Annotated in this window: 55 protein-coding genes and 1 pseudogene (1 of these 56 running past the window's edge); 36 read left to right on the top strand and 20 right to left on the bottom strand. The window is 42.9% G+C overall.

Translation table 11 applies throughout. From position 1 onward, the window contains the following. From FTU44_RS06685 to FTU44_RS06630, 12 genes are all read left to right on the top strand, one after another. On the top strand, positions 1–509 hold the 3' portion of the coding sequence (locus FTU44_RS06685) for a PilN domain-containing protein (RefSeq protein WP_005094324.1). Its footprint begins 130 nt before the window's first position; only the last 509 of its 639 coding nucleotides appear in the window; its start codon lies off the left edge, out of view; its stop codon occupies positions 507–509. Beyond that, positions 506–1,219, top strand: coding sequence for a type 4a pilus biogenesis protein PilO (locus tag FTU44_RS06680; protein WP_005094323.1), 714 nt, complete (start codon positions 506–508; stop codon positions 1,217–1,219). Before FTU44_RS06685 ends, FTU44_RS06680 begins: the two co-directional genes overlap by 4 nt. Further along, the gene (locus FTU44_RS06675; protein WP_180049925.1) at positions 1,219–1,746 is read left to right on the top strand and encodes a pilus assembly protein PilP; all 528 of its coding nucleotides are present in this window, start codon (positions 1,219–1,221) and stop codon (positions 1,744–1,746) included. The genes FTU44_RS06680 and FTU44_RS06675 overlap by 1 nt, the downstream gene beginning before the upstream one ends. A gap of 16 nt (positions 1,747–1,762) precedes the next feature. Further along, on the top strand, positions 1,763–3,928 hold the full coding sequence (pilQ, locus tag FTU44_RS06670; protein ID WP_180049924.1) for a type IV pilus secretin PilQ family protein: 2,166 nt from the start codon (positions 1,763–1,765) through the stop codon (positions 3,926–3,928). A gap of 36 nt (positions 3,929–3,964) precedes the next feature. Next, complete coding sequence (gene aroK, locus FTU44_RS06665) at positions 3,965–4,501, top strand: shikimate kinase AroK (RefSeq protein WP_005094320.1); 537 nt, start codon at positions 3,965–3,967, stop codon at positions 4,499–4,501. A gap of 28 nt (positions 4,502–4,529) precedes the next feature. Then, positions 4,530–5,609 carry a 3-dehydroquinate synthase gene (aroB, locus tag FTU44_RS06660; protein ID WP_100329400.1) on the top strand — a complete coding sequence of 360 codons (1,080 nt, stop codon included), beginning with the start codon at positions 4,530–4,532 and terminating at the stop codon, positions 5,607–5,609. Between the two features lie 12 nt (positions 5,610–5,621). Then, positions 5,622–6,494, top strand: coding sequence for a hypothetical protein (locus FTU44_RS06655; protein ID WP_180049923.1), 873 nt, complete (start codon positions 5,622–5,624; stop codon positions 6,492–6,494). A gap of 449 nt (positions 6,495–6,943) precedes the next feature. Beyond that, positions 6,944–11,419 (top strand): glutamate synthase large subunit, encoded by a 4,476-nt coding sequence (gene gltB / locus FTU44_RS06650; RefSeq protein WP_180049922.1) that lies wholly within the window; start codon positions 6,944–6,946, stop codon positions 11,417–11,419. A 73-nt stretch (positions 11,420–11,492) separates the two neighbouring features. Further along, positions 11,493–12,914 carry an FAD-dependent oxidoreductase gene (locus FTU44_RS06645; protein ID WP_180049921.1) on the top strand — a complete coding sequence of 474 codons (1,422 nt, stop codon included), beginning with the start codon at positions 11,493–11,495 and terminating at the stop codon, positions 12,912–12,914. A gap of 184 nt (positions 12,915–13,098) precedes the next feature. Continuing rightward, the gene (locus tag FTU44_RS06640; RefSeq protein WP_180049920.1) at positions 13,099–13,689 is read left to right on the top strand and encodes a LemA family protein; all 591 of its coding nucleotides are present in this window, start codon (positions 13,099–13,101) and stop codon (positions 13,687–13,689) included. Positions 13,690–13,721: 32 nt separating this feature from the next. Next, entirely contained in the window at positions 13,722–14,765 is a 1,044-nt protein-coding gene (locus FTU44_RS06635; protein ID WP_180049919.1) for a YgcG family protein, read from the top strand. Then, the gene (locus FTU44_RS06630) at positions 14,759–15,319 is read left to right on the top strand and encodes a TPM domain-containing protein (RefSeq protein WP_180049918.1); all 561 of its coding nucleotides are present in this window, start codon (positions 14,759–14,761) and stop codon (positions 15,317–15,319) included. The genes FTU44_RS06635 and FTU44_RS06630 overlap by 7 nt, the downstream gene beginning before the upstream one ends. 326 nt (positions 15,320–15,645) lie before the next feature. On the opposite strand, the gene FTU44_RS06625 is transcribed toward FTU44_RS06630, so the two are convergent. Next, positions 15,646–16,110, bottom strand: coding sequence for a pilin (locus FTU44_RS06625; protein ID WP_180049917.1), 465 nt, complete (start codon positions 16,108–16,110; stop codon positions 15,646–15,648). 316 nt (positions 16,111–16,426) lie between these two features. On the opposite strand from FTU44_RS06625, the gene FTU44_RS06620 reads away from it, so the two are divergent. After that, positions 16,427–18,061, top strand: a complete 1,635-nt coding sequence (locus tag FTU44_RS06620; protein ID WP_180049916.1) for a PglL family O-oligosaccharyltransferase — start codon at positions 16,427–16,429, stop codon at positions 18,059–18,061. Positions 18,062–18,458: 397 nt separating this feature from the next. On the opposite strand, the gene bfr is transcribed toward FTU44_RS06620, so the two are convergent. The 6 genes from bfr to gmk all read right to left on the bottom strand — a co-directional run bounded on the left by bfr (position 18,459) and on the right by gmk (position 23,320). Beyond that, positions 18,459–18,923, bottom strand: a complete 465-nt coding sequence (bfr, locus tag FTU44_RS06615; protein ID WP_180049914.1) for a bacterioferritin — start codon at positions 18,921–18,923, stop codon at positions 18,459–18,461. Positions 18,924–19,146: 223 nt separating this feature from the next. Continuing rightward, a complete protein-coding gene (locus tag FTU44_RS06610; protein WP_004732422.1) occupies positions 19,147–19,341 on the bottom strand; it encodes a bacterioferritin-associated ferredoxin in 195 nt (64 codons plus the stop codon). Between the two features lie 218 nt (positions 19,342–19,559). Next, the gene (locus FTU44_RS06605) at positions 19,560–19,943 is read right to left on the bottom strand and encodes a RidA family protein (protein ID WP_005263848.1); all 384 of its coding nucleotides are present in this window, start codon (positions 19,941–19,943) and stop codon (positions 19,560–19,562) included. A 75-nt stretch (positions 19,944–20,018) separates the two neighbouring features. Beyond that, the gene (locus FTU44_RS06600) at positions 20,019–22,124 is read right to left on the bottom strand and encodes a bifunctional (p)ppGpp synthetase/guanosine-3',5'-bis(diphosphate) 3'-pyrophosphohydrolase (RefSeq protein WP_180049912.1); all 2,106 of its coding nucleotides are present in this window, start codon (positions 22,122–22,124) and stop codon (positions 20,019–20,021) included. 214 nt (positions 22,125–22,338) lie between these two features. Continuing rightward, a complete protein-coding gene (rpoZ, locus tag FTU44_RS06595) occupies positions 22,339–22,620 on the bottom strand; it encodes a DNA-directed RNA polymerase subunit omega (RefSeq protein WP_004650579.1) in 282 nt (93 codons plus the stop codon). Between the two features lie 76 nt (positions 22,621–22,696). After that, a complete protein-coding gene (gmk, locus tag FTU44_RS06590) occupies positions 22,697–23,320 on the bottom strand; it encodes a guanylate kinase (protein WP_180049910.1) in 624 nt (207 codons plus the stop codon). Positions 23,321–23,454: 134 nt separating this feature from the next. Between gmk and ispH the strand changes: the two genes are divergently transcribed. The 12 genes from ispH (at position 23,455) to rplS (ending at position 34,711) form a co-directional block, all read left to right on the top strand. Then, positions 23,455–24,405 (top strand): 4-hydroxy-3-methylbut-2-enyl diphosphate reductase, encoded by a 951-nt coding sequence (gene ispH, locus FTU44_RS06585; RefSeq protein WP_180049908.1) that lies wholly within the window; start codon positions 23,455–23,457, stop codon positions 24,403–24,405. Between the two features lie 163 nt (positions 24,406–24,568). Beyond that, positions 24,569–24,991: a Tfp pilus assembly protein FimT/FimU gene (locus tag FTU44_RS06580; RefSeq protein ID WP_180049906.1), complete on the top strand. Its 423-nt coding sequence runs from the start codon at positions 24,569–24,571 to the stop codon at positions 24,989–24,991. A gap of 17 nt (positions 24,992–25,008) precedes the next feature. Continuing rightward, on the top strand, positions 25,009–25,497 hold the full coding sequence (gene pilV / locus FTU44_RS06575) for a type IV pilus modification protein PilV (RefSeq protein ID WP_180049904.1): 489 nt from the start codon (positions 25,009–25,011) through the stop codon (positions 25,495–25,497). Positions 25,498–25,522: 25 nt separating this feature from the next. Beyond that, on the top strand, positions 25,523–26,482 hold the full coding sequence (locus FTU44_RS06570; RefSeq protein ID WP_373686007.1) for a PilW family protein: 960 nt from the start codon (positions 25,523–25,525) through the stop codon (positions 26,480–26,482). Further along, a complete protein-coding gene (locus tag FTU44_RS06565; protein ID WP_180049901.1) occupies positions 26,482–27,168 on the top strand; it encodes a pilus assembly protein PilX in 687 nt (228 codons plus the stop codon). The genes FTU44_RS06570 and FTU44_RS06565 overlap by 1 nt, the downstream gene beginning before the upstream one ends. 17 nt (positions 27,169–27,185) lie before the next feature. Next, on the top strand, positions 27,186–31,313 hold the full coding sequence (locus FTU44_RS06560) for a pilus assembly protein PilC (RefSeq protein WP_180049899.1): 4,128 nt from the start codon (positions 27,186–27,188) through the stop codon (positions 31,311–31,313). 10 nt (positions 31,314–31,323) lie between these two features. Next, positions 31,324–32,007: a prepilin-type N-terminal cleavage/methylation domain-containing protein gene (locus tag FTU44_RS06555; protein WP_180049897.1), complete on the top strand. Its 684-nt coding sequence runs from the start codon at positions 31,324–31,326 to the stop codon at positions 32,005–32,007. Then, the gene (locus FTU44_RS06550; protein WP_180049895.1) at positions 32,007–32,417 is read left to right on the top strand and encodes a type IV pilin protein; all 411 of its coding nucleotides are present in this window, start codon (positions 32,007–32,009) and stop codon (positions 32,415–32,417) included. The genes FTU44_RS06555 and FTU44_RS06550 overlap by 1 nt, the downstream gene beginning before the upstream one ends. A gap of 143 nt (positions 32,418–32,560) precedes the next feature. Then, positions 32,561–32,818, top strand: a complete 258-nt coding sequence (gene rpsP / locus FTU44_RS06545) for a 30S ribosomal protein S16 (protein WP_005094274.1) — start codon at positions 32,561–32,563, stop codon at positions 32,816–32,818. Between the two features lie 18 nt (positions 32,819–32,836). Next, positions 32,837–33,385 (top strand): ribosome maturation factor RimM, encoded by a 549-nt coding sequence (gene rimM / locus FTU44_RS06540; protein ID WP_074383613.1) that lies wholly within the window; start codon positions 32,837–32,839, stop codon positions 33,383–33,385. Between the two features lie 27 nt (positions 33,386–33,412). Next, entirely contained in the window at positions 33,413–34,147 is a 735-nt protein-coding gene (gene trmD, locus FTU44_RS06535) for a tRNA (guanosine(37)-N1)-methyltransferase TrmD (RefSeq protein WP_004644986.1), read from the top strand. Between the two features lie 186 nt (positions 34,148–34,333). Continuing rightward, positions 34,334–34,711: a 50S ribosomal protein L19 gene (gene rplS, locus FTU44_RS06530; protein ID WP_005094271.1), complete on the top strand. Its 378-nt coding sequence runs from the start codon at positions 34,334–34,336 to the stop codon at positions 34,709–34,711. Between the two features lie 83 nt (positions 34,712–34,794). Here the strand turns inward: rplS and FTU44_RS06525 are convergent, their stop codons facing one another. From FTU44_RS06525 to FTU44_RS06510, 4 genes are all read right to left on the bottom strand, one after another. Beyond that, positions 34,795–35,763: a triacylglycerol lipase gene (locus tag FTU44_RS06525; protein ID WP_074383612.1), complete on the bottom strand. Its 969-nt coding sequence runs from the start codon at positions 35,761–35,763 to the stop codon at positions 34,795–34,797. 135 nt (positions 35,764–35,898) lie between these two features. Beyond that, positions 35,899–36,870 carry a triacylglycerol lipase gene (locus FTU44_RS06520; RefSeq protein WP_180049893.1) on the bottom strand — a complete coding sequence of 324 codons (972 nt, stop codon included), beginning with the start codon at positions 36,868–36,870 and terminating at the stop codon, positions 35,899–35,901. Between the two features lie 81 nt (positions 36,871–36,951). Continuing rightward, on the bottom strand, positions 36,952–37,962 hold the full coding sequence (locus FTU44_RS06515) for a triacylglycerol lipase (RefSeq protein ID WP_005094261.1): 1,011 nt from the start codon (positions 37,960–37,962) through the stop codon (positions 36,952–36,954). 387 nt (positions 37,963–38,349) lie between these two features. Then, positions 38,350–39,378 carry a lipase secretion chaperone gene (locus FTU44_RS06510; protein WP_180049891.1) on the bottom strand — a complete coding sequence of 343 codons (1,029 nt, stop codon included), beginning with the start codon at positions 39,376–39,378 and terminating at the stop codon, positions 38,350–38,352. A 154-nt stretch (positions 39,379–39,532) separates the two neighbouring features. Here FTU44_RS06510 and truB point away from each other — a divergent pair, with 154 nt between their 5' ends. The 3 genes from truB (at position 39,533) to FTU44_RS06495 (ending at position 41,814) form a co-directional block, all read left to right on the top strand. Next, positions 39,533–40,438 carry a tRNA pseudouridine(55) synthase TruB gene (truB, locus tag FTU44_RS06505; protein ID WP_159138820.1) on the top strand — a complete coding sequence of 302 codons (906 nt, stop codon included), beginning with the start codon at positions 39,533–39,535 and terminating at the stop codon, positions 40,436–40,438. 14 nt (positions 40,439–40,452) lie between these two features. Continuing rightward, the gene (locus FTU44_RS06500; protein WP_100358174.1) at positions 40,453–41,220 is read left to right on the top strand and encodes a TSUP family transporter; all 768 of its coding nucleotides are present in this window, start codon (positions 40,453–40,455) and stop codon (positions 41,218–41,220) included. A 126-nt stretch (positions 41,221–41,346) separates the two neighbouring features. Beyond that, positions 41,347–41,814 (top strand): hemerythrin domain-containing protein, encoded by a 468-nt coding sequence (locus FTU44_RS06495; protein WP_005168802.1) that lies wholly within the window; start codon positions 41,347–41,349, stop codon positions 41,812–41,814. Between the two features lie 149 nt (positions 41,815–41,963). Here the strand turns inward: FTU44_RS06495 and FTU44_RS06490 are convergent, their stop codons facing one another. Further along, entirely contained in the window at positions 41,964–42,842 is an 879-nt protein-coding gene (locus FTU44_RS06490) for a DMT family transporter (RefSeq protein ID WP_074383605.1), read from the bottom strand. Between the two features lie 310 nt (positions 42,843–43,152). Here FTU44_RS06490 and FTU44_RS06485 point away from each other — a divergent pair, with 310 nt between their 5' ends. Beyond that, on the top strand, positions 43,153–44,283 hold the full coding sequence (locus FTU44_RS06485) for a hypothetical protein (protein ID WP_180049889.1): 1,131 nt from the start codon (positions 43,153–43,155) through the stop codon (positions 44,281–44,283). A 55-nt stretch (positions 44,284–44,338) separates the two neighbouring features. Here the strand turns inward: FTU44_RS06485 and FTU44_RS06480 are convergent, their stop codons facing one another. Further along, positions 44,339–45,205 (bottom strand): EamA family transporter, encoded by an 867-nt coding sequence (locus FTU44_RS06480; RefSeq protein WP_100329374.1) that lies wholly within the window; start codon positions 45,203–45,205, stop codon positions 44,339–44,341. A 115-nt stretch (positions 45,206–45,320) separates the two neighbouring features. Continuing rightward, positions 45,321–46,553, bottom strand: a complete 1,233-nt coding sequence (gene serA / locus FTU44_RS06475) for a phosphoglycerate dehydrogenase (protein WP_005168791.1) — start codon at positions 46,551–46,553, stop codon at positions 45,321–45,323. A gap of 354 nt (positions 46,554–46,907) precedes the next feature. Between serA and FTU44_RS06470 the strand changes: the two genes are divergently transcribed. The 4 genes from FTU44_RS06470 (at position 46,908) to FTU44_RS06455 (ending at position 51,637) form a co-directional block, all read left to right on the top strand. Continuing rightward, on the top strand, positions 46,908–48,317 hold the full coding sequence (locus FTU44_RS06470; RefSeq protein WP_100358179.1) for an FAD-binding oxidoreductase: 1,410 nt from the start codon (positions 46,908–46,910) through the stop codon (positions 48,315–48,317). 150 nt (positions 48,318–48,467) lie between these two features. Continuing rightward, positions 48,468–48,845: a hypothetical protein gene (locus tag FTU44_RS06465; protein WP_180049887.1), complete on the top strand. Its 378-nt coding sequence runs from the start codon at positions 48,468–48,470 to the stop codon at positions 48,843–48,845. Positions 48,846–48,923: 78 nt separating this feature from the next. Then, positions 48,924–50,315 (top strand): AbiH family protein, encoded by a 1,392-nt coding sequence (locus FTU44_RS06460; RefSeq protein WP_180049885.1) that lies wholly within the window; start codon positions 48,924–48,926, stop codon positions 50,313–50,315. A gap of 92 nt (positions 50,316–50,407) precedes the next feature. Further along, positions 50,408–51,637 (top strand): MFS transporter, encoded by a 1,230-nt coding sequence (locus tag FTU44_RS06455; RefSeq protein ID WP_180049884.1) that lies wholly within the window; start codon positions 50,408–50,410, stop codon positions 51,635–51,637. A gap of 73 nt (positions 51,638–51,710) precedes the next feature. Here FTU44_RS06455 and FTU44_RS06450 read toward each other — a convergent pair whose 3' ends face one another. From FTU44_RS06450 to FTU44_RS06435, 4 genes are all read right to left on the bottom strand, one after another. Beyond that, positions 51,711–52,013 carry a DUF3817 domain-containing protein gene (locus FTU44_RS06450; RefSeq protein ID WP_005094233.1) on the bottom strand — a complete coding sequence of 101 codons (303 nt, stop codon included), beginning with the start codon at positions 52,011–52,013 and terminating at the stop codon, positions 51,711–51,713. A gap of 302 nt (positions 52,014–52,315) precedes the next feature. Continuing rightward, positions 52,316–52,858 carry a superoxide dismutase family protein gene (gene sodC / locus FTU44_RS06445; RefSeq protein WP_180049882.1) on the bottom strand — a complete coding sequence of 181 codons (543 nt, stop codon included), beginning with the start codon at positions 52,856–52,858 and terminating at the stop codon, positions 52,316–52,318. A gap of 122 nt (positions 52,859–52,980) precedes the next feature. Further along, positions 52,981–54,111 (bottom strand): AI-2E family transporter, encoded by a 1,131-nt coding sequence (locus FTU44_RS06440; protein WP_370982120.1) that lies wholly within the window; start codon positions 54,109–54,111, stop codon positions 52,981–52,983. A 128-nt stretch (positions 54,112–54,239) separates the two neighbouring features. Next, entirely contained in the window at positions 54,240–54,884 is a 645-nt protein-coding gene (locus FTU44_RS06435; RefSeq protein ID WP_005094230.1) for a ParA family protein, read from the bottom strand. Positions 54,885–55,008: 124 nt separating this feature from the next. On the opposite strand from FTU44_RS06435, the gene FTU44_RS06430 reads away from it, so the two are divergent. Together FTU44_RS06430 and FTU44_RS06425 are read left to right on the top strand one after the other, a co-directional pair. Then, a complete protein-coding gene (locus FTU44_RS06430; RefSeq protein WP_180049880.1) occupies positions 55,009–55,476 on the top strand; it encodes a Holliday junction resolvase-like protein in 468 nt (155 codons plus the stop codon). A 27-nt stretch (positions 55,477–55,503) separates the two neighbouring features. Further along, the gene (locus FTU44_RS06425) at positions 55,504–56,082 is read left to right on the top strand and encodes a hypothetical protein (protein ID WP_100357833.1); all 579 of its coding nucleotides are present in this window, start codon (positions 55,504–55,506) and stop codon (positions 56,080–56,082) included. Positions 56,083–56,100: 18 nt separating this feature from the next. On the opposite strand, the gene FTU44_RS06420 is transcribed toward FTU44_RS06425, so the two are convergent. After that, positions 56,101–56,730, bottom strand: a complete 630-nt coding sequence (locus FTU44_RS06420; protein ID WP_159516290.1) for a class I SAM-dependent methyltransferase — start codon at positions 56,728–56,730, stop codon at positions 56,101–56,103. A 191-nt stretch (positions 56,731–56,921) separates the two neighbouring features. On the opposite strand from FTU44_RS06420, the gene FTU44_RS06415 reads away from it, so the two are divergent. After that, on the top strand, positions 56,922–57,485 hold the full coding sequence (locus FTU44_RS06415; protein ID WP_034608360.1) for a hypothetical protein: 564 nt from the start codon (positions 56,922–56,924) through the stop codon (positions 57,483–57,485). Between the two features lie 66 nt (positions 57,486–57,551). On the opposite strand, the pseudogene FTU44_RS06410 reads toward FTU44_RS06415, so the two are convergent. Continuing rightward, positions 57,552–57,671: pseudogene (locus FTU44_RS06410) on the bottom strand (IS30 family transposase); the annotation flags it as partial.

Below are 57,671 nucleotides of genomic sequence, written 5' to 3'. Positions count from 1 at the left end.
ATCACAAGCTTCAGGATCAGGAACAGGCCAATCAGCTGATTCAAAGTACCAACCAGAATCTGGATGTGCAGTTAAAAGCGCTAGAAGGTTTGCAAGAGCAACGTAATGCCATTGTTGAGCGGATGAAGCTGATTCAGGGCTTGCAAACGCAACGTCCGATCGCGGTGCATTTGATTGATGAAATTGTGCGGGTGACACCAGCCAATATGTACATCACCAAGTTTCAGCGTACTGGCGATAAATTTAGCATCGAAGGTCGAGCCGAGAGTCCAAATACCGTAGCAGAATTACTGCGTAATCTGGAAGCTTCCTCCTGGTACCGAAATGCCTTTATGAATGCCTTCCTGGTGGCTGAAGAATCCAAAGAAAAGGCACCGAGCTCGATTATTCCACGTGTTGAAGAGTCTTATGGCAGCTTTACCGTGACTGTGGATCTGGATCAGATCGCTGAACCGGTACTGAATGAAGAACAGCAAGCAGCCAATACCACTCCGGGGGCATCATCATGAGTAATGAAAAATTCGATGAGTTCAGCCAGGATGCCGTGGCTGTACCTAAAAATAAAATGACTGTTGAGAAATTTTTTCAGCAATTCAATACCCTAGATCCTAATAATTATGGCAGCTGGCCTTTGTCGGTCAAGATTAGCTGCTGGATTTTTATTGTTATCTTGGTATTTATGCTGATTTATTTTGCCCTGACCAGAAGTACGATTGAATCGATTTCACAAGCCAGTGCGCAGGAACAAAACCTGCTGAATGAGTTTCGTGAAAAGGAATCAAAATTACGTAATCTACAACAATATCAGATTCAGCTTCAGGAAATGGAAGCACGTTTTAACCAGCAATTAGAACAATTGCCGAAGGAAACTGAAATTCCGGGTCTGGTTGAGGATATTAACCTGAGCGGTGTCAATTCAGGTCTGAAGTTTAAAAATATCCGTCTGGAACCTGAAATTAAGCAAGAGTTCTTTATTGAACAGCCAATTGCGATTGAAGCGACTGGGGATTATCACGCTTTTGGTTCTTTTGTCAGCAGTATTGCAGGCTTGTCGCGTATTGTTACCTTGCATGATTTCACCATTACCGGTACTGAGAATAAAGAGAAAAAGTCTGAGATTCCGGTGATTGATTATGTGGTCAAGGCCAAAACCTATCGTTATGTGGGCAATGCCGAGGCTTCTTCAGCAGGTACGAGCACGACTCAGGGGGCGCAGTAATGAATAGGATTAAAATTACTTCAGTTTTAGCGCTTGGACTGGTATTGCTAGGATGTGATTCACGTATTGATGCAGTCAATCAGGAAATGGCCAATATTCGTAACCAGCCACCTTTGCCGATTGAACCTGCACCCGATTTTATGCCAGTTGAAACCTTCAACTATGCAGCACATCAGATCAAAAGTCCTTTCCTGCCAAGTTCTCTGGCTGCCGAGCTAAAGATTATGGCAGGGAAACGGGTTTATCCAAATTTGTCACGTCAATTGCAACCACTGGAAAGTTATCCTCTGGAAACCTTGAGCATGAAAGGCAGCATGCGTAATCAGGCCGGACAGATTCTGGCTTTAATCCAGACACCGGACGGTGAGATTGAACGGATACAGCGTGGTAGCTATATGGGGCTTAATCATGGTCGTGTGAGTGGTATTACACCAACGCAGATCGATTTGATTGAGATTATTCCAGATGGCCGTGAAGGATATGTGGAGCGTCCGCGAAGTCTGGTTCTGATTGGGCTGGCACCATAAGTTTTAGGGAATAACAATGAATAAGAGTATTAAAGAATTTATTTTTGGGGATGCTAATACAATGAATCGTGTGTTTCGTCAGTTTTCAATGGGTGCTGTTGCGATTGCGGTGATGCAAGCAGCTAGCGCGCAGGTAGCCGTGACCAATATCGTAGCTATGCAGCTTCCTGGACAAGGAACTGAAATTCGGGTGATGTTCAATGGTTTGCCACCACAGCCACAGGCCTATCAATTAGAATCACCTTCACGTCTAATTTTAGATTTTGACCAGGCCCAACAAAACTTAAAGCAAAGCAATATTCCGGTGGCAACACGTGAAGCCAGTTCGGTCGATGTGACTTCGGATGCACAACGTGCCCGTTTGACTGTTAATCTGGCAGATGCTGGTGCCTTTACCACGCGAGTTGAAGGGAATACCTTTATCCTGAAAATCAACTCAGCCACGCCAGTCGCGACAGCTCAACCGGTATTACAGCAGTCAGCTCAGGGAATTAGTAATATCAGTTTCCAGCGTGGGGCTCAAGGTGAAGGTCAGGTGGTGATTGACCTGGCAGGCAATAATACCCCGGTTGATGTACAGCAGCAGGGGACTAAAATCATTGTTCGAACCTTAGGCACGAAGATCCCGACGCATTTGACCCGTCGTCTGAATGTGAATGATTTTGCGACGCCTGTGTCGAGTGTGGATGCAGTGAATCAAAATGGATCAGGCGTGATTACGATCCAGTCCGGGGAAAGTTATGAATATATGGCTTATCAAACGGATAATAAGCTGACCATCAGTTTGAAACGACCAGAAGCCAAGAGTCCATTGCGTCCTAAAACCGTCAATTATTCTGGTAAGAAAATCTCTTTGGATTTTCAGGATATCGAAGTCCGTCGTGTTTTACAGCTCTTAGCCGATTTCACCGATATCAATATGGTAGCTGCAGATAGTGTACAGGGTAATATTACTTTGCGCTTAAAAGAAGTACCATGGGATCAGGCTCTCGATATCGTGTTAAAAACCAAAAATCTGGATAAGCGCCGTAATGGCAATGTGATCTGGATTGCACCGGTGGCGGAACTGATTAAGGCTGAAGAGGAAGAAGCGAAGGCCTTAAAGCAGAGTGTTGCACTTGCACCAATTCAAACCGAATATATGCAGCTCAGTTATGCTAAAGCTACAGATATTGAAAAACTGATCACTCAAAATAAAGGTGCATCTAGTTCGGGCGGTTCAAGTAACACCACGAATAATGATGATAAAGAAAGTTTATTAAGTTCACGTGGTTCAGTGTCTATCGATGCACGAACCAATACTATTATTGTGAATGATACCCAGCCTTTTATCGATAAAATCCGGAATATGGTGGATCTGCTCGATGTACAGGTCAAGCAGGTAATGGTTGAGGCGCGTATTGTACGTGCCACCACTGACTTCACTAAAGAAATGGGGGTGAAGTGGGGGATTCTGTCACAAGGAATTACCAACAATAATAGTCTTCTGGTCGGTGGTAGCGATACGACGTTGTGGGATCTCAGAGATCCGCAAGAAAGTGATTTGGGCGGATATACTTATGAAATTCAGCGTCCACAAAACCTGAATGTAGACTTGGGTGTCACCAGTCCGGGCGCCAGCCGTATTGCCTTTGGTTTGATTAGTCTCTCTGATTTTATGCTGGATCTTGAACTGTCTGCATTGCAAGCGGATGGCTATGGTGAAGTTATTTCAACACCAAAAGTACTCACAGCAGACAAGCAAAAAGCCACGGTTGCATCTGGTTCACAAATTCCGTACCAATCTGCTGAAGGTGGAGGGGCCAATGCTGTATCCACTACTGAGTTTATTGATGCGACTTTGAGTCTGGATGTCACGCCAAGTATTACTCCTGATGGGAAAGTGCAGATGGAGCTGAATATTACCAGTGACTCCCCAGGCAACCCAACGCCGACCGGACAATTGACTATTAATAAAAACCAGATCAATACCAATGTGCTGGTGGATAATGGTGAAACAGTGGTCCTGGGTGGGATTTTTGAGCAGGAAACCCGTAATGCACAAACCAAGGTGCCATTCCTGGGGGATATTCCTTATGTAGGGCGTTTATTCCGTAAAGATTTAAAATCGGATAACAAGCGTGAGTTGCTGATTTTCGTTACACCTCGAATTGTTAATGACAGTGTTTCAAGAAATCATTAATATATTTTGAATTTAACAAAACGAATAGGTGACTCCTTGCCAAGCAAAGAGTTTGAAACCCTACCAAATCTTTATTTGGTAGGGCCGATGGGGGCCGGTAAAACAACAGTAGGACGACATCTCGCAGAATTGTTAGGACGCGAATTTCTAGATAGCGATCATGAAATTGAACGTAAAACAGGTGCGACGATTCCCTGGATTTTTGAGAAAGAAGGGGAACAGGGTTTTCGTGACCGTGAAACTGCTGTAATTAATGAACTGACTTCACGCCCCCATTTAGTTTTAGCCACTGGCGGTGGTGCCATTACTCAGGTCTTGAATCGGGACTATCTGAAACAGCGTGGGATCGTCGTTTATCTCTATACGCCGGTTGAAATTCAACTGCAGCGTACCTATCGCGATAAAAACCGTCCACTCCTCCAAGTCGAAAATCCGGAACAAAAGTTACGTGATTTATTGGCAGTTCGTGACCCCTTGTATCGGGAAGTGGCACATCATATCATTGAGACCAATCAGGGTGCGGCACGAGATCTGGCGCAGCGGATTCTCAATCTCATTACTTCCAAGAACTAAGTACATTGAATAAAGTGGTTAATCAAACATGCAAACCTTATATGTAGAACTCGGAGAACGTCGTTACCCTATTTTTATCGGGAGCGATCTTGATCCACAGGCCTTATTGGCTCCCTATATTCATGGCAAGCAAGTGATGATTGTGAGCAATACCACGGTTGCGCCACTTTATTTGCAGCATTATCAAACTGCGATTGCAGCTTTAGACAAGCATGTTGCGACCTGTATTTTGCCCGATGGTGAAAAATATAAGGATAGCCAGCATCTGAATCTGATCTTTGATGCATTGCTTGAAGCTGGTTTTAACCGGGACTGTACGGTGCTTGCGCTCGGTGGTGGTGTGATTGGCGATATGGCCGGTTTTGCTTCGGCATGTTTCCAGCGTGGCGTGTACTTCATTCAGGTACCGACGACTTTACTGTCTCAAGTCGATTCCAGTGTCGGTGGAAAAACCGGGATTAATCATCCACTGGGTAAAAACATGATTGGTGCATTTCAGCAACCGCAAGTGGTGCTGGCCGATATGTCGCAACTTTCTACTTTACCCGATCGTGAACTTGCGGCCGGTTTGGCTGAAGTCATTAAATATGCGCTACTCGGTGATGAATCATTTCTGCTCTGGCTTGAAGAGAACATGGATGCTCTGGTCAGTCGTGATGAGAAACTACTGGCTGAGGCCGTTTATCGTTCCTGTGCGCACAAGGCCCGGATTGTCGCCAATGATGAAAAAGAGCAAGGGGAACGTGCTCTACTGAATCTGGGGCATACTTTTGGACATGCGATTGAATCTTATCTGGGGTATGGTGTCTGGCTACATGGTGAGGCTGTTGCAACAGGTATGGTCATGGCGGCAGATTTATCACAACGTATGGGCTGGATTTCTCAGGGTGATCTGGAACGTACAAAAAAAATCATTTCTCGTGCCAAACTTCCGATCGTTTGTCCTAAAATCCCTCTTGATGATTTCCTGGCATATATGGCCCATGACAAAAAAGTCTTGAATGGACAATTGCGTCTGGTGTTGTTGCAACAATTAGGTAAAGCTGTGATTACTCGAGATTTTGATCTTGAGCGAATGCAACAGGCAATTTTAGCGAATCAGGCATAGGTTTTAGTTTTTATGACAGCATTACACACTCCTTGGCAAAAGGTTCAGCACTATTTCTGGCTGGTCTGTGGTGTATGCTGTCTATTTGCAGCCTTGATCTTTTGGGCCATTACTGATTCAGATGCGGTAATTGAAGTGGAAAAAAAGCCAGAAACTAAAGTTCAATTACAAATTCAGCCGGAAAAAGTAGCGACAATGACCCATCTTGGTGCACTTTCTGACGAGGTCAAACCCCTCGATTTGAATACGCGCACCATTGTAAATGCCAATCATGAGCCAGAATTTCGCGGCACCAAATTTGTTAATGATGCGAAAAAACAGCATGCGATTGAATTATTTCGTGTCAGTAATGAAGCCATTCTAAAAAGCTTTCTTAAAAAACAGCCAGATCGTAAGGCTTTTATTTATCTAAGAATATCCGGTGAAAATCAGCCAGAACAATATGTGCTGCTGTATGGTCAGTATAAGACCGCCGCAGAAGCCAATCAGGCCTTATCTACATTAAATTTAAATTTGCCTGCTTCAGTAAAGCCTGAAGTGGTGCCAATACAGCAGTATGTCAGTCTGGTCAATAATCTGGGTTCAGAGGAGTTGGCAAGCAATCAAAAACTGTATGAGATTCGCTTGAAAAACGTACCTTTACCGAAGGTAGATGAATCTGTACGACTCAGACAGCAAACTCAGGCCGAGGTTAAACCGCGTAATTCGGATGCGACCACTAGTACCACAATTGTGCGTCGTGATGCTGCTGGCAATGTGCTCGATGTACAGAAATCCGAGAGCGCTGTAGAAGGTGCTCCGCAACCACAAAACAATAATAATCGACCGAACCAGGGGGGGAATTCCCGTCCTCAAAACAATGAGATTAGTGATCCTTTTAACTAATCCGTTCTAAAATAGCGCACCAAAAAAATGACCTAATTAGAAATGTGCGCTTTTGGTGCAAAAAATACACATTAAAAATAACCAGTATCCCTGTAATCCTTGTTAAAGCTTTGTCATCTGTATGGTTTTAATTTATGTGCTATTTATTGGCATGTAATTTGCTTTATTGGTGCATGGATTGAATTAATCTCCCTGTTTTAGCGCGAAAAATGATTCGATGACAACCTATGAATGTCATATTTATTCCTGATTTTTATGTTATTCATTAGCAAAATAAACTTTATTTTTTATGCATTCGGTCTGAAAAAGGACTAGGCTGAAGAAATAAAGATGAAAAGATTTTGCTCTAGCAAGACGGTCTTCGAAAGTCCATTACACGCAGCGCAGAGAAGAATTTAGATTGTTTAACAGCCTATAAGGCTTCGTGAAAAGAAGGGTACGCTATGCACATGCCATCGCCTAATAATGTAGCTCCCGCTCAAGGTTTATACCAACCGGATGAGTTTAAAGATAACTGTGGTTTCGGTTTAATTGCCCATATGCAGGGCGATGCAAGCCATGATCTTGTCAAGACCGCGATTCATAGCCTAAGTTGTATGACCCATCGTGGTGGTATTGCCGCCGATGGCAAGACTGGGGATGGCTGTGGTCTGCTTTTGGCGATGCCGAAAAAGTTCTTTCGTGAAGAAGCAAAACGCTTAAGTGATACGACTTTAAGTGAAGTCTTTGCTGTCGGTTCGGTGTTCCTAAATCTTGATCCTGCGCTTGCTGCACATGCCAAACAGGTTTTAAACAAAGAAATTGAAGCTGAAGGTCTCATTGTTCTGGCTTGGCGTGTGATTCCAACCCATGTCGATGCACTGGGTGAAATTGCCTTGCAATCGATGCCGGCATTTGAACAGATTATTGTCAATTGCCCGATGGGCGTGACCGAGGTTGAATTTAACCGTAAGTTATTCCTGGCGCGTCGTCGCGCAGAACAATTGCTGCTGAATGATACCTCTTTCTATGTCACCACTTTATGTTCAACGGTCATCAGCTATAAAGGCTTGATGATGCCGGAAGCGATTGCAGACTTTTATACCGATCTGGCTGATGAACGTCTAGAATCACATATCGTGGTGTTCCATCAGCGTTTCTCGACCAATACCTTGCCACGCTGGCCGTTGGCACAGCCGTTCCGTTATCTGGCGCACAATGGTGAAATCAACACCATTACGGCCAACCGTAACTGGGCCATGGCGCGTGTGCCAAAATTTGAAAATCCGTTATTGCCGGGTTTAACTGAACTGAAACCGATTGTGAATCGTACCGGTTCGGATTCTTCAAGCCTGGATAATATGCTGGAGATTCTGGTCGGTGGTGGTATGGATCTGTTCCGTGCCTTACGTATGCTGGTTCCGCCTGCGTGGCAGAACGTGGAAACGCTTGATGCGGACTTGCGTGCTTTCTATGAATTTAACTCAAAACATATGGAAGCCTGGGATGGCCCGGCAGGTCTGGTAATTCAGGATGGCCGTCATGCCATTTGTATGCTGGATCGTAATGGTTTACGTCCGGCACGTTGGGTGATTACCAAAAATGGCTACATCACATTGGCATCGGAAATTGGGGTCTGGGGTTATCAACCTGAAGATGTGATTTCTAAAGGTCGTGTTGGCCCCGGCCAAATGCTGGTGATCGATACGCAAACCGGCAAGGTACTGGATACACAAGATGTGAATCATCATCTAAAACGTATGCGTCCATACCGTGAATGGTTACGTGAAAACTCTGTGCGTTTGCAAGGTAGCCCCGAGCTGGAAGAATATTTATGTGATCAAGGCTTAAAAGGCGATGGCCTGAAAGCGGCACAGAAAATGTTCATGGTAACCTTTGAAGAGCGTGACCAGCTGTTGCGTCCAATCGCGGAAAGTGGTCAGGAAGCGGTGGGATCGATGGGCGATGATACGCCCATGGCAGTATTGTCACGTCAGGTTCGCCATGTGTCGGATTATTTCCGTCAGCAGTTTGCGCAGGTGACCAACCCGCCAATTGATCCACTGCGTGAATCGATCGTGATGTCACTGGAGACCTGTTTAGGCCGTGAACAAAACGTGTTTGAACAGGGGCCTGAACATGCTGACCGTCTGATTATTTCCAGTCCGGTTCTTTCAAACTCGAAAATGCATCAAATTCGTACCTTGGGGCGTAAAGGTTACGAAATTGCTGACATCGACCTGAACTATACTGAAACTGAAGGTTTACAAGCCGCAATTCTGCGTATTTGCATCGAGGCTGCACAAGCGATTCGTGATGGCAAAACTTTACTGATGCTTTCAGACAAGAAAATTCGTGAAGGCCACTTGCCGGCCAATGCCTTTATGGTGACCGGTGCGGTGCATCATTACTTGATTAATACCGGTTTGCGTACCGATGCCAACCTGATTGTTGAAACCGGTTTTGCCCGTGATCCACATCAGTTCGCAGTGCTTCTCGGCTTTGGCGCAACCGCGATTTATCCATATCTGGCTTATGACGTGATCAATGATCTGGTCGCCAAAGGCGAGCTCTTGGGTGATCCAATCTATGCACAAAACAATTTCCGTAAAGGCATTGAGAAAGGCTTACTCAAAGTTCTATCGAAAATGGGAATTTCGACGGTAGCCTCTTACCGTGGCGGTCAGTTATTTGAAGCAGTCGGTCTGTCGAATGAAGTGGTTGATACATGCTTCATTGGTGTGCCGAGTCGTATTCAGGGTGCGACCTTTGTTGACCTTGAAAATGACCAGAAACAGTTGGCCGATCTTGCCTGGAAAAACCGTAAACCCATTGATCAGGGTGGTTTGCTGAAGTTTGTCTTTGGTAAGGAATATCATGCCTTTAATCCGGATGTAATCAACTCGCTGCATAAAGCAGTGCGTTCGGGTAATTATTCCGACTTTAAAGAATATGCCGAACTGGTGAATAACCGTCCGATTGCCACCATTCGTGACCTGTTCAAACTGAAAACTGATAATTCGATTCCAGTGGATCAAGTGGAATCGGTGGAAGAAATCCTGCCGCGCTTTGACTCTGCTGGTATGTCTTTGGGTGCATTGTCGCCGGAAGCACATGAAGCGATTGCGATTGCCATGAACACCATCGGTGGTCGCTCGAACTCGGGTGAGGGCGGTGAAGATCCAGCGCGTTACGGCACCATCCGTAACTCGAAAATCAAACAAATTGCATCGGGCCGTTTTGGTGTAACGCCTGCGTATTTAACATCGGCAGAAGTCCTGCAAATTAAAGTCGCGCAAGGTGCAAAACCAGGTGAAGGTGGTCAGTTGCCGGGTGGTAAAGTAAATGGTCTTATTGCCCGTTTACGTTACTCTGTGCCGGGCGTTACCCTGATTTCGCCACCTCCGCATCATGACATCTATTCAATTGAAGATTTATCACAGTTGATCTTTGATTTAAAACAGGTTAACCCACAGGCGATGGTGTCAGTTAAGCTGGTTTCTGAACCGGGTGTCGGTACGATTGCGGCAGGTGTAGCGAAAGCGTATGCCGATTTCATTACCATTTCTGGTTATGATGGCGGGACAGCGGCTTCTCCACTTTCTTCCATTCATCATGCAGGTTCACCTTGGGAACTGGGTCTTTCTGAGGCACATCAGGCCCTTCGTGTGAATGACCTGCGTGGTAAAGTTCGTGTACAAACAGATGGCGGTTTAAAAACCGGTCTGGATGTCGTAAAAGCAGCAATTCTGGGTGCAGAAAGCTTCGGCTTTGGTTCAACCCCAATGATCGCATTGGGTTGTAAATACCTGCGTATCTGCCACCTGAATAACTGTGCAACCGGTGTCGCAACCCAGCAAGACCATTTACGTCAAGAGCATTATATTGGCGAGCCACAAATGCTGATCAACTTCTTCACCTTTATTGCTGAAGAAACCCGTGAATGGTTGGCAGCACTGGGTGTATCGCATCTAAAAGACCTGATTGGCCGGACAGATTTATTAGAAGTCTTGCCGGGTGAGACCGCCAAGCATGCGCATCTTGATTTAAGTAAATTACTGGAATCCCATCCTGCTGCGGAAGGTAAAGCACAGTATTGTCAGGTTCAAGGCAATGCGCCATTTGATAAAGGTATTCTGGCAGAGAAAATGGTGGCGGAAATCCTGCCTGCGATTGAAGCCGGAACAGGCGGTGAGTATCACTTCTCGATTGGTAACTGTGACCGTTCGATTGGTGCGCGTTTATCCGGTGAAATTGCCCGCCGTTATGGCAACCTGAGCATGGAAAATCATCCGGTGAAAGTACACCTGAATGGTACTGCAGGTCAGTCGCTGGGTGTCTGGAACGCCGGTGGTCTGCATATCAGCCTTGAAGGCGATGCCAATGACTATGTCGGTAAAGGCATGGCCGGTGGTCGCATCTCGATCTTCCCGCCAAAAGGTTCGCCTTTCCAGACCCAAAATACCGCGATCATTGGCAACACCTGCCTCTACGGTGCCACTGGCGGTAAGCTATATGCCGCGGGTACGGCAGGCGAGCGTTTCGCGGTGCGTAACTCGGGCGCATTTGCGGTCATCGAAGGTGCCGGCGATCACTGCTGTGAATATATGACCGGTGGGATTGTGACCGTGCTGGGTAAAGTTGGACATAACTTCGGGGCGGGTATGACCGGTGGTTTTGCTTATGTACTTGATCTGGATAATGACTTCGTTGATCATTATAACCACGAACTAATTGAGCTGAATCGTATTTCCACCGAAGCGATGGAAGAGCACAAAGCCTTTCTGGGTCGTATCCTGGATGAACATATTAAAGAAACCGGTAGTGCTTGGGCGTACAAGATCCGCCATGAGTTTGATTTCTATAGCCGTAAGTTCTGGTTGGTAAAACCAAAAGCAGCCAACTTGCAAACGCTGTTAAAAACAACTCAAGCTGATCCACAATAATTCCACGACCAACAGATATATAGGCAGAAGTAAGGTAACTGTAAAGCCCTTACCTCTAGCCACGGAGAGAGACATGGCAGAACGCCTGAGTAATGACTTTCAATTTCTGGATGTCGCACGCCAAGATCCAGAGAAAAAAGAGCTTGATGTCCGCAAAGCAGAATTTGTGGAAATTTATAAACCGTTTACTGCGGAAATCGCTGCGAACCAGACTCATCGTTGTCTCGGTTGTGGTAACCCGTATTGTGAGTGGAAATGTCCGGTACATAACTACATTCCGAACTGGTTGAAACTGGTGGCTGAAGGACGTTTGTTTCAGGCAGCGGAACTGTGCCACCAGACCAATACCTTGCCGGAAGTCTGTGGTCGTGTCTGTCCGCAAGACCGTCTCTGTGAAGGGGCCTGTACCCTGAACGATGGTTTCGGCGCGGTCACCATTGGCAATGCTGAAAAATATATCAACGATACCGCCTTTGCTTTGGGCTGGCGTCCGGATATGTCTAATGTGAAGTGGACCAATAAAAAAGTCGCGATTATTGGTGCAGGTCCTGCCGGACTTGGCTGTGCGGATATTTTGGTTCGTGCCGGCGTAAAGCCAGTCGTGTTTGACAAACGTCCGGAAATTGGTGGTCTTTTAACATTTGGTATTCCAGAATTTAAAATGGAAAAAGATGTGATGAAACGCCGCCGTGAAATTTTCACCGGCATGGGCGTGGAATTCCGTCTCAATACTGAAATTGGCACCGATGTCACGATTGACCAGTTACTTAATGATTATGATGCGGTATTCATGGGCATGGGCACCTATACCTACATGAAAGGTGGTTTTGCCGGCGAAGACCTGGATGGTGTTGTTGATGCACTGGACTTCCTGATTGCCAATGTCAACCGTACTCAAGGCTGGGAAAAAGATCCGGCTGAATATATCAGCGTACAAGGCAAAAAAGTCATTGTGCTGGGCGGTGGTGATACAGCGATGGACTGTAACCGGACTTCGATTCGTCAAGGTGCTGAGACAGTCACTTGTGCTTATCGTCGTGATGAAGAAAACATGCCGGGTTCACGTCGTGAAGTACAAAATGCACGTGAAGAAGGGGTGGAATTTCAATTCAACCGTCAGCCAATCGAGATTGTCGGTGAAAATGGCAAAGTGACTGGCGTGAAATTTATTACTACTCAGCTAGGTGAGCCAGATAGCCGTGGTCGCCGTAGTCCAGAGCCGATTCCGGGTTCAGAAGAAATTCTTCCGGCGGATGCAGTCCTGCTTGCTTTCGGTTTCCGTACTAGTCCAGCAGATTGGTTCATCGATGTAGAAATTAATCTGGATGGTTCAGGTCGTGTCGTTGCTGCTGAACAGCAGCAATACAAGTTCCAGACCTCAAATCCGAAAATCTTTGCTGGTGGTGACATGGTTCGCGGATCTGACTTGGTCGTCACAGCCATCTGGGAAGGTCGTCAGGCCGCAGAAGGGATTCTGGATTATCTGGAAGTTTAACCGTTAAGAATAAGCTCAAATTATTCAAGAACACCCGCTACGGCGGGTTTTTTCATCTTCGATAATTTTTAATTTTAAAGTGTGAAGCATTAAAAAGATTATAAAAAGTAACAAAACTTTAGAAAATACTGTTTAAAATCAAATTAATTAAATAAATATCAATAAATAATTGAGGATAAACATCATGCGTCTATTCAAACAATCTTTAATAACCCTGATGCTGGCCAGTACCTTGACTCTCACAGGATGTGGCTATAACACTTTGCAGGTGAAAGATGAAGCGGTCACTGCGTCATGGTCTGAAGTGCAAAACCAGTATCAGCGCCGTGCCGATTTGGTGCCGAATCTGGTTAATGTGGTCAAAGGCTATGCCGCACATGAAGAACAGGTATTAACCGAAGTGACTCAGGCACGTGCCAATGTTGCCGGTTTAAAAGTAGATCGAGAAGTGCTGGAAGATCCTGAATTATTCCAGCGCTATCAGGAAGCGCAGTCGCAAATGACCAGTGCCTTGTCGCGTTTATTGGCGGTGACTGAAAATTATCCAGACCTGAAAGCCAACCAGCAGTTCCGTGATTTACAGGTACAGCTCGAAGGCACTGAAAATAGAATTGCTGTGGCACGTAACCGTTATATCACCACGGTTCAGGACTTTAATGGCTATGCGCGTCAATTCCCGCAAGTGATGACGGCAAAAGTGATTGGGATGGACACCAAACCAAACTTTAGTGCCGAGCAAAGTGCACAGAAAGCCCCGACAGTTTCATTTGATTAAGATCAAATTTTGCAAAAGAGAGAGTGGCTGCAATGAGGCATAATCTGGCGGCAAAATTCTGTGCTGGTTTGTTGATCAGTTTAAGTGCAAGTCTGAACAATCTGGCTTGGAGTGAGACCGCGACAGCAACGGATACCGAAGAAGTTATTGTTGCACGTGAAATATTGCAAAATCCGGCTGCGACTAATTCTCAAACGGCTACTGAAACAGCCTCAGCCCGGCAGCCACAAATTGCCAATGATATGGCCGAAGGCCAGATTCAGCGTGATTTACCCAGTCTAAATGAACCGGTGATTGATCAGGCCAATATACTCAGTCCAGCTGAAAAGCAGCAACTTAGTCAGCGTATTTTAAACTTGCATAATGCGGGCAAAGGCCAGGTTGGTGTCGTGATTGTTCCAACCACGGGACAGGAAGATATTTTTGATTATTCCATGCGCGTGGCTGATGCCTGGCAGCTCGGCTCGGCCAAACGGGATAATGGTTTGTTGATGACCATTGCCATCAATGATCGGCGCATTCAAATCTTGACTGGCTATGGGTTGGAAGGCGTGCTGCCCGATATCGTGGCAGGTCGGATTATCAATGACAAGATCACGCCATATTTTAAACAGGGCCAATATGCGCAAGGGATTGATACGGGACTGGCTGAAATCGAACGGATTTTAAGTCTTGATCCTGAAATTGCTGCACAGGCCGCGGATGAAATCAAACAGCGTCAGGAGCAAGCTTATCAGGCCCAAAAAGCATCTCAAGCTACTTTTGGAAGCGTCATCTTTATTATTATTGCGGGTGTCATTGGTTCTATGATCTTTGGTAAACGTTTGAGTGCAGCGACAGCGGCGGTGGCAGGTACAGCCGCAGGATTGGTGAATGGCTTAGGCTTGGTCGCTAGTTTAATGATTGGCGTAGGTATTTTCTTTTTATTGATCACCTCTATTGCCCAATTGATTTTACATGCCTTTTTAGCAGGTGGCAGCCGGGGCGGCGGTAGTGGCCGTGGTGGTTTTGGTGGGGGCGGCTTCGGCGGTGGCGGTGGTGGTTTTGGTGGGGGAGGAGCATCAGGCTCATGGTAACAACTACAGATACGACAGAGATTGTCACGCAGCCGAAGCTGGAAGAGCATGCGCAGCCGAGTTTTAAACGCTGGCTCAAGCATTTCTTTTATATGCCGGCCACCAAACGCTTTTTCTCCAAGCAGGATCAGCATGCGATTGCAGTGGCGGTGGAAGAAGCCGAGCATGGGCATGTGGGGGAGATTCAGGTGGTGATTGAAGGCTGTCTACCTTCACGATCTGCTTATTATCAAGATACCTTATGTCGTGCTCGTCAGTTATTTGCTGAAATTGGCGTTTGGGATACCGAATATAATAGTGGGGTACTCCTGTATTTGAACCTTTGTGAGCACAAGGTTGAAATTGTGATTGATCGTGGAATTAAAAAAGCAACGACCCAGCAAGTCTGGGATGAAATCTGCCAAAATATTATTCAGCATTTAGTCCAGCAGAAGTTTAAAGAAGGTGTAATTGAAGGAGTGAAACAGATTGGACAGGTTTTAGATGATTACTATGATCGGAAAACAGATGATTTGGAAAATGAATTAGGGAATAAACCGATTATATTGGGGTGAGAACTTTGAAGTAATTTAACAATATATCCTTAATATTCCCCGAAGAGCGTTAGTAAGGTTCGCTTAAAAAAAACAGCCGTTAATAATGTGCTCGTAGACTTGAGTAAGTAAGTTGTAAAAAAAAAGCAGGAAAAATCAACTTTAACCAGCACGGTAAATTGCACAAACAAAAAATAAGATAAAGGCTGTAAAAAGAATTATTAATAATTAAAGGAAGGTTAGGAGAAATTATTAAAAAAGATAAATTAATTATAGTTGGAAAACTTCGATTTAAAACAAAAAACGCATCATACTTGATGCGCTTTCTTAAACGTAAAATTTACATATTATGCACATGACTTAGGACGAACTTTTGGATCTAAGCTTGAAGTACAAGCCCATGCACCTGTTGCAGCAGTATAAGTTAAAGTAACTGTTTGACCGCTTACTAAATCATTGACGCCATTACCAGTTTTGAACGTTGCTTGTAAAGCGCATGATACTGTAGTTGCTGGTGTCGCAGTCACACCAGCCACATATTGACCTGATAAAGTTAAGCCATTTAAAGCACCTGCTGGAGCTGGGTTTGTACCGGTACCAGCAGCTGCTGTACTACATGCATTAGCCATTCCGTTGTTGCTTACAGCCTCAACAACAGGTGTTTTTAGGCCACCTAAAATATTAAGAGCTTCTGTAGCTTGAGCACGAGCAGTGTAGTTTTGATATTGCGGAATCGCAATTGCTGCAAGAATACCGATAATAGCGACCACAATCATCAGCTCGATTAATGTAAAGCCTTTTTGAGCGTTCATAACATTCTCCACAAATGTTTTGTTAATTTATTTATAAGCTTTGTAAGCTAATTTATAGTTTGCACAAAGTGTGCCAAAGTATATTACTAAATAATTTCTCATTAAATCAATAGATTGTTTAATAGTTTAAAAATCTTAAAAATCTTAAAAAGCAAAAAGGTAAATTTATGTAACTAAGTGACAAAAATTGTCAGTTCCTGTTCGCTAGGTGCTTATATGTTTGATCAAAATTGAAGCTTTTATAGGGCAAGATCAAATTACAAAACTATCTGCTTTTTGTTTATCATGAGCAAAATTTCTTTTGCTTAAAGTTCACATGAAATTCACGCTTGCCCTCATCGCAGCAATCTTCATCTCCCTTGCATGGCTCATGCCTATTCATTACCGTCCCTGGGTGACCTATACCGGTGAGCTGTATGCCTTCTTTGCATTATTTATGCTCGCTGCAATCTGCCTAAAAGAAAAATTAAGAATACCAGTAGTTGGTTTGCCATTATTAGTGCTTGCCTGTGTCCCGCTGATACATTTTCTGACAGGACAGGTATTTTTCTTTAGCATCGCCATGATGGGTTTTATTTTTGTCTTTAGCTTTTGGCTGGCAAGTATCTTGGGTTATCATCTTTCAACAGGAGCTTATAATCGGGAAGACACTTTTACTAATTTGAGTTATGTGTTTCTGGCTTCTGGTACTGTCACGGGAATTATTGCACTTTGCCAATGGACAAATCTGGATTCAGTATTGCCAGGCATGGTAAATATCAGTGGTACTCAACGACCTTATGCCAACTTTGCCCAGCCAAATAATATGGCAACGTTTTTACTCATGTCGCTGATGAGTTGCCTATATCTTTACGAAAAGAAAAAAATCCAGACCAAGTGGCTATTTGCCTGCGTTGCTGTGATTGTTATGGGAATCGCTTTAAGTCAGTCACGTACTGCCTGGGTTGCTGCAATCGCCATCATGCTGTATTTAGCGTTCTACCAATATAAAGGTATTATCCGCCTGAAATGGTATTACAGCACTGCTTGGTTCATCTTCTTTGTTGCCTGTATTGGGGCTTTTCCATTACTCAGTCAGTTGGCTGTACAGGCAATGAATACGGACGTCGTACAAAGCAGGGATGTGGTATCTCGTGCCACCGGAGATATGTCACGTATTGCGATCTGGCAGCAAATGATTGCCGCGATTCAGGCTCAGCCATGGTTTGGCTATGGCTGGTATCAGACCAGTGTCGCTTTTGTTTCGATCAGCGATACGGTGCAAGGTCCGGTCTGGATTCGTAGCGCACATAATTTTATTCTGGACTTTTTGCTCTGGAATGGACTGCTCATCGGTTTGCCTTTCTTGGCCTACTTTGGTTATTTGGGTTATCAGCTGCAACGCTGGGTCAATACTCCAGAGTCTGTGATTGGGATTCTGATGATCGGGGCATTTGTTACGCATGCCATGTTTGAGTTTCCACAACATTATGCCTATTTCCTGTTACCAGCCGGTTTCATTCTAGGTACGGTCTTGGCGCAGAATCCAAAAATTAAAACGGTTACGTTGCCTTCGATATGGATGAAACTGACTTTCAGCCTTGGATTGATCTTATTGCTCGTGATTTACCGTGATTATGATGTTGCGGTGCCAAAACTCGGACAAAGTATTCGCTATGAAATGCAGCCTGAAAACATCACCAATGAAAAGCCGATCTATCTGCTGACCGAGTTTAATCACCGGATTGACTGGATCCGAGTCAATCCTTATCGCAAGATGAGCGAAGATGAAATTCATCAATATGAAAAGTTGGTGGTGAGCTATCCAACCAAATACAACTTTTTAAAATATATTCGTTTATTGGCGTATAACGGCTATGTTGATGAAGCGCAGCATCAACTGCAGCGTTTAAATACGATTCAGAAAACTGAACTGAGCTATGCAGAGGTGACTCGGGATATGCCGCGCTAATAAGTACAAAAAAGCCAGCAGATGCTTAATGCTGATCAGTTAAGGAGTTTAGAAATAGACTCTTTAACTTTTCAGTTATTCAAGGCGGAGAATTAATGTTATAAATCAAATACTTGAGAATAATTTGTTACTTCGGTTTCGCCCAAATGAGAAGCGAAGCTTCGCAAGGAAGGCATCTTGCGGAGCAATACTCCTCACCGCAAAACTCGTCAGCCACCATCGACTAGTAAATTTGTCGCAGAAACAATCATTTTTAAATCTAGCCCTGCCTCAAACAGTTGCGGATGACTTTTCTACTTATCAAATATGATCATGAATTTAAAAAAGAAAATGCCAGTCAATTTCTTAACTGACTGGCATTGCAGCAGATGCTGGCTTTTTGATTTTAAATCGAATCTTAGAGCTGACTTTGAATATAATTTTCGATACCCACACTTTCAATTAGGTCGATTTGCGTGGTGGTCCAGTCCAGATAGTTTTCTTCTTTTTCCAGAATTTCCTGTAGCAGATCGCGGGTCACATAATCCATTTCCGTTTCAGCCAGTGCCACAGCTTTCTGAATGGTTTCGATATTTTCTTTGACTTTGCGCACATCACAATGCAGCACTTCTTGAGTGTGCTGGCCGATATACAGTTTGCCCAGATGTTGCAGATTTGGCAGACCTTCTAAAAATAAAATCCGTTCAATAATTTTATCGGCATGCTTCATCTGCACAATCGATTCTTTATATTCTGCCGAGCCCAGTTTCTCAATGCCCCAGTCATTAAACATGCGTGAATGCAGGAAATACTGGTTAATTGCAGTTAGGTGGTGATACAACACCTGATTGAGCTGATTAATCACATCACGATTGCCTTTCATCACATAACTCCATTTGAACCTGTTTTATCTTTCTAAGAAAGCACTCTAAGGATGATAGTAAAGCAAGTCAGGGGGCAATGGCGAGTAATTTATAGAACAGCAAATGAAAATCGCAATCAAATCGATCCAGGCTTAGATCAACGGCAATAAAAACCCGCCAGAGTCAGAGGCGGGGGAGGAGGAATGATCTGAGATCATTGATTTATGATTATCTTTATTCGGTTTAGGCGGCCACAGCCAAACGGGCCGCAATTTGTGAAACTTCATCACTGATGATCATACGGGCTTCTGGTGCACAGCGGCCACAGCAGGTTCCCAAGTCCAATATATCGCGCACATCACGATACGTTTCAGCGCCATTTGCAATAGCATCTTTAATGTCTTGATCTGTAATGCCACGGCATAAACAAACGTACATAGGACACAACCACAGTGTTTAAATAAGATAAGTAATATTATTGATAATTGTTATCGTTTGTCAATAAAAATCATTTGAAATAGCTTTTATTGTGATTGGTGATTTAGATAAAAAAATATCACTCTAGCAAAAATCCGATTATTGCTCGGGTTTTTGCTAGAGTGATTCATGATTGCAAACGAAATATAGAAGTTTAAGTGTTACATAAATTTTAAAAATTATTGCTGAATGATGACAACGCCATCCATCTCGACCAGAGCATCTTTTGGCAGGCTGGCAACACCGAGTGCTGCACGTGCTGGATAAGGCTGGGCAAAATATTCACCCATAATCTGGTTCACCAGCTGGAAGTGCGATAAATCAGTCAGATAAATATTCAGTTTGGCGATGTCTGCCAGAGAGCCACCGGCCGCTTCGCAGACGGCTTTTAAATTATCGAATACACGGCGAATCTGTGCTTCAATGCCTTCAACCAATTCCATACTATAAGGATCTAAGCCAATTTGACCAGATAGATATAAGGTATCACCGACTAAAATGGCTTGCGAATAGGTGCCAATCGCAGCAGGGGCATTTTCAGTATGGATCACTTGGCGGGACATTAATTTCTCCTTTTATCATCAACATACATCATATTCGATCAATCCAGCCGACAACAGCATTATCGTTTTAAATGATTAACTCGCTTTAGATGCTTCGCTCAGAATGACGGGCCGGGTCAGACGGGTAATTCTTGGAAAACCGAAATACATACGCAGGTCCCGGATGATCTGGGCAATCTGTTTGCGGTTATGCACCACGATATTGACATAGGTCTGCTCATCCTGGGTGCGCACCATCTCTACCCCTGAATGTGCTTTACGACATTGATAAATCAGGTCAGAAATCTGCTCATCATCCATGGCCAGATCAATGCTGAGATAGGCGCTAAAGCTGATATCGTCCAGATCATCGGCAGTCCACTGCAAGGGCATGATATTTTCAGGGTGCTGATGCTGTTCGTGTAGCAGGTTATGACAGCGTGAACGGTGCACAATCAGGCCACGACGAGTCAAATGACCCTGAATCGGATCGCCCAGCACCGGATTACAGCAATGCGCATATTTGACATCCACACCTTCAGTGCCCTGAATCAGGCGCCCTGAGCTGGCAATGTTTTGATGCTGGTCTTGGGCGAATAAATGATTGGCCACCAGTTGCGGCAATAAGTCACCGACTGCAATCTGCTCAAACAGCTGCTCTTGAGTGGCAATATGGCGCCATTCCAGCAGGTTTTTCCAGTCCGCTTCGGTCAGATCCCGGATCGAACGATGAAACAGTTTTAGGGCACGATTCAGTGCCTGTTGACCCACCAGACGTTGTTCGTCCAGATCCTGATCGCGCAAGATATTCTGAATGGCTCGGCGGGCTTTCTGGGTGTTAATAAAACTGAGCCAGTCTGGGTTGGGGGTTGCAAGGACATCAGTAATGATTTCGACCACCTGGCCGCTGACTAGCGGGGTCGAGAGCGGTTTGGTCTCATTGTTAATTTTCGCCCCGATGGCATGGTTACCCAGGAACAGGCTGGCCGCATAAGCAAAATCAACCGCTGTTGCACCTTGTGGCAATTCGTGTAAATGCCCATGCGGGGTATACACCCAGATTTTTTCCTGATGCAGATAATCCAGTAATTCACTAAAGGTGGTTTTGGCACATTCACCATCGACCAACACGTTTAGATTTTGCATCGAGGCCTGAATTGCAGAACGACAGGCTTGCGGGGCATTTTCACCCAGTACCACACCAAAACGTGCGGCTTTACGCATCAGTTCGGTTTGAATGGTGAGCGACAAGGTGGTCTTTTCACCTTTTAAACGCATCATCAAGGACTGGTTGCCACCGGGTAATGGACGGCGAATATGATCTTCATAGCTTTGAATTTTAAAGCTCTGAGTCAGAATTTCTGCCAGACGGTCACAATCTGCAATGCTTTGTAAAATAATTTCAAAGGCATGGCTATGGGTCAGCTCTTGCAGGTCAATATCATTTTTAACAAAATGGCGTAACAGCTCAATATTGTTATTTTTCTTTTTGATTCGACCTTCAATTCTATAGTCTTCTAAGAGATCATTCAGCTTTTGTTCCCAGATCGCCTGATATTCACAACGTTTTGGCTTGGTTTCTAATAGCGCTGCCTGAACGTTGTTGTACATGTCCAGATCAAGATTCTGATAACACAAATGTTCCAGATTGTCGGCCATTTCATTCATGCCGACAATACGTGCCATCGGCACAAAAATTTCAAAGGTTTCACGGGCAATACGCGCGCGTTTGTCCGGGCGCAGCGCTTCCAAAGTGGTCATGTTGTGATAGCGGTCGGCCAGTTTCACAATAATGACACGTGGATCCTGTAAGGTGGCTTGCAGGATTTTTCGGAATGACGCGGCTTTATTATATTCTTTATCGCTGGAATGACTCAGTTTGGTCACGCCATCGACCAGCTCGGCCACGGTAAAACCAAAAGTCTCGCTGATATCATCTTTATTGAAGTCGGTATCTTCAATCACATCATGCAGCAGTGCGGCCATCAACGTTTCAGTGTCCAGACGCATATGCGCCAAGATACAGCTCACCGCAATCGGATGTAAAATATAGGGTTCGCCACTTTTACGCACAATACCGTCATGCGCGATATCTGCATAATCACAGGCCGCAAGCACACGTTCGACATCACGTTCATTTAAATACGCGTCGATCATCATCTCTAACTGTTGCTTGGCTTGACTGACCTGTGGGCCTGGCATAAAACACCTTTAAAACTGAGTTTCTTACAAATAAAACCATGAAAGCTTTGATTAAATATGAATTGTAGCGCTTGCCAAATTTTTACTTTAACAAATAGAAAGCGGATTCAAGTTCGATAGCTAACCCTTATGTTATAACCGTTCTGGCATAAATATAAAAGTCACATAACAAAAAAAGCCTAGTTTAAAACTAGGCTTTTTCAGTGACGATCTCTTATTGGAAAGAAAAACCGTCTAAGTTTAGATTATTTGCAGAAAGTGCAAGGTCCAGACTTGATGTTTGATAGTCCTGATCACGTTGTTTCAAAATATCTTTAGATACATGACCTGCAGCGATTTCACGTAAAGCAACAACAGTCGGTTTGTCATTGTCCCATTCTACAGTTGGTTCAATACCTTGACGTGCCAATTGACGCGCGCGCTTGCTTGCCACTAGTACAAGCTCAAAGCGGTTGTCTACATGGTCTAAACAATCTTCAACGGTGACGCGTGCCATAAGAATTCTCGTTTGAATAATAAATTTTAACAGACTGCACAGTATAAAAGGCTTTGCCTATAGACTCAAGTTTTAATCACTGTTCAATGGGTGTGATCAGTTGCTGAATCAGTTTTTCATGACGGTTGGCTTGCTGCGACAAGGTCAGACGATTGGCGATAATGACCGCTTCGAGATCATGCAGTGCCTTGTTAAAGTCATCATTGATAATAATATAGTCAAAGTTGCTATATTGCTGCATATCTTCCACTGCACAGCTCAGACGATGTTCAATCACATCAACTGTGTCGGTACCCCGGTTAGACAGACGTTCACGCAGGTCAAACTGACTTGGTGGCAAGATAAAAATTTGTTGAGATTCAGGAAAAAGTCGACGGACTTGTTGTGCACCTTGCCAGTCAATTTCCAGCAGCACATCATGGCCTTTGGCCAATTGTTCTTTAACAGTCGCCTGCGCGGTACCGTAGTAATTACCGAATACTTCTGCGTATTCAATAAAACCACCTTCATTGACCAGATTTAAAAAATCGTCTTTCTGGGAGAAATGATAGTGTACGCCATCGAGTTCGCCAGGTCGTTGACCGCGTGTGGTATGGGACACAGAAACGTGAAGGTTATTGACACGCTCAAGTAGGGCTTTAACAAGGGATGTTTTGCCTGTTCCAGACGCTGCAGAAACGACAAACAAGAGACCCGACATGATATTTTTCCTGATATGATAAAATATCTTCTCTATTTTAGAGTAGACCGGCTTTAAACTAAATAGTTACCAGTCGATTGTTTTACATTTATTTCAATTGAACCGCTAAAAATGGTGTGAGTATTGAGGATTCTATGGAAATTGTTTTAGCCAACCCACGTGGTTTTTGTGCTGGTGTAGATCGTGCCATTGCGATCGTGAACCGTGCCCTAGAATGCTTTAATCCGCCGATTTATGTACGGCATGAAGTGGTACATAACAAATTTGTAGTCGATGACTTACGCCAACGCGGTGCAATTTTTGTCGATGAACTGGATGAAGTTCCTGATGACAATATCGTCATTTTTAGTGCACATGGTGTGTCTAAAGCGGTTCAAGAAGAAGCAGAGCGCCGTGGTTTAAAGGTTTTTGATGCGACATGCCCCTTAGTGACCAAGGTGCATATTGAAGTGACCAAGTATGCCCGTGAAGGCATTGAAGCGATTCTGATTGGTCATGAAGGACATCCGGAAGTTGAAGGCACCATGGGGCAATATGACCGAAATAATGGCGGAAATATTTATTTAGTTGAAGATGAAGAAGATGTTGCTGCCTTAACTGTGCATCATCCTGAAAAAGTGGCTTTTGTCACGCAAACGACCTTATCGATTGATGATACGGCGAAAGTGATTGATGCTTTACGCCAAAAATTCCCGCTGATTCAAGGGCCGCGTAAAGATGATATTTGCTATGCCACCCAAAACCGCCAGGATGCAGTACGAGATCTAGCCGAGCGTTGTGATGTGGTACTTGTCGTGGGTTCGCCAAATTCATCAAACTCCAACCGTCTGCGTGAGTTGGCAGAACGTATGGGTAAAGCAGCTTATCTGGTTGATAATGCCGATGAACTCAAACAGGAATGGTTTGAAGAAAATGCCCAGATTGGAGTAACCGCCGGAGCCTCTGCACCAGAAATTCTGATTAAACAAGTCATTCAGCGTTTACAGGATTGGGGTGCCCAAGCACCTAAAGAGCTGGATGGTCGTGAAGAGAATATTACATTTAGTTTACCCAAAGAGTTACGTATTCCGGTAACTCAGGCCTAAAGTGTTAAGTACTTAACATTCTGAATTTTTTAGGAATTGACAGATAATTGCTTTTTGGCAATTATCTGTTTTTTTATGCCTTTTATCCTTATTTGTGTTTGTTTTGTAATTTAATTAGATATTATTTTTAATAGGGTAAAGTTTGGCGCGCCTTGGGGGGAGTATGCAGAAAAATAAAGGATTTACGTTAATTGAATTGATGGTGACGATTGCGGTGTTGGCGATTATTGCAGGAATGGCTGCGCCTTCGTTTATTAAATTAGTTCGAAATTATCAATTAACCACAGATACTCGTGATTTTATTGATCTGTTGGCTGAAACTCGTTCAGAAGCGATTTTTAAGCAGAAACCACAAATTTTAGCTGTAAATACAACGGTTGCAGATTCATATAAAACTTGGGTGCCGTCTCATATTCAAAAAGATAGTGGTGATACGTCTATAACATTTAAACGCTTAGGTCAGACAGATAATGCAGAGTGCTTTATTTTTTCACATAAAAGTGATTCAACATTAAAGGCTTATGTTTATGTACAAAAAGGTGGAACAGTCGTGTACAACAAATCTTTAACCAGTTGCCCAACCTGAAATTAGGGAAAAATATAATGATAAATTCTCAAAAAGGTGTTGGTCTGATAGAGGTGTTGGTCGCTCTCATACTGCTTAGTATTGCAGTATTAGGCTTTGTTGCATTACAAATTCGAGCTGTTACAGCAACGACTGAAGCCAGTATGAATGTTCAAGCGACTAATATTGCACGTGATTTGGCCGAAAGAATGCGTATGAATCGGGAAGGCTTACTTGATTATAAAAGTGATGAGAGTGCGGCAACGAAGTGTGCTGCAGAATTTTGTACACCTAAAGAAATGGCTCAATACGACTATGCGCAAGTAAGTAAACACGCTACCGATTTAGGTATGAATATGAATGTTTTAAATTGCCAAGGCTCAACATTAGTTCGTAAATGTGTATATGTTGCATGGGGCGGTACTACAGCAACAAATGGTACGGCAGCAACAGACTGTACAAACGGTGCAGCATATATCCCAAATGCACAATGTATCATTATGGAGGTCTATAACTATGGAAGCTAATAGACATACGACTTCTTATCACTCGATCAACGGTAATCGAGTCAATGCTGGCTTCACCTTAATCGAGCTTATGATTGCATTAGCATTGGGTTTAATCATCGTTGCTGCAGGTTTGGCTATCTTTTTTAGCAGCTCAAGATCCTTAAATTTACAAAATAGCATGGGCGAATTACAACAAAATGCGAATTTTGGCTTATCTGTAGTTACGCATGATATTCGTCATGCAAACCTAAATACATTGTCTTCTCAGCGAGTAAACAATATCACTAATGGTTCAGGTGTCATTTTTACTAAAGAAAATCTTCCAACCACTTTAGCTGCTTTTAGTGATATGGAAAGTAAATACGCGACTGCACAAGATAAAGATGCTGATAACACTTCGGGGAATAGTGATCAATTTACAATGCAATATGTTCCTGCGGAAGAAACAATTACTGATTGCGAAGGAAATAACATTGATGATGCTTCATCAAAAATTATTATACAACGCTATTTTGTTGCTGAAGCACCACAACAAGTTGCAGGTGAGCCAACGTCTTATTCTTTGTATTGTGATGCCGGTTCTTATGAATCGACTAGCACAACGATAGACGGTTTGGGTGTGAATGCACAACAAATTATGCAACGAGTAGATGCATTTAAAATACGTTTAGGTGTTAAGAATCCAGCTGGAAACTTAAGATATATGACGATTAGTGATTATAAAGATGAGATGGATGGTATTTTAGATGCCGAGCCTTGTGAGGCTGATAAATATGCGACGTCTTGTACAAATACTTATTTAAATGTGGTTTCAATTGATGTTGGCGTATTATCTCGTTCGACTGGCACAATTGGGGCAGATGCAAGTCTAAATACAAAAAAGACATTTGAAGTGGCAGGACAGAATGTAACTTTAAAAGGTGATGAGGCATTAAACAAAAAATATCTTCGCCAAGCTGTAAATCAAGTCGTTGCTATTCGTAATACATTGGGGGCATCGTAATGAATCAACAAAAAGGTGCGACATTAATTACAGTATTAATTATTTTAGTCATTATTACTTTAATAGGAACAATTGCGGTGAAATCGGGTATTTTGGGGCTTAAAATTGCTACGAATAGCCAGGTTAATTCGCTACTTATGGGGAATTCTGACTCAGCATTATTTAATATTGAAAACCCAAATCAAATTGCAAGACAAATGGCATTAGATGGCATGTTTGCTTATTTCAACTCTGCGGCAAATGCAAAAGATGAATTGGTTTTTTGCTATAGAGCTAGTGAAAGTAGTTTTTTTAAGTTGTCAAAAGCAAGTGCAATTTCTGCAGATGGTTCAACGACTAAGCAAGGTGTTAGTGGATTTTGTAAAGCAAATCAGTTTTCAATGGGACGTTCGGCTGTTATTTCCCAAATTTATTTAACTAAAAATACAACGACCGAAGCGCCGTTTAGTAGTGTTCCTAAGGGTACCAGTGTTGGTCAAAGCCCAGTTCCATCAAGCACCAATAATATTGGTGCGACAGTAATTTCTATATTACCAAGTTTTTCTGCTGCATCTAAAGCTGATATTGAAACTTGCTTTAAAAAGAAAAGTTCAGAAGTAGCAGCATGTTTTGATGGTTTAAATATTCCATACAATATGCAACATTCTGATTATGTCGTTGGCGGTCAGCCGAAATTGGTATCGTAAGGAAAGAGGGTTTAGTGATGAAAAAGTTATATCAAAAAAATATACTTTCGGCTTCGGTATCAATGGTGATGACATTGGTGTTATGTCAAAGTGCCGCAACTCAAGCGAGTGATATTGATATTTATAGCAGCACAACTGGTGGTAAAACTTCTATTTTATTAATGTTGGATACATCGGGCAGTATGGGTATAAGTTCTCTAGTATTGCCCAAAAATAATAGCTATGGTAGTCCAGGTGATGTGGATAGCCCGTTGTGTGCGCAAGTTGATGTAAAAGAATTTAAAAATGATTATAAGGACTCCACGGCGGTCAATTTTAAGGAGTGGGCCTATAATTTAAGGGATACTGCAACTAATAGAACATCAATCCAAAAATCAGTGACAATTGGTACAACTACCATAACTTACTACGTTCGCGGATGTACTAGTGGCGGTGTAACTCAATACGATCGACTATCTCGCCTCAAGGATGCAATTTTACCACTGTTGGCAGAAAGTCCAACAACAGGATTGTCTGATAGTGTAGTTATGGGGCTAGGCCAGTTTTCATCTAGAACAGAGTTGACTATTGGTAATGTACCTACAAAATTAGTCGATGGTCATTCCGGTCGGATTGTTGTGCCAAATGCTCCGTTGACAACAGCGCAGCGTATAAAAATAGCTCAAGCTTTAGCAGCAATTAAATCCATTGATACATCAACAAATGAAGATGGAACTCCAAATAGTAATTTAAAAATATCCAGTCAAACCTATCCAGATATAATTAAGGCAGCCAGCGGTACGCCAACAGCACACGCTTATGCAGAAGCTGCTGCCTATATGATGGGGACAAATACAGGTGTTGCTACAACATCAACAAAAGTTAGCTATATTTATGATGGCTATATGTTGAAGCAAAAAGGCTCGGAACAGGTTTATTTCCTTTGTGCGACTTCTGGGGGAGGGACAACCACAGCATTAGGTGCAACTGTGAAACAGTGTCCAAGTGACTGGCCTGAATGGAATAATAATGATAAGACAGTTCAAGGTACAACTATTTATAAGCCTTATGATGGTACATGTACGAGGGCAAATGCTCCCAACCAGAACTGGTGTACTGTTAACTTTAATAATTTTAGAACCGCAGTTGGTGGAGGAATGTCATCGTTATGGGATGCGTATAAAAAACTTCCTGTTGGTTGGCGTTTTGATGGTTGGGTGAAAGTACCTACAGAACCAATGGATATTGAACCAGTTGTTGGTACTGTTTGGGGGTATCCAGATAGTATCAATGGTTTGGTATCGTATCGTACTAATCCTTTTTCACTAGATGGAACTAGTGATAATAATGTTGGTGGTTTTGCATATTCAGTGCCTGAATCGAAAAATAGCAGTAATTATATTGCTGGCGGTTCAACGAATAGTTGTGATGGGAATGGGATTTATTTCTTAACAGATGGTGCACCAAACTCGACGAAAGATGACATGGCGCGAACAATTTTAAATCGATCATTAACTGATACTTATAAATTTTCGGTAAAGCCATCTGGTACAGGCGTTTTAGTTTCACCGACGTTAAAGTCTGATTTATTTGCTGGTGAAACTGGTGGTTGGGAATATATTGGTGAATATGCCAAAAAAATGCGTAATAGAACTGCAACATCAAATACGCAAAAGAACCCTGCTGATATGAATATTAAAACTGCAGTTGTTGGTTTTGGTGCTTCATTTGCTGGTTTAACTAAGAATGCAGATGGCACATATAATTGTGCAAGTGCGCCAAATGAAGATGCTAAAAATGCCTGCTTATGGGGTAGTTCAGCTTATGGTGATGGTGGATTTTATTATGCTGAAAACTCAGCCGATATTAAAAATAGTATTAAAAAATTCGTTACGAATGTAACACCTGATTTTGAACCCATTGCAACAGGTTCACCTACATTACCTCAAGATGCTTTAAATCCATTAACGATTCAACCTTATGGTTATTATGCGTCTTTTACACCAAAGCCTCAGGCGCAATATCGTTTGTGGATGGGTAATCTTAATAAATACAATGTCTATAATGGTGAACTGTATAATAGTTCCAACACTATTAAATTGATTAAAGACGATGGTTCACTTAACTCAAATGCCAATGGTCTTTGGAGTGGTGGTGTGCTTGGTCAATTGGCTTTAGGTACTGCACTTAATTCTGATAATGAAACTTATGTTCGACGCACTATTTTTACAAATAGGACAATTAGTTCGACGACGCCATATACTGCAACTGAAACAAATTCTTTAAAAGAATTAAATGTAAATGCATTGTTTGGAACAGGTGCGAATGCTTCTTTTGTTAATGATCCACAAAAAAATTATTGGTTGAACTTGTTGGGTTATAACGTTGCTGCTGATGCAACGGGAATTACCTTAAATAGTTTGTCTTCTGCTACTGAACTTCGTCAGCTTGGTACAGTAATGCACTCAACACCAATTTTACTCACCCAGCGTGGTGCTATTAAGGTTGATGTTGCGACGGGCGCACTAGATACGACAGATCGGGATGATTATTTACTCTTTGGTAGTTCCCAAGGTCTTTTACATGTTGTAGATGTTAAAACAGGTAAAGAAAAATTCGCATTCGCTCCTCATGAAATGATGGAAAGACAGCCAGAAGCATTTTTAGCTGAAAATTCGACTACGGGTGGATCTGCTAATTTGTTTTATGGGATTGATGCACCATGGTCTGCGTATACGCAATATGTTTCTAAAGAGGATGGTTCATTAACAGTACAAGCGTCTGATAAAACAAGTGATGGTGGTACAAACACAGATTTAGCACTCAAAGGCTTACAGTGGGTATATGGTGGTCTGCGCATGGGCGGAAACAGTTACTATGCATTGGACCTTACTGACCTCGATAAGCCAAGCTTGAAATTCCATATAGATCCAAAATTAACTGACTCAAAAATTTATAAATCTGGTACTACAGTGTCTGTAGAAGCGCTAGATTACATGGGGCAAAGTTGGTCTAAACCGACGCTGGCTTATGTAAACTTTGGGAGTGAAAAACGTCCAGTGATGTTTGTAGGTGGTGGTTATGATGCAGGTTATGAAGCTGCTGATTACAATCAAGCTACAACCAAAGGTGGTGGTGCTGGCGTTTATATGTTTGATGCGGATACGGGTGATTTACTGTGGTGGACAAGCGCAAATGCTACAAAAGCCTTAGGCGCTCAAGCATTCACCGATGCGAGCGACGCAAATATCAATATGAAATACAGTGTTGTGAGTCAGATTAACGCAGTCGATCGCGATAATGATGGTTTAGTGGATAATCTTTATTTTGGCGATTTAGCAGGGCAAGGCTTCCGTGTTGATTTAAATAATCTTGCAACGGGTACAGATGAAAATGCTAAAAAAGCTAACTTTGCTAAACGTGTTGTTCGCTTATTTGATGAGCATGTAACGGGTGGTGCAAGCCCACGTTTCTATGAAATGCCAAGTGTATCGATTCATGAAAGTAACGATGGTTATATCGCTGCAGTTGCATTTAGCTCAGGGAATAGAAGTAAGCCTTTAGTCGGTGCTACAGGAACAAACCATAATGGGTCTACAGTTAGTGCAGATGATGGTGTATTTGTTGTTTATGACAAAGATGTTGCTAAACCAGCACTATATGATGAATTGACACTTGTAACGAATAATATAGCCTTAGAATCGTTAAATGATGTAATGGATGATGGTGTTTCTGTCGCCGATAACGATGGCTGGAAATATACTTATTCTGACAAGGCAGGTGTGTATAAAGGCATGAATGAACTTTATGCACTGGATAGCATGCTCTATGTAAACGTATTCCATCGCGATGGTACGGGTATTGGTGGTAATTGTGGTGCTGGTGTTAAAGGTGATTCCTATGTGTATCAGTTCTGCTTACCAACAGGAAAATGTCCGTTTGCAACAACAACATCAGGTGAACCTAATAAAGTTAAAATAGGTGCTGGTATTTTAGGTTCTGGCCTTGGATTAGGTCATAACAATAATAAAGATAATACTGGCTTGGTAGTGCCACGTCCGGGTAGTGTGGATTGTAAAGTTACTGCAAATAAAAACTTGCCTGAATGTCAATTGTTTAGTACGACCGCAAATTTAAGACAATTGCGTTGGTATGAAACACGCTAGGAGTAAAGAGATGAACTTTTTTTCTAGTTTAATACGAACGCATAATACACAGCTGACTGTTTCTGCTACAGCTTTGCAATTAAATTCGGTAGCGCAATTAAAAAAGGCAAAAGGTTTTACATTAATTGAGTTGATGATCGTGGTTGTTGTTGTTGCAATTTTGGCAGCAATCGCGATCCCAAGTTACAGTCAATATATTGAACGTAAAGATCTTGCCATCGCTCGTCAAGAAGCCTTACGGTTGGCAGGAGAGCTTGAGCGTTTTAAATCTAAAAATTTTAGTTATAAGGGTTTTGATGCAACGTATTTATATGGTTATCAAGGTACTGATTCCGATGGGAATTCTACCAGTGAAAGCTATTATGACAAAGCGACAGGAAAATTGTCATTGCCTTTAGGTGCGAGTGGCTCAGATGTTAAATATATCATTACCTTAGTTGATGGTGGTACTCGTCATAAACCTTTGACAATTGAAAAAAATAGTGAAGGTGCAGAAACAACTGATTCTGAGAGCGTTAATGGATTGAGTTGGGCTATTTCTGTGGAACGCGTTAAAGACGGCACGGAGCCTAAACAGCCACGTAATTATGATTTGCTTTTAACTAATGCAGGCCTTCGCTGTATGACAAAAGTAAAAAATGTTGTGAGCACATTCGTAAGCTGTGGTGATGATGATAATAGTGAGTCATGGTAATGAAGAGCTTGAAAGGATTTACATTAATTGAGCTGATGATTGTTGTAGTTATTATTGCAATTCTTGCGGCAATTACTTATCCCTCATATCAAAACTATGTACAGAGAACTAAACGTGCTGATGCACAAGCAGAAATGATGCAAATTGCACAAAAAATGCAGAGCTATTATGTTATCAACCATAATTATTCATCAGCTACGATAGATGGTTCAAATACTACAGTAGATTTCCCAAGCAATGATGCACTGTACTCTATCGATTTAGATGCAGGGGACCAAACTTGGACACTCACCGCTGCTCCTAAAAGTACTGGCGCAATGAAAAGTACAGGAAGTTTAACTATAGACAGCACAGGTAAACAATGTTGGGAAAAAACATCGGGTGCATGTGAACCATGGGACGGCAAATAATCCAAATTCAAAACTGTGGATAAACAAAAAATGATCTTTCATTCAGGGCAAATATCACGTAAAATACTGCCCTCTATGAAAGGGGTTTGAGCTGTATCGATGGTCGGTACAAGGATAATCCGTAAAAACTATAAGGTTCTATCATGGTTGTTATTCGTCTTACTCGCGGTGGTGCTAAAAAACGTCCGTTCTATCAAATCGTTGTAACTGATAGCCGTAATGCACGTGACGGTCGTTTCATCGAACGTATCGGTTTCTTCAACCCGACAGCTCAAGGTAAAGCAGAAAAACTTCGTTTAGATGCTGACCGTTTTGCTCATTGGGTTTCTCAAGGTGCTCAACCTTCAGATCGCGTTGCTTCTTTAGCTGCTCAAGCTAAAAAAGCTGCAACTGCTGTTTAATATGGTAGTAGATTGCCCATGACACCAACACAGAATGTTCCCGAAGATCGTATTCAGATTGGACAGCTACGTTCAGCATATGGATTAAATGGGTGGCTCTGGGTCTATTCCAATACAGAACCCATGAGCAACATATTTGACTATCTGCCTTGGTACATTGAGACCAAAGCAGGTTGGCAAATTGTCGATGTAAAACGTTGGAAACCACATGGTAAAGGCCTGGTTGTTTCGCTTAAAGGTGTGAGTGATCGCACTGGGGCAGACCAACTGGTTGGCACCAATGTCTGGATTGCTAAATCGCAACTGCCTCAAGCGGGTGTAGATGAATATTATTGGTCTGATTTAAAGGGTCTAACAGTGTTAGGTCTGAATGATGAGGATCAAGAAATTAATCTCGGTCAAATTTTTGAACTGTTTGAAACAGGTGCCAATGATGTGATGGTGGTTCGCGCAACTGCCGACAGTATCGATGGCGAAGAGCGCATGATTCCATGGCATAAAGATGTGGTACAACGCGTTGATCTTGAAGCTGGTCGTATTTACGTCAATTGGGGCGTAGACTACTAACACTTTTTGGAAATAAGGGAGTCTGCGATGTTTTTTGCAGTCATTACGCTTTTTCCTGAAATGTTTGAAGCGATTACAGCCTACGGTATTAGCGGGCGCGCAGCAAAACGTGATTTGATGCAAATTCATTGCATCAATCCTCGCGATTTTGCGACGGGCAACTACAAACGGGTGGATGAACGTCCATTCGGTGGTGGTCCGGGTATGGTGATGATGGCGGAGCCTTTGGCACAAGCAATCCACCGTGCCAAAGAGCTTGCAAATGAAGCAGGCGCAGTTCAGGTTCCTGTGGTGTATATGTCACCGCAAGGAAAAACCTTAAACGAAACTGCAGTACAAGACTTCGTTCAATATGACGGATTGATTGTACTGTGTGGGCGTTATGAGGGGGTCGATGAACGTTTGATCCAGCAATATGTTGATCAGGAATGGTCAATTGGTGATTATGTTTTGTCGGGTGGTGAACTGCCAGCGATGGTTTTATTAGACAGTATTATCCGGAGGCTTCCGGGGGCGATGTCTGATGAACAATCCCATGTGCAAGACTCCTTTGTGGATGGTCTGTTAGACTGCCCACAATATACCAAGCCTGACCAGTTTGAAGGTTTGGATGTGCCTGAGGTACTTAAATCAGGTCATCATGCAAACATTGAAAAATGGCGGTTTTTGCAGCGTTATCAACGGACACTTGAACGCCGACCTGAACTGGTCGAACAAGTAGAATTGACCAAGCAGCAAAAAAAATGGCTGAAAGATTTGTAAGACATTGCTGAGAAATTGGTGCTGTCTTCGAAAACGGTACTTAAATTGAGTTTAAGTATTCTTTAATAGGCTCTTTAAAGTTGAGATGGTCAACTTTAAAGGGAAAGATAATCGGGTCTATGCGCTTTAGCCTCTAGCCCCCGCGATGATCAGACCTCTTCTGACTCGCATTATTGGAGATACCCCATGAGCGGTAAGCATCCTTTAGTTCAAGTAATTGAAAATGCACAATTGAAACAAGACATCCCTGCTTTCGCACCAGGTGATACAGTGATTGTTTCTGTAAAAGTTAAAGAGGGCGACCGTGAGCGTCTTCAGGCTTTTGAAGGTGTGGTAATTGCGAAGAAAAACCGTGGCTTGAACTCTGCGTTCACAGTACGTAAAATTTCTAGCGGTGTTGGTGTTGAGCGTGTATTCCAAACTCACTCTCCAATCGTAGCTAAAGTTGAAGTGAAACGTCGTGGTGATGTTCGTCGCGCTAAACTTTACTACCTACGCGAATTGTCTGGTAAAGCTGCACGTATCCGTGAAAAATTACCAGCTCGTAAAGTTAAAGCTTCTTAAGTTTAGGCTCAAGTTAAGTTTTATCTCGAGTTAAAAAATGCGCCTTTGGGCGCATTTTTTATATTCTAATATTGATATAAGAACTATAAGCCTTGCAGCTTCAACCGGTTGGCATGTTGGCGATACACATCGACCGGGTCAGGGGCAAAGATGCTTTTCAGGCCCAAGACCATATTGACTTCATCTAAGTGATTCCAGTTGTAGTTATCACGAATGGTTTTACCAAATTTGGCACTACAGCGAGAGACCAGACCATCATTGTCCTTGCCACCATCAATCAGCAGGCTGGTGACTTTCAAAGCAGAGTCAGGATCGAGAATATTGGTCACTGTGCCGGTGCCGGTAAATGAATAGTTATAAATATTATTCTGTTTATAGGCACCTTCGCCACAGGTCGTGCTTGACATTCCCAGCGGATATTTCTGATTAAATTGTGCCGATCCTGCCAGTGTCAGACTGCGACCACCTGCAAGAGAATCATGCGGGAAGCTGTTTGGATCCAGTCCTTGGGCCCAGGTGATGGCTTTAGACACCAGATTAATCCCACCGACCAAAGGGCCTTGTAGTGGCGTATCTTCTGCCTGAAGAATCAGATCTGCAACTGGTGAGCCTTTATGCGGCGCACCGACCGCAGTCAGAGAGGCGACCAGTTGAGGCGCTACACCAGCGACATAACGAATCGTGGGACCACCATGAGAATGACCAATCAGATTGACTTTAGATGCGCCTGTAATCGCCCGAATTTCCTTCACTTGTTCTAAGAGTTGTTCACCACGAATTTCTGATGAGTTAAACGGTGATACTCGGGTCGCCCAGACATTGCCACCATTGCGGGCCAGATCCGGTAAAATCTGATACCAGTAATCCAGACCAAACTGATCTGTTCCGACCCGGATAAAGCCTGCCATCCCGTGTGCAAACACGATGGGATATTGGGTCTTGGCATAGTGTGAGCTGGCTTTCGCTGTGACCTGACTGGCTTGAGTGGATGCCTGAGCCGTGACACATGTGCCAGCCAGCAGCAGACTGGTGATGAATAAGCCGTATTTCATATATTTTCCTCATTTTTGTTGTTTTGACAGGATGATTCTTATCCTGCTTTGCCAAATGACCCATCCGAAACGGGCGAGTTAAGTTTTAAGTTGCTGTATTTAAAAAATTATGATTGATGGATAACAGTAAATGATTTATAAGCCTTGCAGTTTGAGCCGGTTGGCATGTTGGCGATAGAGTGCTATCGGGTCTTGGGCAAAAGGCCCTAAAATGCCGAAGAACTGGTTCACTTCATCGAAATGATTGTGGGCATAGTCTTGACGAATGATCTGACCATAACGTCCACTACATAAAGGTAGAGCGCCATCGTTGGCTTCACCTTTCAAGAAAGTCCCGCCTAAACTGACAATAGTCGATTCAATGATATCCAGAGGATTGGTGGTTTGCCGATTGCCCATCCAAGAGTAATGATGAATGCCATTGGCTGTGATCTTTATGCCTTGGGTCTGACAGTCTTTAGGAATCGCAGCAGAACCGTATTTTATATTGAAGGCTCGAATATCTTCAGGATGCATGGCACTTAAGGCGGCTGTGATATTTATGGGATATTGATTTGCTGTTACCAGATTCATGCTGTAGCCCAGAATTGTTCCAATGGCATGAATCAGCGGTTCTAGTAAAGGTGTCTGGCTGGCATTGACAAAAACAGGTGTGCCTTTCATCGCACCTGCAATTGCGGTCAGTGAAGCCACTTTGGCAGGTGCAACAGCTTCAATATATTGAATGGTTGGTCCACCTTGACTATGTCCAATCAGATTGACTTTAGCTTTACCCGTCAGTGCAAGAACTTCGTCAATTTGTAGTAACAGCTGTTCACCACGTAGTTCATTGGATGCAACCGCAGATAATTCCGCGGAAAATACAGGCGCACCATGACGGGCTAAATCTTGCGGGATCTGATACCAATAATCTAAACCGATGTTATCGGTTCCAATGCGGTTAAAGCCCAGACCGAAGCCATGGACAAAGATGAGCGGATAATGGGTTTTGGCGTAGCTGGATATAGCGAATTTGGGTGTATATTCAATCAATGGACTCTGCTTGGCATAAGCCAAGGAACAACTGAATCCAATAAATAGACTGAATACCAGGCTTATTATTTTCATTATTCTATCTCTGCTTCATCCGGGGAAATGATGACCGCTTATATAGCAAAGCCTTTATCAATCCCGATAAAGGCGAGCAGCTTACAAACCTTGCAGCTTTAAGCGGTTGGCATGCTGACGGTATAAAGTCACCGGATCTGGGGCGAATAGACCTTTCAAGCCAAACATCATGTTGGCCAAGTCAGTATGGTTGAGTTTGTAATTGTCATTAATCACTTTGCCCATATAAGCACTACAACGTGCGACCATACCATCATTGTTTTTATTGCCATAAGACAGTGGGCCCAGTTGCATTAAAATCGTATCGATATCTAAGGCATTGGTGGCTTGTGCCACACCTGTCCATGAATAGTAATAAATACCTTTAGAATCTTTAGGTTTGAGGTTTTTATTACAGTTCTCAGTTGCTGCTAAAACGCCGTCTTTGACTGCTTCTTTTGCAACAGTTGCATTAAAGTTTTTTGATTCTGTTTGGGTTAATGATTTCATTGATGCATCAAAATCGATTTCTAATTCAGGTTTAAGCTGAGCGAGTGCAATTAAAGGTCCCACAATATAGTCACCTAAAATATTAAACGCGGTGCGGCTTAAACTATTGCTTTGAATATCGTCAGCAACTTTAGAACCATGATAGGTACCAGCAACGCCTGTAATCGATGCCAGATATTCTGGTTTAGTGGCAGCGACATAGAGCACGGTTGGCCCGCCATGAGAGTGACCAATCAGGTTGACTTTGTGTTTACCGGTGATTGCTATCACATCTTCAACCTGGCTGATCAGCTGTTCACCGCGATGTGCTGTCTTATTTGCCGGAGACAACTGTGCAGCAAAGACGGTAGAACCATTGCGTGCCATATCCGGTAGAATCTGATACCAGTAATCCAGCCCGATGCTGTCGGTGCCAATGCGTGACCAGCCTAGCCAGCCATGTACCATCAGAATAGGATATTTGGTTTTGGCATAATCAGATCTGGCCTTTTCAGTGACCTGTGTCGCACTTGCCGCGGCATGGGCCTGTGCAGAAAAGCTTAATCCCAGAGTTGTTGCTAAAGTCACAGTCAGTAACTGTGCTGTCTTGCTGAAAGTACGCATAAGCATCCCTTTTTAATTTTATCGTTATTAAAGCAATCATTGCTTTTCTAGAGTGTTATAAGCCACAAAAGCAGACTTTGGACCATACAGTTTTGGCCTTCTATGGCTGAGCAATTTTTCTTTTGAGTAGCGGTATTTTTTCACTTCAACGCGCTAAAACCATGTCATTTTAGGACACGACAGAGAGAAGAGATTTACATTGTAAGAATATGTTTTATTTACGGCTGTATTTAAATTTTAAGTTGTTGAAATACAAAACACTCATTACGGTTATTTTGTGTAAACAAGAAATATTTAGAAACAAAGTTAGGGCGGGAGATATGAAGGCATAAAGCTTTCGATATGAGGATCATAAAAAAAGCCATCAACAGGTGATGGCTTTTAGGCTTAATTCGCAAAGGGCAACTTGCCGCCTTGATCATGAATCTGTTCAAAGGTTTCGACCCGCAGCTGGTCATTCGGCTGTTGAAAACGTTGCTGGCGCAGCTTCTCGACGGCTTGCTGTTTGGCGCTGTCACTCATGCCACTTTGCATGATGCTATCCCGTTCATTGAGATACGTCGTGACACTGGATTTCCAGCTGGCACGTTCGCCATCAAGTTGCTCCAGACGTTGCGTGGCTTCAGGGCCGACCAGGTTTAATCGCATTTGACGAATCTCTACATTTGAGCCACCACGCGCTTTAATGTCTGCGCTGAGTTTGCGTAAATCTTCGAGTTTATTCAGTTGTTCCAGATTTTCCTGCCAGTCTTGTGGTAATTGTTCAAACAGATTTTTGAGCTTCTGGGCTTTTTCAGACTCGCTTAAGCTGTTGTCTGCCAGCACGGCCATACGGTCAAGCGTATATTCATGATAGGTGTCTTCGGTGCCAAATAAGCCTTCAATTTCATAATTGGAAAAATATTGTTTACGCAAATTTTGGGTACTGCTATAGATGCTGCGGTAATAGGCCGGATCTTCCTGATCGAGGCCGGCAGGTGCAGTCAGCTGGCCTAAAGCTTGGCGATACTGAATATAGCGATCCCATAAATCCAGAATTTGTGAAACGGCAGGTTTTCTATGGTTCTGGCGAATATAGGCTTTAAAATCCTGCTGGATTTGCTCCAGATTTTTTTCACCGAACTGGGTAATAAAGTATTCAAAACAGTTTCGGGTCTGTTCATTGACAGTCAGACGGTTACTGGCATCGAGCTGCATCTGGCAATTAATTTCGGTATCTTGCTGGCTGGCACTGGTGAACGCTGCATTAGCAGGGTGATTTAAAGTCAGTGTGCTGGCTGTGGTACGCAGCTCACTGAGCGGTGACGGGCTGACGGTTTCTGCCGGTCTTTCATTCTGGGGAGATAACCAGAGCATCAGGCTGATAAAGCACAATACCACCAAAGCCAGAATGATCCAGATCTTATATTTTTGCATATCCTATGCACCTGTTTTTTTTCGGTTTCATTATTTTTGGAATTTTGATTCAGCTGAATATGCCATAAAAATCATCAAATACGATAGAAAAGTTGTAAATCATCTCGTAGGGTTTTACCATGGCGCCAATTTATAAAATGTCTGATTTTTTGCCATGAAAGCATCATCTCCTAAAATTCAGCGTCGTCATCTTAGTGGTGTCTTCCTTTTGAATAAACCCTTGGGCATTAGTTCTAATGCTGCATTGCAAAAAGTTCGCTGGTTGTATCGTGCGCAAAAAGCAGGCCATACCGGGGCACTGGATCCTCTGGCCTCGGGTTTATTACCGATATGTTTAGGTGAGGCGACCAAGTTTTCGCATTATTTATTAGATTCAGTCAAGCGTTATCAAACGACGGTCTTTCTTGGACATAGCACCACCACCGGCGATGTCGAAGGCGAAGTCTTATTAGAAAAAGCGGTTCCTGAACTTTCGGAAGCGTTGATTCAAGAAACCTTGACACAGTTTATCGGTGATATCCAGCAAGTGCCACCGATGTATTCGGCGCTGAAAAAAGAAGGCCGTCCTTTATACGAACTGGCGCGCAAAGGTATAGAGATTGAACGTGAAGCGCGCCCGATTAGCATTCTGGCCATTGAGCTTTTATCCTTTACTGAAAATAGCATCACGCTGGATATTACCTGCTCTAAAGGGACTTATATCCGGGTACTCGGTGAAGATATTGCCAAAGCCTTGGGTACTTACGGCCATCTGACCTATTTACACCGCATTAAAACCGGTCATTTTGATTTGATCCCGAGTTATACCATTGAATATCTGGAAAGCTTGAATGAAGACGAGCGTGATAGGTTGTTGTTGCCGGCTTATGCGCCGGTGCAACATTTCCCGCAAATCCAAGTGCCAGAAGGGCGGGCAGAATATTTTAGCCGTGGTATGGAAAGTAATATCGAGCATGAAGCAGCTGAACAGGTCTTGGTTTTTGATGGTGAAAAATGTTTAGGCTTGGCAGAAATTAGTGATAAAAAACGCCTGGTGCCAAAACGCGTCTTAAACCTCTAAGCAAGGTCTGAAATATGGATATTGAGATCATCATCAGTCTGATTGTCTTTGCATTTTTTGCAGGGGCAATTGATGCTGCCGTAGGCGGTGGTGGTCTGATCCAGATTCCGGCAATTATGGGCAGTCTGCCGCATTTACAGCCGGCTACCGTATTTGGTACCAACAAACTGGCCTCGATTTTCGGTACTGGCTCTGCGGCATTTTCCTATTTGCGTCAGGTAAAACTGCCGTGGTTGCTCTTGGGCGTGATTGCAGCTTGCAGTTTCATCAGCTCGTTTATTGGCGCGGCCAGTGTCACCTTGATTCCGGTCGAAATCCTCAAACCTTTTGTATTGATCATGCTGATTGTAATCGCGATTTATACCGTGATGAAAAAGCAGTTTGGTCAGGTGCATGTTCAGCAAAAGCTCACCAAGAAAATGTTGGCATTGGCAGTTCTGGGCAGTCTGGCCATCGGATTTTATGACGGAATTTTCGGGCCGGGTACGGGCAGTTTCTTTATTTTCTTTTTCATTCGTTATTTAAGTGTCGATTTTTTACATGCTTCAGCTTTATCTAAAATTGCCAATTTCACCACCAATCTGGCAGCGTTAACTTTCTTTATTCCCAGCGGCAATGTGCTATTTATGGTCGGGGCGATGATGGCGGTGGCCAATATCTGTGGTTCCTTGCTGGGTGTCAAATTAGCCTTTAAATATGGCAGTGGCTTTATCCGGATTTTATTCCTGATTCTGGTCAGTTTACTGATTTGCCGGATGGCCTATCAGATGTTTTTTATATAAGAATAGATGTAAACCATTCTCAATATTAAAGTTTTTTATACAATTTGTACTTATAAAACCTCCTGAACCCATGCCATTTTCTTTCTATAATGTAAAAAGGCAGGGCGAAAACAGGAGAAAAATTAGATGACCACCATTTTTGAAGCATTAAGAGAAAGTCATGAAATTCAGCGTGATCTTGCAGAAAAATTACTACAAACTTCAGGGGATACAGCAGAACGTCGTGAGCTGTTCAAACAACTCAAGAATGAATTATTTGCCCATGAAGCGGCTGAAGACCGTTATTTCTATATCCCCCTGATGATGACTGATTCGGGCTTGAATATCACCCGGCATGCCTTGGCCGAACATCATGAAATGGACGAGATGATTGAAGAGCTGACTGCAACAGAATTGAGTAATCCGGGCTGGATTGCAATTGCCAAAAAGCTTTCTGAAAAAGTGCATCACCACTTAAAAGAAGAGGAACATGGTTTCTTTCAGCAGGCGGGTAAAATTCTCGGTGAAGAGCAAAAGACCGCTTTAGCAGTGCAGTACAAAAATGAATATCAACGTTATAAAGACATGAAAAAAGATATGCTGGTACAAAGCTAAATTTTAACTTTAAATCGAATAAATGAAAAAGATGGCGCTACAGCCGTCTTTTTTATCCGGATTCATTTCTCCGAGGTATTTCTCCTAAAGGGAGAAAGCACAAAAATGAATGAAAATATTGAGTCAGTTGTCCTGATTCCAACCAGGCTTTATGCATTCCGTTCTGCAGCTCCTTGACGCGCGGCACGTACTGTCACACCGACAGAGGCCAGCATAATACACACCAGAGCGACCGCTTGCAGTACCGTGATTTTCTCACCCAATAACAGAAAACCGGTCAAAGCCGCTAAAGCCGGAGAGAGGCTGGACAGGGTGCCATAGCTCATTTTGTTTAAATGCTGTAAGGCTTTTAAATCGAGGGCATAAGGAATCGCGGTGGCCAGAATTGCAATCACAATGGCCTTGCCCCAATGTTGTGTATCAATCAATGCGGGTGCGTTGTTGTAGAGACCAATCGGCAGCAGACACAACGCTGAAATACTGATGGCAATGGTCAGTGCATGCATGCCGATATTCTGCTGAACTACACGTTGGCCAAAGAAAATATATAATGCCCAGCAGAAACCTGCCCCCAAGGCACAAGCTGCGCCCAACAGGTCAAAATTGCTGCTATTGGCCTGTCCCCATGGCACCATCAGCGCGATGCCCAAAATGGCCATCAATACCCAGATATAATCACTACGGTGTTTAATCGACAGTAGAGCCAGGCCCAAAGGGCCAATAAACTCCAGACCTACCGCAATGCCCTGCGGTAAACGACCAAGTGACAGATAGAATAAAATATTCATGACCCCTAAAGCCGCGCTATAGCAGAGTAAATCCCGCCATTTTAAAAAAGGCAAACGTGAAATTATTTTCCAAGAGCGGAACATGACGCAGACAATGATTGCAGCAAAACAGAGTCTTAAAATGGTGACAGTAATCGGATCCAGTACACTAAACAGCTGTTTGGCAAAAGATGCACTGATCTGGTACGAAGTCATGGACAAGACCATGAAGAATACGGCAAGAAGTTGGGCGTTTGGCATGAAAGCAGCTTCTACCCAGAGCGGGTGAAAATGAGAAATAGAAAGAAATGAAATTATAGCAAACTGGTTGATTTTTGCTGAGTAGGCCAGAGCAATATTTTGTGAATGCAACTTAAGTTTGGAGATAATCAATTTACATTTTAGCTCAATCAAATATGTGAAGTTTTAAATTCAAAATTAAACTTACCTCAGGTGTGGTTACAAATTAATCAATTTTTAATTTGATCTTATTTTTATATTTATTAAAATATCTTAGATCCCAATTCGGGGCAGCATTAAAATAACAATGAAAATAATAAGGTAGATAATAATGAAATTAAGAATACTTTCTTGCGCCATTTTGGGCTGTATGCTTGCAGCATGTGGTAGCTCTGATAATTCGGATAATAATACACCAGTCCCTAGCCAACCGGCTCCGAACAATCCTGGAACCCCGGGTGATGGAGCATCAGACACAGTGTCGGAATTCTACAACTATCAGTTCAACTTGCCCAATGCTGATGCAGCAGACATGGAGTCGAAAAAACTTCTATTGGCCAGTCATAAAAATAAAATTACTGACGGCATATTATATGCGGATGATAACAGTGTCGTGGATACTGAATATAATATTGAGGAGAACATGGTGTTCCCGACTTATGTCACCGCTAAAGGGGTATTTCCTGCAGATCTGACCCGTACAGCATTCGGCTATAAGCTGGAAAAAGTACTGGAAAATACGACCACTCAATTTAAGAGTCGTCCTGTGACCATACCGGAGAACAACATCAGTAATCATCGGCATATAGAGTGGTACGACCTGTCAGGAAAAGCATTAACTGAACGTACCAATATTGCTGTGGTGAAAATGTATGAGGATGCTGCAACCAGAGTGTTATTTAATAGTGATAATACGACAGCCGCTGACCGTAAATATTATAATGAGTTTGCAGCTAATTTTATTGATTTGCAGAAGGCGCGCACATTCCCGAATGGATCTAAATGTTTCCGTCTTCAGGCTGAACATCCGGAAGAAGAATATATTGAATTTGATCCGGAAACAAAAACTGACTATCGCACGCTGGCTGATTGGCAGGCACAAACGTCTGTCCAGGAGCTGGCAAAAATTATTCTAGATGAGACCATGGCTGGCTTGAAATATAAAAAGGCAGAATATAAAGATGCTGCTATGCAATATTACAAATATTTTGGTGCGATCGAATATCAAGGAGGAATTTATAACAGTGCATTCTCGGAACATGGAGAACATATTGATCACAACGATTATGTTGCCCAATCACGAAAAGTGGCTTTAGACAAATTAAAGGAAAATGATGCCAGTCCTTTAATGATCAAATGGACAGAATACACTTATGAGCAGCTTGCTTTTGCATGTGATGGCTATAATGTGACAGCAGCCACGGTATTAAATACGGCGATTAAAGACGCAACACCACGTTAAAATGATTCTAATAAAGCTATCTTAAATAAAGGCGCTATAGCGCCTTTATTTTTATTCAATGTTTTCGTCTTTGACTGGTCACCGTACAGCCAATTGAAGCACTAATAATCGTGGCCAGTGCCAGCCATTGTGTCCACAATAAAGTTTCACCCAGGAAGATAAAACCAGAGAGTGCTGCGATTGCAGGTTCCAGACTCATCAATGTACCAAAACTCAAGGCGGTTAAATTTCGCAGGGCAATCATTTCCAGGGTAAAAGGCAGGGCGCTGGCCAGCACAGCCAGAGCCATGAAATATAACAGGCTGATGGGTTCAAATGTATGCGCAGGAATGCCAGCAAAAAGCGCAATTGGCATCAGCACCAGCATCCCGACCAACATGCCCAAGCACACGGTATGGTTGCCGGAAACCCCGGAAGGCTTTTGCCCAGCGACGATGTATAGCGCCCAACAGGCACCCGCACTTAGGGCAAATAGAATCCCGACCGGATCAAGTGGCTGTGCAGCCTGATCAAAGGGAAACAGCAGAATCAGGCCTAAAATCGCCAATCCGACCCAGACAAAATCAAATTTTTGCCGCGCATAAAACAGCGCCACACTTAAAGGGCCAATGAATTCAAAAGCAACCGCAATGCCCAGCGGCAAGCGATCAATCGACAGATAAAACAGCAGGTTCATACCTGCCAGAGCCAGACCATAACTGAGAATGGCCGGCCACTTAATCTGTCTGAAATGAATTTGCCAAATTTTAAAAATCAATGCCAAAATTACAGCACCCAAAAGCAGACGCATGGCTGAAACGGTCAGAATGGGAAACTGACCGAACAGATATTTGGCAAAGGAGCCACTGCTTTGCATACTGATCATCGCGATCAGGAGAATCAGTGGCGCTTGTACAATAGGTGCAATTTTAAAATTCAGCATAACTTAATAGGTTTCGATTTCTCGAAGAGCGGAAGAACAGTAAAGGCTGAAAAATAAAAACCTTAAAAAACAAAAAACCACAGCCCGAAAGCTGTGGTTTTTTCATATTGTTAAATTAGAACAGTACGCGTACGCGGATTGTTCCTTCAACTTCATGTAGGGTATCGAGTGCTTCTTTAGATGCAGTCGCGTCTACGTCCATCACCAGGTAACCGACATCACCTTTGGTCATTAAAGACTGGCCAGAGATGTTAATGCCATGTTCAGCAAACAGGTTGTTGATCTTAGAAAGAACGCCCGGCATGTTTTTATGAATGTGCAGTAAACGGTGTTTACCTTCAGTCAATGGCAGCGCAATTTCCGGGAAGTTCACTGCAGATAAAGTCATACCTTTATCTGAATAGGCAACGAATTTCTCAGCAACTTCCAGACCGATGTTGGCTTGTGCCTCCATGGTCGAACCACCCACGTGCGGAGTCAGGATCACGTTTGGAAGGTTACGCAGTGGAGAAACGAATTCTTCACCATTGGCTTTCGGCTCTTTCGGGAATACGTCTACTGCAGCACCAGCAATGTGACCAGACTTGATCGCATCTGCCAGATCTTCAATCACAACACATGTACCACGTGCTGCGTTCAGGAAGATTGCACCTTCTTTCATTTTCGCAAACTGTTCTTTGCCAAAGAAATTACGGGTAGATGGCAGATCCGGAACATGTAGAGTAACCACATCTGCATTGGCCAGTAATTCGCCCATAGAACCGACTTGACGTGCATTTCCTAAAGGTAGTTTTGTCACTGCATCATAATAGGTCACTTTCATGCCCAGGCTTTCAGCCAGTACAGAAAGTTGTGAACCGATTGAACCGTAACCAACGATACCTAAAGTTTTACCACGTGTTTCGAATGAACCCACAGCCGATTTGTTCCAGCCACCTGCATGTGTATCTGTTGATTTTTCAGGTACACGGCGCAGAAGCAGAATCGTTTCTGCCAAGACCAGTTCAGCCACTGAACGGGTATTTGAATACGGTGCATTAAATACCGGAATACCGCGACGCATTGCAGCATCGAGGTTAACCTGGTTGGTCCCGATACAGAAACAACCCACAGCAATCAGTTTGTTCGCAGCTTCAAATACTTCTTCAGTCAATTGAGTACGGGAACGAATACCGACGAAGTGTGCATCTTTAATCGCTTCTTTCAGTGCTTCGCCTTCGAGCGCTGTTTTACGATAATCGATGTTGGTATATCCAGCTGCATTCAATGTGTCGATTGCGTTCTGATGAACGCCTTCTAACAGTAGAAAACGGATTTTATCTTTAGGTAGAGATAGATGTTGGCTCATTACGGCTCCGCTACAAAGGCCAAATTTAGTCGCGGTATAATAGCACAGGAAAAGGGCGGTTATACATTTCCTTGATGACAGTCACCTCAGGTATTTTGAGCAGATATATGATCAATGCTTATAATTCTGGTTGAATTAAATCTGTATTTTCAAAGGTATATTATCAAAATTGTCATTTTTCGCGGGAAACCCCAAAAAATAGCTTATAATATTGCGCCATGCTGTTTAAGCTCCCATTTTTGGTGCTTTAATCATCATGTTTCGCCTGATTTGTATACAGGCTTTTATGCCTAAAAAATATGCAAATAAACCAGCGAAGTCTCTCTTGTTTAAATCATGCTAGGTCTGCAAACGATGAATGCTCCAGTCGCTTTAACCCCTGAGTTATTGACCCAATTGACGGCAATTTTGGGTGAAAACCGTATTAAAACCGATACGGACAGCCTCCAGAATTGGGGTCGTGATCATACGAAACACTTTGATCCAAACCCATCGGTCATCGTTTTTCCTTCGACGACTGAACAGGTTCAAGACATCGTAAAATTGGCAAACCAGTTTAATGTTGCAATCACCCCATCAGGCGGTCGTACGGGTCTGTCTGCAGGTGCAGTTGCAGCCAATGGCGAGATCGTGGTGAGCATGGACAAGATGAACCAGATTCTGGAATTCTTCCCGGCAGACCGGATGGTTCGCGTGCAGGCAGGCGTGGTAACTGAACAGTTGCAAAACTATGCTTCCGATCAGGGCATGTATTATCCAGTCGACTTTGCTTCTGCGGGCTCAAGCCAGATTGGCGGGAACATCGGCACCAATGCCGGTGGTATTAAAGTTATTAAATACGGCATGACCCGTAATTGGGTACTTGGCCTGACCGTGGTGACAGGTAAAGGTGATGTACTACGCCTGAACAAGGGCATGATCAAGAATGCAACCGGTTATGCGCTGCAACACTTATTTATTGGTGGTGAAGGTACACTGGGGCTAGTCACTGAAGCTGAAATCAAGTTGGAACGTCAACCGCAAGACCTGCAAGTGATGGTGCTGGGTGTCACTGATTTTGATGCAGTCATGCCCGTGCTTCATGCATTCCAGGCGAAAATTGATTTAACCGCATTTGAGTTCTTTGGTGAACTGGCAATGCAAAAAGTATTGGCCAATGGTCATGTACAACGTCCATTTGAAACTGAATGTCCATTCTATGTTTTGCTTGAGTTTGAAGCGCCGTTTGAGCCGATTATGGACAAGGCGATGGAAATTTTTGAGCATTGTATGGAACAAGGTTGGGTACTGGACGGCGTTCTGAGCCAAAGTCTGGACCAGGTCGAAAGCTTATGGCGTTTACGCGAAGACATCTCTGAGTCAATCGCGCCATTTACACCATACAAAAATGATATTTCAGTATTGATCACGCACGTTCCTGCATTTATTAAAGAAATTGATGCAATTGTTGCAGAGAACTACCCAGACTTTGAAATTTGCTGGTTCGGTCATATTGGTGACGGTAACTTGCATTTGAACATCTTAAAACCAGCGGATTTAAGCAAGGATGAATTCTTCGCTAAATGTCAGGTAGTAAACAAGTATGTCTTTGACACCGTGAAAAAATATGATGGTTCAATTTCAGCCGAACATGGCGTAGGGATGACCAAGAAGCCATACCTTGAATATTCACGTTCTGCGGAAGAAATCGAATATATGAAAGCCCTGAAACAAGTGTTCGATCCAAATGGTATTATGAACCCGGGTAAATTATTCGATCTTTAATCTGATCGGATTTTAAAAGTTTACAAAAGCGCATCGCAAGTTGCGCTTTTTTTATTGCTGTGTAAATGGGGTTACATAGTCTAAATAGCGTTAAGCTGAAAAGCGCGGCATGATAAATTTGTATAATAAGGATAATCTGGGTTAAACGATATGTTACGGTTATTGGCGGTTACAGCTTTAGGTCTGGGTATGATGATGTCGGGTTGTACCACTACCCAGCAGGTGATTGCAAAAGTGCAGTCTTCTTCGGATACACCTTTGGATCAGGTACTTAAAATGAGGCCTGATTTACGTAATGAACTGGCAACAGTCGAGATTCGTCAGTTTTTTAATAATGTGGAGTCACCCACCGTTGGGCAGGTGAAAGTGACTGAAACAGGTTTGTTGGATGATTCGGTCAAATCAGTACAGACCATTTATCATTTCAAAAAAGAACAGAAGAACTGGAAAATGCACAATGCTGAAAAGTTATATCAGTGTGCACGTGGTTCAAATACCAGAAACTTCCAGAAAGCAGCCTGCCCATAATAGTGTTTGATCTTTAGTCAGAATTTGGTTAAAAGCGTATCTTAGTGATGCGCTTTTTGCTTTTGGGGACTTATAAAAATGAATATTTTAATTGTGGGGAATGGCTTTGATTTATCACATTACTTGCCGACCAAATATGATCATTTTATGGATGTAATGGGCGCAATTGAAACTCATGAAGGTGAAACAATGAGTTTTGATGAATTGTTTTCGAAGTGTCGTGAAGATTGGTTTATAGCCAAAACAAAAGAATACTATTTAACGGAGAATCTTTCTTTAGAAAAAGATCAACTGACTGAAATTAAAAAATTACTTAAAGAAAATTCTTGGTATCAGTATTTCAAAGATCATGTTAACGAAGTCAAAACCTGGATTGATTTTGAGCAAAAAATTGAGCAAGTTTTGATTGTATCTGGACGTTGCATAGCGGATATAGCAAATATTTATAACTCAGAGGAATTATATAAATATTTCGAAGATGATGATAAAAATAAAATAAAAATCAGAAGGATAGATAAAGAAATTCTTGATTTTTTTGTTTTTTCTTCAGATGAGTTTTATGAATCTGAGAAAATAAATACATTGTATTCAGAAAAAGATAATTACCAAGATAAGATAGGTCCGAAAAGAACTAATATTAATGCAGATTATTGTAATGGTAGAAAAATAAAAAATGGATTTAATTCATCATTATTTTTGGATTTTATCCAAGTACAATTAGAAGATTTTATAAAAATATTTAATTTATATTTGGAGCTCATTATTGATGAATTGAAACATAGAGCTAAATTCGAATTTTTTGTACAGTCAAACTCATTATTTGAACCAGAGCAAAATTGTTGGATTCAACCAGATTTAATTTACTCTTTTAACTATACGAATACTTATCAACGTATTCATAATCAAGTTAATATTGAGTACTTACATGGTAGTCATGGCCAGCAGCAAAATATCGTTTTAGGTGTGTCTGATTTAGAAGATGAATCATTAAAGAAGATAAAAGCTTATGGATTTACAAAATATCATCAAAAACTTTTTAAAGAGACAGATTATTTATTTCTAGATAAGTATAAAGAAAAAGTTAAGGCTCATAAAAGAAAAGTCGATTATTTTGAAAAAGATTCTGGAAATACTGATCCGACTGCAAAGAAACTTGAAAGACAAAATATTATGGAAGTTGAAAGTAAACTCAATATAAATATTAGTATCTGGGGGCATTCTTTAGATTATTCAGATAGGGATTATATTATTGATCTTTTTAGTCTAACTGATGAAATAGACAGAAATGTTCGAGTTACCGTATATTATTTCGATAGATCTGCTAAGTTTTCATTACTTAACAATCTTTTAGCAATTCTAGGTAAAGAAAAAGTAGAACATTGGATGAAAAATAAATGGCTTCAATTTAAACAAAATCCTGAAATAAAGTTTCAGACTGAAGAAAGAGCAGAGTTCGGGGAAGTATCCTAAAACTATTAAAAGCAAATCTGCTAAAATTTCCTCTTTCTATTTTAGACAAAGTTTAGCCTGCTTAAACGAGCAGGGTGACAATAAAAACTCCCATGCAAAACATCCAAACCCAAAAACTGACCCGTGCCACACTCATGTTCCCGCTGGCACTGGTCTTGTTTGAATTTTCCGTCTATATCTGTAATGACCTGATCCAACCGGCCATGCTATCGATTACCCGTGACTTTGGCGTAAGCAGTTCATGGGCGCCATCCTCCATGTCCTTTTTCCTGTTGGGTGGGGCATTTGTTGCAGCGATTTTGGGGCCATTGTCCGATCGTCTTGGACGTAAAACCGTACTCTTGGGCGGCGTGGCATTTTTCACAATTAGCTGTCTGGCCATTTTATTGACACCCAATATCGAAAGTTTTTTATTTCTGCGTTTCTTACAAGGCTTTGGCTTATCCTTTATTACCGCCGTAGGTTATGCCGCCATTCAGGAAAGCTTCGAAGAGCGCGATGCCATTAAAGTTATGGCACTCATGGCCAATGTTTCTTTACTGGCGCCATTGCTCGGGCCGGTGCTGGGTGCCTTTATGATTGATCATATCTCCTGGCATTGGGGCTTTATCGGCATTGCATTTCTGTCATTTTTAAGCTGGTTTGGCCTGAAAGCCAAAATGCCAAACCTGAAAGTCAGTGTTCCGAAGCAGCCCTTCAGCTATATTTTGGATGACTTTAAACAGGTTTTAAAAAATAAACGTTTTGTAATTATGACCGCGGCCTTGCCCTTGGTCAGCCTGCCGTTGATGTTATGGATTGCCTTATCGCCTGTAATTCTGGTCGAGAAATTTGGATTCAGTAGCGTGCAATATGGTCTGGCACAGTTTCCGGTCTTGGGCGGCTTGATTATCGGTAATCTGGTTTTGCTAAAAATCATCGACAAAATGCCGCTGGGGAAAACTGTACTCTTGGGTGTGCCATTGATGCTGTTTGGTACAGGCTTATTAATACTCGGTCTGTTTATTCCAGACTATTTTGTACATTGCCTGATTATCGGCACCACCTGTATCAGCCTTGGTGAAGGCGTAAGTTTCTCGGTGCTGTACCGTTTTGCACTGATGTCTTCTGAAGTGTCCAAAGGTACGGTGGCTGCTACGGTTTCGATTATCCTGATGCTGAGCTTTTTCGTGGTGATTGAAGCAGTTCGAATGGCTTATGAAGCCTATGATATTTGGGCCTATTGCATCGCATCTTTCATTTTGATTGCATTGTGGTTTACTTTGCCGCGTCTGAGCTTAAAGCAGATTATTTCTGAGCGGAAGGTGAGAGGGGAGTTTTAAAGCTCCTCCTTTTATAAAGGAAGGCTATATCCTCTCTCTAACTTTCTCTCAGAGGGAGAGAGGATTTTAATATCTATTGAAGCTCAGCGACTGGCTGCTCTAGTTTCTTTAATTTCAGATCAAACAAAAATGGCCCAAATGGCAAAATTGAAGCGATCAGGCCCATCAAAAACATGCTGAGCGACCATTTTTGCTTTTCACAGACCGCAAATAACACCACTAAAAACAGCACAAATAGTACGCCATGCCCCATACCAACATATTTCACTAAGATCGGATTATCCATCATGTATTTCACGGGCATCGCGATAAATAAAAGTAGCAGAAATGAAATCCCTTCAAACAAACCGACCAGACGTAAAGTTTTGATGTTCATAAGACATACTGATTTAATTAAATTAACCCTGAGTGTACCCAATATAAATTGAAGATTAAATCTTAAAAATAAAAATATATTCAATATTTATAATGAGTTATAACCGAGTAAAGCAGTTGGTTATTTAGTTTCACGATACTATTATTGATGGCATAACTGCAAAAAAACTTTAAGTTTTCCGACAATAAACTGATCTATTTCAAGAGCAAAAAAGTTATTTAGATGCCAACTCTAAAGAAAATTTCATGAAAAAAGACGAGCAGATAGCCCGTCTTTTTCTTTTTATATCTACACTAATCTGTTTAGATCACACCACATGCAATGCGGTCACCACCACCACCTAATGGTAAGGGGTTGTCAGAATAGTTGTCGCCGCCGGCATGAACCATAATGGCACGACCCTGAAGATCCGCCAGTTTCAAACGTGGTGCAAGCAGGGTGACACGGGCAGTACCGTCAGTATTGACTTTTAATGCAGGCAAATCACCGAGGTGACCGGTCACCGGCGTACCATGATTGGGTGACTGGTTCGGATTGTAATGACTACCGGCAGCCAGTGCTGCACCCATCTTGCCATCTTTCATGGCGGGTGCACATGAACCATTTTCGTGAATATGGAAACCTCGCTCACCGGCAGGGAGCTGTTTCAGGTTGGTACGTATCACCAGACCGGCTGGACTGTCACTGAGTAATACGGTGCCAATCTCTTGACCTACCCCCTCAGCGGTTACTGCATTTACAGTCACGGCTCTGACCAGTTCATTCGATGGAGAAGTCGAGGCGCAACCTGTGAAAAGTGCAGCACTGAGCGCACAAAGTGTGGTAATTTTAAACAATGAAGACATGGTATTGGCATCCTGATCTTTATTCTGTTTTGTAAATCTATTGAAACAGAGCAAGATCAGAAGCTCTATATAGAATCAGTACTTAAATGTTTTGTTTTGTTTAAGTCGATTCAATCTGTGCTTTAAGGTGCTTTGGGCGGTGTGTCTTCGGTCTGTGGATCGATGTCATGTGCCATGGTGGCTTTAGGCATCATTAAGGGTTCATTCAAATTACTTTCATGTAACCATTCACGCCAAATTGCCAGCAAGACTGCAAGAATCACTGGACCAATGAAGACGCCGACCAGACCAAAACTGGCAATACCGCCCAAAACACCAAACATAATCAACAGGAATGGAATTTGTGTTGCGCCAGAAATCACCAGTGGACGAATTACGTTGTCGGCCGTGCTGACAATACAGACACCCCAAGCCATCACCCCAATCGCCTCAATCGTCTGTCCCTGTGAAAAGAGCCACAGTGATACTGCACTATAAGCCACCGGTGGGCCGAAAGGAATCAGGGCGAAAATAAAGGTCACAATGGTCAAGACCATCGGATTCGGTACACCCGCGACAAAATAACTCAGACCTGCCAATAAAGACTGGGCAATTGCAGTTAAACCAACGCCATAGACCACCGCACGTGTAGTGGCAGAAATGGTAGAAAAATAATGATGCACACGTGGCCCGACCACCATCTCAAAAGCTTTACGCACCTGATTTAAAATGGTCTGACCATCACGGTAGAAAAAGAACAGCGAAAGTATCGCAAAACACAATTTAAAGATATTTTTACTGACTTCATTCAATACCACTTTGCCGTAATTCAGATGACCTTGAATCCAGCTCGAGATCGATAGCGCGATACTGTTTGGATCGGTATTGATTTCATTTAAAGTTCGGCTAATTTCCTTGCCGACAATCGGAAGGCCACGAATAAAATCCGGTACATCCAGATGACCGGAAAAGACCTGTCGCTGCAATTCAAAATACAGATTACGACCTTCATGCTGCAACATAAAAATGGCGAAGATAAATGGCAGACCAAACACCAGAATCACGGCCAGAATCATCACGGTTGCACTCAGCGTTGGCCGATTGCCGCACATGCGTAACACCGACTGATACAAGGGCCAAGTCATATAGGCGATAATCGCTGCCCAAACTACAGGGATGATGAAATATTTGAGTATATGAAAACTCAAAAAAATCAGGATAAAGAACAATCCAAATAATAAGACTTTTTGTAATGTAGGCGCGTACTGTTGCACTGAATTTAATGGCTCATTTTTTAGGTCGTGTTCAGGCATATTAACTGAAAAAAAAGCGATCGAAAATGACGGCTTGGTAAGTAGCGTGATTATTTTCCCAAAGCAGTGTTAGGATTCAGCGGACTGGCTTAAAACCACTGACTGGGATCATCGATAATGGCATTCAGCACCGGTTGCCATTGATCCTGTAATTCCCGATAGATTTTTTGAGGTTTATCAAAGACTGACAGACCTTCCATAGCCAGACGGCTATAAGGTGCACGTTCTGAAATCCAAGCCACCGGCTGCTGGTCGATCTTGTCAAAAAACTGCTGTATGTCCTGATTACTGGCTGCATTCGGTTTGGTACGGTTGGCCAACAGTAAAATTTCAACCTTGCCTTTACGAATCCGCTTAATGTCCTGCAAATGCTTGAGAAAACGGCGGGTCGAATCAATATCAAAAAATGAAGGCTGGATCGGAATAATAATCGCATGCGCTTCACTGATCAGCTGCTCGGCATGATCTTCAGTCAACGCTCCCGGTGCATCAATGATCAGATACTCAATCTGCTTCGGTGCATCACCAATAGATTTGTGATTGCGCCAGTCCAGACTTTGAATCGGCATGGCCTGTTCCGGACGTTGCTTGAGCCATTGCAATGCCGATTTCTGGTTATCGGCATCGGCCAGCGCCACCTTATAACCTTTTTGTGCGAGTGCTGACGCTAAACTAATAGCTGTCATGGTTTTGCCACAACCGCCTTTCTGATTCGCAACTAAAATTGTTTTCATGACTCAAGGTGATTTTATTCTGTTCCTGCCTAGCATATCATTCTTTTCAAGCGTACCAATGGCTGATGTTTTCAACTTCAGTCGAATATTGTGCTGAAAAAATAAAGTAAATTAGGAAGATTGAATGTCCATATGGATGGCCATGCTGATTGGCACATGTATCGGGGTGGTGCTGACCACCATTATTTTAAGTCAGACACGCAATGGACGCATCAAGGCTGAATATGAGCAGTATATTGCCGAGCTGGAACTAGAACATCAGCAGGCATTGATCGCCGCGCAAAAACGCAGTGTCAATACCAGCAGGGCAGTCCTGAAAGGCAAAATGGCGGAACAGCTCGCACCGATCATGCCGGAATTTCAATATCTGCCCAGTGATGCCAAGTTTCTGGGCGATCCTGTCGATTATGTGGTCTTTAATGGCTACAGCGATTTCAGAGACGGCGTAGGCGAAGCAGAGGATATTGAAGTGGTATTGATTGATATCAAAAGTGGCGGAGCGCGTCTGACCAAAGGCCAGCAAGCCATTGCCCGTGCAGTTCAGGAAGGGCGGGTGCGTTTTGAAACCATCCGGATTGATTTCGATGATTGAGCACAACCAAGGAAAGAATAAGAAATTATGCAGAAATTACTGATCACTGCGCTGCTGTTTATGCTGGGACTGTGGGTCTGGAATGAGTTTTTTCGTGCGATCCCACATCTGGAAGAACGAGGTGTCTTGAAAAACTTTTCGGTAGAGCCGATTCAGCCCATTTCAGCTACATTTACTGTGCATGATAAACGTTTCGTTAAACCGAATCGTCGTGTCTTGCATCAGGCCAGCCCTATGGTTGGACATTTTAATGATCTGGCCTATGTCAGTAATATCGATGTGCTGTTGCTCAGCCAGTCACTGCCAGCCATGCAGGCAACATTAGCATTTGATCAAGCAAAACGCTGTTATCAAATCGAGGAACAAATCAGCCAGGCTGAAGCTGAATTTCTCAGCACGCATATCCGGCATTTTAGTCTGATCGCTGCCAACGAGAAAATTGCCAATCAGATTCGCAGGCTAAAATCAGGGCAGAAGATTACACTCAGCGGTGATCTGGTCACAGTACATTCAGGAAGCACGGGACAGGAATTTCAGGTGGGTACAGGCTCGGAATATCATGCCCATTGTCAGTTGCTGCGTGTGACTCAGTTGCAGCAACATTAACGGCAAAACGAAAATAAATTAGCCTTGCGGTTTACGCAGTCGAGCCAGCAGCATACGCTGGCCAATCTTCGGAATCCCTGCGGCATTGATATAATTCAATTCTTCAATTTCAAAACCAGTTTCCAGTAAGGCAGTTTCAATATCCCGGTTTAAATGACAGCCATCTGCGACTTTCTTCTGAATCGGGGTGAGTAAATGCTGCAGGCGCTGGATATTTAAATTTTGTCGATTCAGCACATGTTCGACCACATGCAAGTAACCGCCCGGTTGTAGCACCCGATAAATCTCACGCAAACTTTGGCCGAGGTCAGCAATACTACACAGTGTCCAGGTCGAGATCACATGTTCTAGACTATGTTCTGCAAAAGGCAATGCTTCTGCGCTGGCCTGAATATATTCAACCTGAAAAGCAGCCTGCTGGATGCGCGGTTCTGCCAGCTTGAAAATGGCCGGATTGGGTTCTACGGCATAGACCAGATCTACTTCTTGATAGAAAGGCAGATTCAGCCCTGTACCAAAACCAATTTCCAGTACTTCACCAGAAATGTTCAAAAGCAATTCACGGCGTAAATCCATCAAGGACGGCGTTTGCATCACCTGATTTAAAAGGTGCGGAAAGATGTGTTGTTGATAAAGTTGATACAGCATTTGGGTTGTTTTAATTTAATCTGAATGTATTTTAGCTTAACTGAAAAATACAATATTCGGGAATGCCCAAGCTGACTAAATACACCCAGTTTGTTACCAAGTTCAACTGTTTATTCATTAAAAAATACGTAAGATCAAGGAAGATATCCTTAAAACGTTTGATCAACTCGATTAGGATTAGATTAAAAATGATGTTCAAACACTTTAAACATTATGCATTGTTGGCCGGTTTGTTGCTGCCTATTTCCAGCTATAGCTCGGTCGATCACAATATTGCCAAAGGTTTGCCACCTGTGGTCAAAGGACAGTCAATTTCTGTCTTGCAGCCTTTTAAAGGCGATTTCCGTATTTTGGGTTCCAAAGTCTATAGCGCTGATCCACAGGCCAAATTCTCTCCGATTGATTATGCGGTAAGTTGGGGCCTGTTTGCTGAACCTGAAATTGCCCGACATATTAGTGTCAATCAATATGACCGTTATCTGAACTGGAAAATGGATCGGGTGCCCGTGCCGGTAGAACAAGCCAAGCAGATGGTGTCCAATATGCATATCATTCCGGCCAATCCTGAAATTGCCAAGGCCATTAAAAAGGTGAAACGTGGTGATCTGGTGCGTATGCAGGGTGAGCTGGTTGAAGTGCGTGATAAAGATCTGGTCTGGACTTCTTCATTGACCCCGACGGATACCGGTGATGGCGCCTGTGAGGTATTCCGTGTCAGTTCAATTCAGTGGATTGAACAGGTTGGGAAAAGCTAAATTAAAATTTGCTATTTAGATGCCTATAAAAAATCGCTCTTATGAGCGGTTTTTTATACGGCGGATTCAAGCGGCAAGTGCAACAGTATAAAAACCAGCCATAACTTCACTAGGCGTATACCAACCTAGTGTTTTTCTAGGACGATGGTTGAGTGCAAATTCTATCTGCTCTATTTGTTCGTTTGA

It is taken from the genome of Acinetobacter sp. YH12105, from assembly GCF_013419095.1.
Classification (GTDB): domain Bacteria; phylum Pseudomonadota; class Gammaproteobacteria; order Pseudomonadales; family Moraxellaceae; genus Acinetobacter; species Acinetobacter pseudolwoffii.
The sequence above is the reverse complement of the archived record's forward strand: the minus strand, read 5'-3'. Positions and strand labels throughout refer to the sequence as shown.

Bases quoted from the DNA above. Each gene is read 5' to 3' on its own strand.
- sodC (WP_180049882.1), bottom strand. From the start codon at position 52,858: ATGTCTTCATTGTTTAAAATTACCACACTTTGTGCGCTCAGTGCTGCA.
- FTU44_RS06510 (WP_180049891.1), bottom strand. From the start codon at position 39,378: ATGCAAAAATATAAGATCTGGATCATTCTGGCTTTGGTGGTATTGTGC.
- pilV (WP_180049904.1), top strand. From the start codon at position 25,009: ATGATAAATTCTCAAAAAGGTGTTGGTCTGATAGAGGTGTTGGTCGCT.
- FTU44_RS06520 (WP_180049893.1), bottom strand. From the start codon at position 36,870: ATGAAAATAATAAGCCTGGTATTCAGTCTATTTATTGGATTCAGTTGT.
- rplS (WP_005094271.1), top strand. From the start codon at position 34,334: ATGAGCGGTAAGCATCCTTTAGTTCAAGTAATTGAAAATGCACAATTG.
- FTU44_RS06565 (WP_180049901.1), top strand. From the start codon at position 26,482: ATGAATCAACAAAAAGGTGCGACATTAATTACAGTATTAATTATTTTA.
- FTU44_RS06525 (WP_074383612.1), bottom strand. From the start codon at position 35,763: ATGAAATACGGCTTATTCATCACCAGTCTGCTGCTGGCTGGCACATGT.
- FTU44_RS06680 (WP_005094323.1), top strand. From the start codon at position 506: ATGAGTAATGAAAAATTCGATGAGTTCAGCCAGGATGCCGTGGCTGTA.
- FTU44_RS06490 (WP_074383605.1), bottom strand. From the start codon at position 42,842: ATGCCAAACGCCCAACTTCTTGCCGTATTCTTCATGGTCTTGTCCATG.
- FTU44_RS06625 (WP_180049917.1), bottom strand. From the start codon at position 16,110: ATGAACGCTCAAAAAGGCTTTACATTAATCGAGCTGATGATTGTGGTC.
- FTU44_RS06470 (WP_100358179.1), top strand. From the start codon at position 46,908: ATGAATGCTCCAGTCGCTTTAACCCCTGAGTTATTGACCCAATTGACG.
- ispH (WP_180049908.1), top strand. From the start codon at position 23,455: ATGGAAATTGTTTTAGCCAACCCACGTGGTTTTTGTGCTGGTGTAGAT.
- FTU44_RS06550 (WP_180049895.1), top strand. From the start codon at position 32,007: ATGAAGAGCTTGAAAGGATTTACATTAATTGAGCTGATGATTGTTGTA.
- FTU44_RS06645 (WP_180049921.1), top strand. From the start codon at position 11,493: ATGGCAGAACGCCTGAGTAATGACTTTCAATTTCTGGATGTCGCACGC.
- FTU44_RS06420 (WP_159516290.1), bottom strand. From the start codon at position 56,730: ATGCTGTATCAACTTTATCAACAACACATCTTTCCGCACCTTTTAAAT.
- FTU44_RS06555 (WP_180049897.1), top strand. From the start codon at position 31,324: ATGAACTTTTTTTCTAGTTTAATACGAACGCATAATACACAGCTGACT.
- FTU44_RS06480 (WP_100329374.1), bottom strand. From the start codon at position 45,205: ATGCTGAATTTTAAAATTGCACCTATTGTACAAGCGCCACTGATTCTC.
- FTU44_RS06630 (WP_180049918.1), top strand. From the start codon at position 14,759: ATGGTAACAACTACAGATACGACAGAGATTGTCACGCAGCCGAAGCTG.
- FTU44_RS06655 (WP_180049923.1), top strand. From the start codon at position 5,622: ATGACAGCATTACACACTCCTTGGCAAAAGGTTCAGCACTATTTCTGG.
- FTU44_RS06465 (WP_180049887.1), top strand. From the start codon at position 48,468: ATGTTACGGTTATTGGCGGTTACAGCTTTAGGTCTGGGTATGATGATG.
- FTU44_RS06500 (WP_100358174.1), top strand. From the start codon at position 40,453: ATGGATATTGAGATCATCATCAGTCTGATTGTCTTTGCATTTTTTGCA.
- rimM (WP_074383613.1), top strand. From the start codon at position 32,837: ATGACACCAACACAGAATGTTCCCGAAGATCGTATTCAGATTGGACAG.
- FTU44_RS06580 (WP_180049906.1), top strand. From the start codon at position 24,569: ATGCAGAAAAATAAAGGATTTACGTTAATTGAATTGATGGTGACGATT.
- trmD (WP_004644986.1), top strand. From the start codon at position 33,413: ATGTTTTTTGCAGTCATTACGCTTTTTCCTGAAATGTTTGAAGCGATT.
- gltB (WP_180049922.1), top strand. From the start codon at position 6,944: ATGCCATCGCCTAATAATGTAGCTCCCGCTCAAGGTTTATACCAACCG.
- FTU44_RS06600 (WP_180049912.1), bottom strand. From the start codon at position 22,124: ATGCCAGGCCCACAGGTCAGTCAAGCCAAGCAACAGTTAGAGATGATG.
- gmk (WP_180049910.1), bottom strand. From the start codon at position 23,320: ATGTCGGGTCTCTTGTTTGTCGTTTCTGCAGCGTCTGGAACAGGCAAA.
- FTU44_RS06460 (WP_180049885.1), top strand. From the start codon at position 48,924: ATGAATATTTTAATTGTGGGGAATGGCTTTGATTTATCACATTACTTG.
- rpsP (WP_005094274.1), top strand. From the start codon at position 32,561: ATGGTTGTTATTCGTCTTACTCGCGGTGGTGCTAAAAAACGTCCGTTC.
- FTU44_RS06635 (WP_180049919.1), top strand. From the start codon at position 13,722: ATGAGGCATAATCTGGCGGCAAAATTCTGTGCTGGTTTGTTGATCAGT.
- serA (WP_005168791.1), bottom strand. From the start codon at position 46,553: ATGAGCCAACATCTATCTCTACCTAAAGATAAAATCCGTTTTCTACTG.
- FTU44_RS06610 (WP_004732422.1), bottom strand. From the start codon at position 19,341: ATGTACGTTTGTTTATGCCGTGGCATTACAGATCAAGACATTAAAGAT.
- FTU44_RS06560 (WP_180049899.1), top strand. From the start codon at position 27,186: ATGAAAAAGTTATATCAAAAAAATATACTTTCGGCTTCGGTATCAATG.
- aroB (WP_100329400.1), top strand. From the start codon at position 4,530: ATGCAAACCTTATATGTAGAACTCGGAGAACGTCGTTACCCTATTTTT.
- FTU44_RS06495 (WP_005168802.1), top strand. From the start codon at position 41,347: ATGACCACCATTTTTGAAGCATTAAGAGAAAGTCATGAAATTCAGCGT.
- FTU44_RS06430 (WP_180049880.1), top strand. From the start codon at position 55,009: ATGTCCATATGGATGGCCATGCTGATTGGCACATGTATCGGGGTGGTG.
- FTU44_RS06485 (WP_180049889.1), top strand. From the start codon at position 43,153: ATGAAATTAAGAATACTTTCTTGCGCCATTTTGGGCTGTATGCTTGCA.
- FTU44_RS06605 (WP_005263848.1), bottom strand. From the start codon at position 19,943: ATGTCCCGCCAAGTGATCCATACTGAAAATGCCCCTGCTGCGATTGGC.
- rpoZ (WP_004650579.1), bottom strand. From the start codon at position 22,620: ATGGCACGCGTCACCGTTGAAGATTGTTTAGACCATGTAGACAACCGC.
- FTU44_RS06675 (WP_180049925.1), top strand. From the start codon at position 1,219: ATGAATAGGATTAAAATTACTTCAGTTTTAGCGCTTGGACTGGTATTG.
- FTU44_RS06425 (WP_100357833.1), top strand. From the start codon at position 55,504: ATGCAGAAATTACTGATCACTGCGCTGCTGTTTATGCTGGGACTGTGG.
- FTU44_RS06620 (WP_180049916.1), top strand. From the start codon at position 16,427: ATGAAATTCACGCTTGCCCTCATCGCAGCAATCTTCATCTCCCTTGCA.
- FTU44_RS06455 (WP_180049884.1), top strand. From the start codon at position 50,408: ATGCAAAACATCCAAACCCAAAAACTGACCCGTGCCACACTCATGTTC.
- FTU44_RS06640 (WP_180049920.1), top strand. From the start codon at position 13,099: ATGCGTCTATTCAAACAATCTTTAATAACCCTGATGCTGGCCAGTACC.
- FTU44_RS06415 (WP_034608360.1), top strand. From the start codon at position 56,922: ATGTTCAAACACTTTAAACATTATGCATTGTTGGCCGGTTTGTTGCTG.
- FTU44_RS06515 (WP_005094261.1), bottom strand. From the start codon at position 37,962: ATGCGTACTTTCAGCAAGACAGCACAGTTACTGACTGTGACTTTAGCA.
- bfr (WP_180049914.1), bottom strand. From the start codon at position 18,923: ATGAAAGGCAATCGTGATGTGATTAATCAGCTCAATCAGGTGTTGTAT.
- pilQ (WP_180049924.1), top strand. From the start codon at position 1,763: ATGAATAAGAGTATTAAAGAATTTATTTTTGGGGATGCTAATACAATG.
- FTU44_RS06435 (WP_005094230.1), bottom strand. From the start codon at position 54,884: ATGAAAACAATTTTAGTTGCGAATCAGAAAGGCGGTTGTGGCAAAACC.
- FTU44_RS06450 (WP_005094233.1), bottom strand. From the start codon at position 52,013: ATGAACATCAAAACTTTACGTCTGGTCGGTTTGTTTGAAGGGATTTCA.
- truB (WP_159138820.1), top strand. From the start codon at position 39,533: ATGAAAGCATCATCTCCTAAAATTCAGCGTCGTCATCTTAGTGGTGTC.